The organism is Bremerella alba, assembly GCF_013618625.1.
GTDB lineage: Bacteria > Planctomycetota > Planctomycetia > Pirellulales > Pirellulaceae > Bremerella > Bremerella alba.
Genome location: NZ_JABRWO010000018.1, coordinates 1 through 57,671, shown reverse-complemented (window position 1 = coordinate 57,671; position 57,671 = coordinate 1). Strand labels below are relative to the sequence as shown.

General features: G+C 53.3%; 45 protein-coding genes and 1 tRNA gene (1 of these 46 running past the window's edge). 29 read left to right on the top strand and 17 right to left on the bottom strand.

Annotated features, from left to right (window positions below; genetic code table 11):
* Positions 1-782, top strand: the 3' portion of a protein-coding gene (locus tag HOV93_RS23860) for a TrmH family RNA methyltransferase (RefSeq protein ID WP_207399069.1). It extends 52 nt beyond the left edge of the window; the window shows 782 of its 834 coding nt (coding positions 53-834); the start codon falls outside the window, past its left edge; the stop codon is at positions 780-782.
* Here the strand turns inward: HOV93_RS23860 and HOV93_RS23855 are convergent.
* From HOV93_RS23855 to HOV93_RS23830, 6 genes are all read right to left on the bottom strand, one after another.
* Positions 759-1,547, bottom strand: a complete 789-nt coding sequence (locus HOV93_RS23855) for a biotin--[acetyl-CoA-carboxylase] ligase (protein WP_207399068.1) — start codon at positions 1,545-1,547, stop codon at positions 759-761. The two genes, HOV93_RS23860 and HOV93_RS23855, sit on opposite strands and share 24 nt — an antisense overlap.
* Positions 1,548-1,606: 59 nt before the next feature.
* Positions 1,607-5,050, bottom strand: coding sequence for a pyruvate carboxylase (locus tag HOV93_RS23850; RefSeq protein WP_207399067.1), 3,444 nt, complete (start codon positions 5,048-5,050; stop codon positions 1,607-1,609).
* Between the two features lie 307 nt (positions 5,051-5,357).
* Entirely contained in the window at positions 5,358-6,122 is a 765-nt protein-coding gene (locus tag HOV93_RS23845) for a response regulator (protein WP_207399066.1), read from the bottom strand.
* Positions 6,123-6,156: 34 nt separating this feature from the next.
* A complete protein-coding gene (phoU, locus tag HOV93_RS23840; RefSeq protein WP_207399065.1) occupies positions 6,157-6,846 on the bottom strand; it encodes a phosphate signaling complex protein PhoU in 690 nt (229 codons plus the stop codon).
* A 172-nt stretch (positions 6,847-7,018) separates the two neighbouring features.
* Entirely contained in the window at positions 7,019-8,806 is a 1,788-nt protein-coding gene (locus HOV93_RS23835) for a sensor histidine kinase (protein WP_207399064.1), read from the bottom strand.
* Between the two features lie 192 nt (positions 8,807-8,998).
* On the bottom strand, positions 8,999-10,387 hold the full coding sequence (locus HOV93_RS23830; protein ID WP_207399063.1) for a Gfo/Idh/MocA family protein: 1,389 nt from the start codon (positions 10,385-10,387) through the stop codon (positions 8,999-9,001).
* Positions 10,388-10,620: 233 nt separating this feature from the next.
* On the opposite strand from HOV93_RS23830, the gene HOV93_RS23825 reads away from it, so the two are divergent.
* The gene (locus HOV93_RS23825; protein WP_207399062.1) at positions 10,621-11,631 is read left to right on the top strand and encodes an FAD:protein FMN transferase; all 1,011 of its coding nucleotides are present in this window, start codon (positions 10,621-10,623) and stop codon (positions 11,629-11,631) included.
* On the opposite strand, the gene HOV93_RS23820 is transcribed toward HOV93_RS23825, so the two are convergent.
* The gene (locus HOV93_RS23820; protein WP_207399061.1) at positions 11,628-12,155 is read right to left on the bottom strand and encodes an opioid growth factor receptor-related protein; all 528 of its coding nucleotides are present in this window, start codon (positions 12,153-12,155) and stop codon (positions 11,628-11,630) included. The genes HOV93_RS23825 and HOV93_RS23820 overlap by 4 nt on opposite strands.
* A gap of 146 nt (positions 12,156-12,301) precedes the next feature.
* Here HOV93_RS23820 and HOV93_RS23815 point away from each other — a divergent pair, with 146 nt between their 5' ends.
* Positions 12,302-13,852 (top strand): cryptochrome/photolyase family protein, encoded by a 1,551-nt coding sequence (locus HOV93_RS23815; protein WP_207399060.1) that lies wholly within the window; start codon positions 12,302-12,304, stop codon positions 13,850-13,852.
* A gap of 384 nt (positions 13,853-14,236) precedes the next feature.
* A complete protein-coding gene (locus HOV93_RS23810; RefSeq protein ID WP_207399059.1) occupies positions 14,237-15,025 on the top strand; it encodes an AraC family transcriptional regulator in 789 nt (262 codons plus the stop codon).
* Between the two features lie 323 nt (positions 15,026-15,348).
* Here HOV93_RS23810 and HOV93_RS23805 read toward each other — a convergent pair whose 3' ends face one another.
* Positions 15,349-16,917: a M20/M25/M40 family metallo-hydrolase gene (locus HOV93_RS23805; protein WP_207399058.1), complete on the bottom strand. Its 1,569-nt coding sequence runs from the start codon at positions 16,915-16,917 to the stop codon at positions 15,349-15,351.
* 224 nt (positions 16,918-17,141) lie between these two features.
* On the opposite strand from HOV93_RS23805, the gene HOV93_RS23800 reads away from it, so the two are divergent.
* From HOV93_RS23800 to HOV93_RS23760, 9 genes are all read left to right on the top strand, one after another.
* Positions 17,142-17,231, top strand: a tRNA-Ser gene (locus HOV93_RS23800).
* Between the two features lie 694 nt (positions 17,232-17,925).
* Complete coding sequence (locus HOV93_RS23795; protein WP_207399057.1) at positions 17,926-18,501, top strand: MerC domain-containing protein; 576 nt, start codon at positions 17,926-17,928, stop codon at positions 18,499-18,501.
* A gap of 71 nt (positions 18,502-18,572) precedes the next feature.
* Complete coding sequence (locus HOV93_RS23790) at positions 18,573-18,827, top strand: Flp family type IVb pilin (RefSeq protein ID WP_315853463.1); 255 nt, start codon at positions 18,573-18,575, stop codon at positions 18,825-18,827.
* Positions 18,828-19,160: 333 nt separating this feature from the next.
* Positions 19,161-20,036 carry a prepilin peptidase gene (locus tag HOV93_RS26055; RefSeq protein ID WP_235990889.1) on the top strand — a complete coding sequence of 292 codons (876 nt, stop codon included), beginning with the start codon at positions 19,161-19,163 and terminating at the stop codon, positions 20,034-20,036.
* 470 nt (positions 20,037-20,506) lie between these two features.
* Positions 20,507-21,493, top strand: a complete 987-nt coding sequence (locus HOV93_RS23780) for a DUF1559 domain-containing protein (protein WP_207399080.1) — start codon at positions 20,507-20,509, stop codon at positions 21,491-21,493.
* Between the two features lie 66 nt (positions 21,494-21,559).
* The gene (locus HOV93_RS23775) at positions 21,560-21,961 is read left to right on the top strand and encodes a hypothetical protein (RefSeq protein WP_207399056.1); all 402 of its coding nucleotides are present in this window, start codon (positions 21,560-21,562) and stop codon (positions 21,959-21,961) included.
* A gap of 201 nt (positions 21,962-22,162) precedes the next feature.
* Entirely contained in the window at positions 22,163-25,495 is a 3,333-nt protein-coding gene (locus HOV93_RS23770; protein ID WP_207399055.1) for a DUF1553 domain-containing protein, read from the top strand.
* Positions 25,496-25,512: 17 nt separating this feature from the next.
* A complete protein-coding gene (locus HOV93_RS23765) occupies positions 25,513-27,045 on the top strand; it encodes a DUF1501 domain-containing protein (protein WP_390814354.1) in 1,533 nt (510 codons plus the stop codon).
* 41 nt (positions 27,046-27,086) lie between these two features.
* Complete coding sequence (locus HOV93_RS23760; RefSeq protein WP_207399054.1) at positions 27,087-28,037, top strand: AraC family transcriptional regulator; 951 nt, start codon at positions 27,087-27,089, stop codon at positions 28,035-28,037.
* Between the two features lie 89 nt (positions 28,038-28,126).
* On the opposite strand, the gene HOV93_RS23755 is transcribed toward HOV93_RS23760, so the two are convergent.
* From HOV93_RS23755 to HOV93_RS23740, 4 genes are read right to left on the bottom strand one after another with little or no spacing between them, the layout of a single operon-like run.
* Positions 28,127-30,940 (bottom strand): ABC transporter permease, encoded by a 2,814-nt coding sequence (locus tag HOV93_RS23755; RefSeq protein ID WP_207399053.1) that lies wholly within the window; start codon positions 30,938-30,940, stop codon positions 28,127-28,129.
* Positions 30,940-31,704, bottom strand: coding sequence for an ABC transporter ATP-binding protein (locus HOV93_RS23750; protein ID WP_207399052.1), 765 nt, complete (start codon positions 31,702-31,704; stop codon positions 30,940-30,942). Before HOV93_RS23750 ends, HOV93_RS23755 begins: the two co-directional genes overlap by 1 nt.
* Positions 31,705-31,736: 32 nt before the next feature.
* Complete coding sequence (locus HOV93_RS23745) at positions 31,737-34,520, bottom strand: ABC transporter permease (protein WP_207399051.1); 2,784 nt, start codon at positions 34,518-34,520, stop codon at positions 31,737-31,739.
* Positions 34,517-35,320, bottom strand: coding sequence for an ABC transporter ATP-binding protein (locus HOV93_RS23740; RefSeq protein ID WP_207399050.1), 804 nt, complete (start codon positions 35,318-35,320; stop codon positions 34,517-34,519). The genes HOV93_RS23745 and HOV93_RS23740 overlap by 4 nt, the downstream gene beginning before the upstream one ends.
* A 530-nt stretch (positions 35,321-35,850) precedes the next feature.
* On the opposite strand from HOV93_RS23740, the gene HOV93_RS23735 reads away from it, so the two are divergent.
* The 3 genes from HOV93_RS23735 to HOV93_RS23725 all read left to right on the top strand — a co-directional run bounded on the left by HOV93_RS23735 (position 35,851) and on the right by HOV93_RS23725 (position 37,946).
* On the top strand, positions 35,851-36,492 hold the full coding sequence (locus tag HOV93_RS23735) for a PepSY-associated TM helix domain-containing protein (RefSeq protein ID WP_390814355.1): 642 nt from the start codon (positions 35,851-35,853) through the stop codon (positions 36,490-36,492).
* Positions 36,493-36,527: 35 nt separating this feature from the next.
* A complete protein-coding gene (locus tag HOV93_RS23730; protein WP_207399048.1) occupies positions 36,528-37,058 on the top strand; it encodes a DUF2271 domain-containing protein in 531 nt (176 codons plus the stop codon).
* An 81-nt stretch (positions 37,059-37,139) separates the two neighbouring features.
* Entirely contained in the window at positions 37,140-37,946 is an 807-nt protein-coding gene (locus HOV93_RS23725) for a DUF4198 domain-containing protein (protein ID WP_207399047.1), read from the top strand.
* Between the two features lie 47 nt (positions 37,947-37,993).
* Here HOV93_RS23725 and HOV93_RS23720 read toward each other — a convergent pair whose 3' ends face one another.
* Together HOV93_RS23720 and HOV93_RS23715 are read right to left on the bottom strand one after the other, a co-directional pair.
* Complete coding sequence (locus HOV93_RS23720; protein WP_207399046.1) at positions 37,994-38,386, bottom strand: PepSY domain-containing protein; 393 nt, start codon at positions 38,384-38,386, stop codon at positions 37,994-37,996.
* Between the two features lie 20 nt (positions 38,387-38,406).
* Positions 38,407-39,405 (bottom strand): alpha/beta hydrolase, encoded by a 999-nt coding sequence (locus tag HOV93_RS23715; protein WP_207399045.1) that lies wholly within the window; start codon positions 39,403-39,405, stop codon positions 38,407-38,409.
* Between the two features lie 791 nt (positions 39,406-40,196).
* Here HOV93_RS23715 and HOV93_RS23710 point away from each other — a divergent pair.
* Entirely contained in the window at positions 40,197-41,219 is a 1,023-nt protein-coding gene (locus HOV93_RS23710; RefSeq protein WP_207399044.1) for a DUF1559 family PulG-like putative transporter, read from the top strand.
* Between the two features lie 458 nt (positions 41,220-41,677).
* Here HOV93_RS23710 and HOV93_RS23705 read toward each other — a convergent pair whose 3' ends face one another.
* On the bottom strand, positions 41,678-42,640 hold the full coding sequence (locus HOV93_RS23705; RefSeq protein WP_207399043.1) for a universal stress protein: 963 nt from the start codon (positions 42,638-42,640) through the stop codon (positions 41,678-41,680).
* Positions 42,641-42,714: 74 nt separating this feature from the next.
* Positions 42,715-43,710 (bottom strand): magnesium transporter, encoded by a 996-nt coding sequence (locus tag HOV93_RS23700; RefSeq protein ID WP_207399042.1) that lies wholly within the window; start codon positions 43,708-43,710, stop codon positions 42,715-42,717.
* 45 nt (positions 43,711-43,755) lie between these two features.
* On the opposite strand from HOV93_RS23700, the gene HOV93_RS26250 reads away from it, so the two are divergent.
* From HOV93_RS26250 to HOV93_RS23645, 12 genes are all read left to right on the top strand, one after another.
* Entirely contained in the window at positions 43,756-43,890 is a 135-nt protein-coding gene (locus tag HOV93_RS26250; RefSeq protein ID WP_261358657.1) for a hypothetical protein, read from the top strand.
* 1,244 nt (positions 43,891-45,134) lie between these two features.
* Entirely contained in the window at positions 45,135-46,223 is a 1,089-nt protein-coding gene (locus HOV93_RS23695; RefSeq protein WP_207399041.1) for a sialidase family protein, read from the top strand.
* Between the two features lie 65 nt (positions 46,224-46,288).
* On the top strand, positions 46,289-46,948 hold the full coding sequence (locus HOV93_RS23690) for a GntR family transcriptional regulator (RefSeq protein ID WP_207399040.1): 660 nt from the start codon (positions 46,289-46,291) through the stop codon (positions 46,946-46,948).
* A 75-nt stretch (positions 46,949-47,023) separates the two neighbouring features.
* Positions 47,024-47,938, top strand: a complete 915-nt coding sequence (locus HOV93_RS23685) for a DUF1559 domain-containing protein (RefSeq protein ID WP_207399039.1) — start codon at positions 47,024-47,026, stop codon at positions 47,936-47,938.
* An 88-nt stretch (positions 47,939-48,026) separates the two neighbouring features.
* Positions 48,027-48,437, top strand: a complete 411-nt coding sequence (locus tag HOV93_RS23680) for a hypothetical protein (RefSeq protein WP_207399038.1) — start codon at positions 48,027-48,029, stop codon at positions 48,435-48,437.
* A 32-nt stretch (positions 48,438-48,469) separates the two neighbouring features.
* Positions 48,470-49,747: a sialidase family protein gene (locus tag HOV93_RS23675; protein WP_207399037.1), complete on the top strand. Its 1,278-nt coding sequence runs from the start codon at positions 48,470-48,472 to the stop codon at positions 49,745-49,747.
* A 34-nt stretch (positions 49,748-49,781) separates the two neighbouring features.
* The gene (locus HOV93_RS23670) at positions 49,782-50,693 is read left to right on the top strand and encodes a dihydrodipicolinate synthase family protein (RefSeq protein ID WP_207399036.1); all 912 of its coding nucleotides are present in this window, start codon (positions 49,782-49,784) and stop codon (positions 50,691-50,693) included.
* 21 nt (positions 50,694-50,714) lie between these two features.
* Positions 50,715-52,352 (top strand): sodium:solute symporter, encoded by a 1,638-nt coding sequence (locus HOV93_RS23665; RefSeq protein WP_207399035.1) that lies wholly within the window; start codon positions 50,715-50,717, stop codon positions 52,350-52,352.
* Complete coding sequence (locus HOV93_RS23660; RefSeq protein WP_207399034.1) at positions 52,319-53,251, top strand: succinylglutamate desuccinylase/aspartoacylase family protein; 933 nt, start codon at positions 52,319-52,321, stop codon at positions 53,249-53,251. The genes HOV93_RS23665 and HOV93_RS23660 overlap by 34 nt, the downstream gene beginning before the upstream one ends.
* A 13-nt stretch (positions 53,252-53,264) precedes the next feature.
* Entirely contained in the window at positions 53,265-54,080 is an 816-nt protein-coding gene (locus HOV93_RS23655) for an SDR family NAD(P)-dependent oxidoreductase (protein ID WP_207399033.1), read from the top strand.
* Positions 54,081-55,160 carry a pyridoxal-phosphate dependent enzyme gene (locus HOV93_RS23650; RefSeq protein ID WP_207399032.1) on the top strand — a complete coding sequence of 360 codons (1,080 nt, stop codon included), beginning with the start codon at positions 54,081-54,083 and terminating at the stop codon, positions 55,158-55,160.
* A gap of 181 nt (positions 55,161-55,341) precedes the next feature.
* Positions 55,342-56,046, top strand: a complete 705-nt coding sequence (locus HOV93_RS23645) for a HEAT repeat domain-containing protein (protein ID WP_207399031.1) — start codon at positions 55,342-55,344, stop codon at positions 56,044-56,046.
* A 13-nt stretch (positions 56,047-56,059) separates the two neighbouring features.
* Here the strand turns inward: HOV93_RS23645 and HOV93_RS23640 are convergent, their stop codons facing one another.
* The gene (locus HOV93_RS23640; RefSeq protein WP_207399030.1) at positions 56,060-57,358 is read right to left on the bottom strand and encodes an amino acid deaminase; all 1,299 of its coding nucleotides are present in this window, start codon (positions 57,356-57,358) and stop codon (positions 56,060-56,062) included.
* Between the last annotated feature and the right edge of the window lie 313 nt (positions 57,359-57,671).

Below are 57,671 nucleotides of genomic sequence, written 5' to 3'. Positions count from 1 at the left end.
GCTACCAGCGCGCGTACGAGCGTAAGAGTCATATGAGCGATGGCTACTTCGTTGCCGAAAGCCAGTTTCTGGTGCAGCGGCTTCTCGAGAGCCCCTTTCACGTGGAATCGATTCTCGTGGACAACCCGGCCAAGATCCCAGAGCTTCCCCCGCAGCGTGTGGGCCAGTTCCCGATCTACGTCTTACCGCGCGACGATATCAAGGAACTGGTCGGCTATAACTTTCATCGCGGGATCTTGGCCTGCGGGCAACGTCCTCAGCGAGATACGATCGAGTCGGTCTTTCCTGGCGATGTCCCACAAACCTCCACGATTCTGGCGGCCTCGAAGATCGGAGACTCCGAGAACCTGGGCACAATCATCCGCGCGGCCTGTGCATTTGGGGCCGATGCCATCCTGCTCGACGACGGCTGTGCCGATCCATTTGCACGACGCACGCTTCGCGTTTCAACCGGACATGCGTTCAAGATACCGATTGTCGAAAGCGAAGACTTCACGACCGACCTTCTCAAGCTTGTGGCGTTGGGCTTTGAAAACTTCGCGACCGTTCTCTCGGACAACGCGACTCCCCTCTCGCAAGTCAACCGAGCCCCACGCAGCGTGCTTCTAGTGGGTCACGAAGGGTATGGGCTGGAAGAAGAAACGCTCGCCCACTGCACCCACCAGATTACCATTGCGATGCAGCGTGGAAGTGACTCGCTAAACGTGGCGATGGCCACCGGCATCTTTCTCTATCACTTCTGCCACATGCAAGGGACTTTACCAGCGGATGATCTCGCCTGAGACAATCTGTCGCTCTCCGGCGGAAGTTTCGACCAGCAGTGCCCCTGATGGATCGATGCCGTGACACTCGCCTGCGATCTGCTTATCGGCCTGACGCGTTTCAATCGCGCGGCCCGTTAGCAGGCAATGCGTCCGCCAGTAAGGGAGCAGGTCGGTCAGGCAATCGACGTTTCGCCCGCATAGCTCTCGAAATCGCGTCAAGAAGCCCAGCAAAATCTCAGGCAGAAAGTGCTGCTGGCCGGTCACATCGGTCATCGCGATCGCTCGTTGTTGAACATCTGTCGGGGCATCTTCCAGCGAGTTGTTGACATTCACGCCAATCCCCACGCACAACACCGGCTCGGCGGCGTCTCGCTTTTCGACCAGGATGCCGCAGACCTTCCTGCCGCTCAGGTAGACATCGTTGGGCCATTTCAATTGAAAGCCGTCGGACTCGGTCAATGCCTCCAGCGTCTGGCACATCGCCACGCCAGCGATGAGCGAACATCGCGGCCAGTTGCTAGGCACGACAGGCGTATCGTCTTGGCCCAACATCGCGGTGAACGTCAGCGCCCCATCGCCAGCAAACCAGCTACGCGATCCCCTGCCCCGCCCTTGGGTCTGCCGACGGGCCACAATCACCGCCGGCAAGCGTTGGCTATAGGCAGTCAGGTTGGCCAGCGCATGGTCGCTTGTCGATGGCAACTCATCGAACACATCGACAACCGCAAAACCAGCTTGACGCTCGATCTCTTGCCGTGCTAAATCGGGAAACCAATCATTCATCGTTTAATACCACAACGCCAGGGGATCTCTATCTATCCCCTCGGGGCTAAGCATAAAGCCTACGACAGTCGAATCATGAGGTCGCCGGTCTCGACTTGGCTACCGGGTTTGACGAGCACTTCTTCCACTGTCCCGGCCACTTCGGCATAAACGGTGGTTTCCATCTTCATTGCTTCCAACGACAGAAGTTTCTGCCCCTTAGCGACCTTCTCGCCTGACTCGACGGCAACGGTCACGACCATGCCTGGCATCGAGGAACCAATCTGCTTCGAATCGCCGGAGTCGGCCTTTTGCCGTTTAGGAACGTCCGACTCGAGCGAATGATCGAGGACGCTGACTTCGCGTGGCTGGCCGTTCAGCTCGAAGAAGACCACGCGTGTGCCGTCGGGGTGTGGATCGCTTACTGTCAGAAACTTCACGATCAGCGTCTTGCCTGTTTCGATATCAATCACCAGTTCTTCGCCTGGCTCTTGGCCGTAGAAGAAGACCGGAGTGGGCAAGTTGCTGATGTCTCCGAACTCGACCTCATGCTTGGCAAAGTCTTCGTAGACTTTGGGATAAAGCAAGTAGGAAACGACTTCGTTTCGCTTGGGTGTGCGGCCCAGGATCTTCTCGACCTTTTCCGCTGCGTCGTCAAAGTCGGCTGGCTCGAAGCTTTCGCCTGGCCGTGTGGTCAGGATTGCTTCGTCCCGCATTACGCGTTTCTGAAGGCCTTCAGGAAAACCGCCCGGCGGCTGCCCCATGCGGCCACCCAGCAAGTCTTTGACCGAAGCCGGGAAGGCCAGTTCTCGCTCGGGATTGAGAACATCTGCCGGCGTCAACTCGTTGGCGACCATAAACAGGGCCATATCGCCGACCGCTTTCGACGTCGGCGTCACCTTCACGATGTCGCCCAGCATGTCGTTCACCTGAGCGTAGATCTCGCAGATCTCGGCCCATTGATCCGACAAACCCAACGCATGGGCTTGCTGGAACAGATTGGTGTACTGACCGCCTGGCATTTCGTGGCGATACAGATCGGCCGTCGCCGGCAGCACGGTGCTTTCAAACGGCGTATAGAACTCGCGCACCGATCGCCAGTACTCGGCGATTTCGTCGATCTGCTTTGTCCCCAGCTTGCTTTCCTGCGGTGTGCCGCGAAGCATCTCGACGACCGTATTGAGATTCGGCTGCGAGGTGCCACCGGAAAGAGGCGCCATGGCCGCATCGGCAATGTCGAGCCCGACTTCGGAGCCTTCCAGGATCGAAGCGGCCTGAATGCCGGCCGTGTCGTGCGTGTGGAAGTGAATTGGCAGGCCGATCTCTTCTCGCAGCGTCTTGATCAGTTTGCGTGCGGCGGTCGGCTTACATAGCCCGGCCATGTCTTTGATGGCCAGGAAGTGGGCCCCCATGCTTTCCAACTGTTTGGCTAGGTCGACGTAATACTTCAGCGAGTACTTGTCTCGTTTCGGATTGCTAATATCGCCGGTGTAGCAAATCGAAGCTTCGCAGATGGCCCCCGACTCGATGACGGCGTCCATGGCCACCTTCATGTTCGGCACCCAGTTGAGCGCGTCGAACACGCGGAACACGTCGAGCCCGGCCTGGGCAGCCTCTTGGACGAACGCTTTGACGACGTTATCCGGGTAGTTCGTATAGCCCACGGCGTTGGAGGCCCGAAGCAGCATCTGGAACAAGATGTTGGGTATGCGTTGCCGCATGTCGGCCAGACGCTGCCAGGGCGACTCTTTCAAGAATCGCATGGTTGTATCGAAGGTTGCCCCACCCCACATCTCGATCGAAAACAGGTCGGCGCAGTTGTGAGCATACGCTGACGAGATGTTCAGCAAGTCATTGGTCCGCATGCGTGTCGCGAGCAAGCTTTGGTGGGCATCGCGAAAGGTCGTATCGGTGTACAGCAACTGCTTTTGATCGCGCACCCACTGGGCGAACTTTTCGCTCCCCAGTTCCTTAAAGCGATCGCGCGAGCCCTTGGGCAGCGGCGCGTCGACATCAACGGTGGGCGTGGGAGCCGGGTCACGGCGTTTGGAGACCACTCGATCTTTGACCAAAGGGTTCCCGTTGACGGCGATGTCGCCGAGGAATTTGAGCAACTTCGTCGCGCGATCTTTACGCGGAATGAACTGCATCAGATCCGGAGTTTCATCGATGAATCGCGTGGTACACATTCCATCGACAAACGTCGGGTGCTTCATCAGGCGAGAGAGGAAGGGAATATTCGTCTTCACACCTCGCACGCGGAACTCTTGCAGCACGCGTTCCATCCGTCGCGCCGCATCGACGAAACGCCGACCGCGGGCGGTGACCTTCACCAACAACGAGTCGTAGTACGGATGCACCACCGCGCCACTAAACGCACTGCCGGCATCAAGCCGCACGCCCATCCCGGCACCACTGCGGTAGTGAGTCACACGCCCATAGTCAGGCATGAACTTGTTCGACGCGTCTTCAGTGGTGACGCGGCACTGCAACGCAAAACCAAACGGCACGACCGACTCTTGCGTGGGAATCCCGATTTCGGGGTGATCGAGCGATTCTCCCTGGGAGACCAAGATTTGCGACTTCACCAGGTCGATGCCGGTGATTTCTTCGGTGACGGTATGCTCGACCTGAATTCGTGGATTGACTTCAATGAAGTAGAACTCGCCGGTGGCGGCATCCAGCAGGAACTCTACCGTTCCGGCTGCGTAGTAATCGACGGCCTTACCGATGGCGACGGCCGCATCGCACAAACCTTGCCGGGTCTGCGGATCGAGCTTCGGTGCTGGGGCGATCTCGACCACCTTCTGATGCCGCCGCTGCACGCTGCAATCGCGTTCGTAAAGGTGCACCAGGTTTCCCTGCTTATCGCCCAGCAACTGCACTTCAATATGCCGGGCCTGCTGAATGAACTTCTCGATGAAAATATCGGGGCTGCCAAACGCGTTGAGCGATTCGCGCTGAGCTTCTTTGAAGGCCGACTCGAACTCTTCGGCAGAATTGACCACCCGCATCCCGCGACCACCGCCCCCTTTGGCGGCTTTCAGGATGATCGGGAAACCCATCTGTTCGGCTAGTTCTTGGCCCGCGGCCACGTCTTCGATCGCCGCGTCGCTTCCCCCCAGAATCGGCACACCGGCCTGCTTGGCCACGCTGCGGGCAGCCGTCTTGTCACCGAGCATCTCTAAGCATCGCTTCGAGGGACCGATAAAGACGATGCCGTTCTTATCGCAGGCATCCGCCAAATCGGGGTTCTCGGACATGAACCCATAACCAGGATGGATGGCATCGATATTGTGCGTCTTGCACAGGTGAATCACGCTGGGGATGTCTAAGTAGGCCCGAACAGGCTCTCCCTCGTGGCCAATCAGATAGGCTTCGTCGGCCTTGAAACGATGTAGAGCAAAGCGATCTTCGTAAGAGTACATCCCGACCGTCCGAATCCCCAATTCATGGGCACTACGGAAAATACGGATGGCGATTTCGCTACGATTGGCTGCCAGAAGCTTGGTGATTTTTTTCATAGTCGGCCGTATTCAACAACCGGCTACCCAAAGCAGGGCAGCCAGGCGGGAGAGATGTTGCGGGGTAAAGCCGGCCAGTATACCAGATAGTAGGTGTAGAAAACGAGCGTAAGTCAGTCATCAATTTGATCGAATCCGACATGCCCGGTGGTAGCTTGATCGCATTATGCTGGCGATTCCTAATGGTTCGGCGGCAGAGCGCCGCGACCTTGCAGCAAGGTGAGACCACAGCGCAAGAAAAGAGAACGAGTTCGATCACTCGTTCTCTTGATAGTATTCGCTAGTCTGCTGGGCCTCGTCTCGCAAATTAGATGCGCGAGATGCCCGCTGGCTCAGCATAATCTTCGTCGGTATCGGCATCAGCATCGCTGCTGGGACTAGCACCCGGATCACGGAATCGGTAGCCGACACCACGCACGGTTTCGATAAGATCGGCGAACTCGGCCATCTTACGACGGAGCGCTCGAACATGGACGTCGATGGTACGTTCCATGACGACGGTGTCTTCACCCAAAGCGGCGTCGATTAGTTCTGATCGATCGAACACGCGGCCTGGCTGACGCGTGAGCGTTTCCAACAGGCGGAACTCGCTGCGAGTCAGCTGCAGCGGCTTGCCATGGACGGTTGCGCGGTGGCGGCGACGATCGATCGTCACCCCTTGGCTGGCAACCACATCGGTTGTGGTTGTTTCGGTTCCGCGACGACGACGCTCGAGGGCTTTGATTCGTTCCAACAGGACTTTCACGCTGAACGGCTTGGTGACATAATCGTCGGCCCCAAGCGAAAAGCCGATCAGTTGATCCGACTCTTCCGCTTTGGCGGTCAGCATCAGCACCATGATGTCTCGGGTAGCGGGATCTGCCCGCAGCCGACGACACACTTCCAGTCCATCGACGACCGGAAGCATCAGGTCCAGAATTATCATGTCCGGCGTCTTCACTTGCGCCTGGGTTAAACCATCCTGACCATCGTAGGCGGAGAGTACCTCGTAGCCGGCCTGACGTACGTTGTAAGCCAATACGTCGGCCAAAGCTCGGTCGTCTTCGACAATCAGAATTTTCATTCGGGCCATGTCTAGGTCCAATTTACTAAAACAAAAAAGGGTGTTACGCACGTGTTATGGAGTCTGCATCGCTACCGTTAGAAAAACGATGTCGTACGATGACTCCCTCAACCATATAGATCACGTCATCAGCAATATTGACGGCGTGATCTGAAATTCGCTCAATGTGTCGACTTGCTGAAAAGCAATGCAAAGCAGGAACCACCTGATCAGGTCGATCACGCATCACTTTTTGTAGTTCTTCGATAATCTCGCGATTCATGCGGTCGACATCGGCATCCATCGCGCCCACACGAGCAGCGGCGTGAATGTCCATATTGACGAACGAATCGAGCACGTCCGAGACCATCCCCTTGGTCATCTCGACCATGCGTGCCAAACGTGCAGGGATAACGAACGCGGGGAACTCGATCACGCTCTTGGCTCGCTCAGCCAAATTCACCGTGAGATCCGCCATGCGTTCCAGGTCGTTGTTTACTTTGAGAACCGTCGCGATTCGTCGGAGATCGACGGCGACCGGCTGATGCAATGCCAACGTCTTGAGGCACTCTTCTTCGATCTGAACTTCACGCTCGTCGACAATGATGTCGATCCCGATCACCTCGTCGGCGATATGCGGGTTACGTTCAAACAGTGCCCGAGTCGCCTTTTCGAGCATTTCCTCGACCACTCCCGATAGCGATAGCACCTCGTGATGGAGGTGATCCAGATCGCGTTGCAGATGGAGAGGCATCGTGATTTGTCTAAGAATATCGTGGGACTGGGGTGAGCTCGGCTCCGCCGGCATCGGACCGAAAGCGAGGACCTACTTTCCCGAGGGCACGCCCCTAAAGATCGCAGAAATGAGGTGCTTTCGATGAACCTTATGTTAACCCTGCTCTGTTAAGACAATGTAAACACATTGGTTAATTTGTAAGAACCCGGCATCTTTTCAGACGAACAGTAAAGGTAGCCCCCTCATCCAGGTTGCTTTTCAGGTCTACGCTCCCCCCGAACGAGCCCGCCAAGTGCTTGACGATTGAAAGACCCAGCCCCGTACCCCCCATTTCTCGGGAGCGTGCTTTATCGACTCGAAAGAACCGCTCGAATATTCGCCCCTGAGCTTCTAAAGGGATGCCGATACCGTTGTCTTGAACCGAGATGGCTACCTGATCACCTTCGTTGTGCCAGCGGACGAGGACATCGCCGGGCTTGCCGGAGTACTTCACCGCGTTATCGACCAGGTTCCCGACGATAGTTCTCAGCCCTTCCTCATCGGCGCGGACGTAGATCTCGTCATCCTCGGCCGATTCAACGATCAGGCGAATGTCTTTGGCGGCGGCTTTGTCTCGTAGCGAATCGACACTCCACTGAGCGATGTCAGCGACATTGACGTCGGTGATGTCGAAGACTTCCTGGCCAGCTTCCACGCGAGCCAACTGCAACATATCCATGATCAAGTCATGCAGTCGGTCACTTTGATCGGTAATTTGCCCAAGGAAGTATCCACGATTCTCGGCGTCGTCGACCGCTCCCATATGAAGCGTTTCGGCGTAGGCACGAATGGCCGCCAGGGGCGTTTTGAGCTCGTGAGAAACGTTGGCCACAAACTCTCGTCTGAGGTTTTCCAGCCGGCGTAGTTCGGTCATATCATGCAGCACCAAGACGACGCCAGGACAAGGATCGCCCGGCAGGCAATTCGCTTGAATATTGATGAACCGGCGAACCGGCGACGATACTTCAAACTCGGACGAACATGCCTGACCGGTCGACATCGCTTGTTGCACCGATTGGTCGAGCGCCCGAATCCGCGTGACTTCGATCAGAGGCCGACCTTCCACTTTGTCGGCACGTATGCCCAGCAGATGCCGCACGGCCTGGTTCGCCAGCAGCACAACTCGGTCGGCATTTACGGCGAGAACCCCTTCGACCATGCTTCCGAGGACCGTTTCGATACGGTTGGCTTGATCGCGCAGGGCCGTCTCACGCTGAGTGACGGCCATGGCCATGGCTTGAAAATGCCGCACGAGTTGCCCGAGTTCATCGCGAGACGAGTTCCACAGGTGCTTCATTTGACCGTTCTCGGCCAAAGCATCGCAGGCCTCGGTCAGATCGATGACAGGATCGACCGCTTTGGTTTCGACAATGCGTGTAAGAAAGATGCCTGCGATCACGGTCCCGATCGCGATGCATCCCACCACCAAGGCAATCGCCCCTGGCGAACTATCGAGATTGGCCTTGGGAATTCCGGCACGGACAAACGCGATCGTATCGCCTTTGTGAACCACCCGCTGCGCCACCATGAGCATTGTGACGTCCTGATCGACTAACAGCCTTTCGGCGTATCCGAAGTCGCGTGTATTGGCATTGCGAAACTCGCTGAGTTCGCTCAGGTTCTCCATTCTTCGGGGTGGGTAGAGCGAATCGGCCAAGACCCGGCCACCATCACTAATGATCGTTAAATACAACCCAGACTCGGTAGCAAAACGCTTCGCGTGACGTTGCAGTCGGTCTTCATCCAGGCGATTCGGGTCATCCTCGTTAAGGACACTGGCCTTTACCAGTTGGACAACCGTTTCCAGGTTTTGGATTCTTTCCTGCCGAATGGCAGACCGCCGCTCTTCTGCGGCAGCCCAAGTCATCGCAACCAGGGTTACAAAGCTTAACGCTACCACCAACAGTAAGATGTATGTTCCTATACGTGAGCGTACCATGGTGTCTCGTCAACAATCGTCCCTGCGGAGAAAATGCCATCTTGTATCATAAAAGGGACTTCGCCATTTGGCATGAGCGAATACCGCATGTTTTCATGAAGTTCCGTTCATAATCCGCTCTGACAACGAAAAAGGGCGAGCCATCCGGCCCGCCCTTTCAAGTTATTTATTCACTGTGATCAGCACCAACGTTTAGATGGTGATCGACTCGCCAGGCATTGGAACCACGTAAGGCGATTGTTCCTGCTGCTTCTTGGCGGCTTCGGGATTTGGCTTGACCGGAGCTTCGTCTTCCATGTTGGTCAGCTTGTCGAAGTCAGCCAGGGCGATCTCCGACTTCAGGGCGTCGTCGTACTTCAGCACTTTGCCACCCTTGCCGCTGTGACCACCGGAGTAAGTCGCCATACGACCGAAGATTGCGGTCATGGTGCTGTGAGCACCGTAGTCCCCTTCGTTCGGCCGTTCGCCATTTCGCAGCGAAGCGAACAGGTCGTGGTGTTCTTCCTGGTGACCACCACGGCCGCCTTGACCGTAGCTCCACGCCAGGTCGCCCTTGGCGTCGTAGATCTTGCCGCCACTGATGTCGGCGTAACCCTTCGAGCCATGTGCGTGTTCCGAAACGCTGTTCCAGCAGCCAGGAATGTGGCGGCAAGAGCTGAGCATTTTCACACCGTTGGGGTAAGTGAACTCGATCATATGGTGATCGTAGATTTCACCATGATCGGCACCCTTACGAACCTGACGACCACCTTGGCCTTCGGCCGTTTCCGGAGGTCCATCCATCAACCAGTTGATGACGTCGAGGTTGTGGATGTGCTGTTCGACGATGTGATCGCCACACAGCCAGTTGAAGTAGTACCAGTTACGCATTTGATACTCGAGTTCGGTCTGCGAGGCAGAACGGTTACGAGTCCACACGCCGCCTGAGTTCCAATAGGCTCGGCAGAAGATGATGTCGCCGATCGCACCGTCTTTCAAACGGTTGATCGTTTCGACATAGGCTTTCTCGTGATGACGCTGCAGACCCACGGCGACGGCCAGGTTCTTTTCCTTGGCAATCTTATTGGCTTCCAGCACACGGCGAATGCCTGGGGCATCGGTACCGACTGGCTTTTCCATGAAGATGTGCTTACCGGCGTTCACTGCGGTTTCAAAGTGCAGCGGACGGAAACCAGGCGAGGTGGCCAAAATCACCAGGTCGCAATCGGAATCAATCACCTTCTTGTAGGCATCGAAACCAACGTATTGACGATCTTCCGGCACTTCGACTTGCTTGGCGTGACGACTCGAAAGGGAACGCAGGCTCTGCTTCAGACGATCTTCAAACACATCGCCCATCGCCACGAGCTTGGTGTCGCCTTTGGTGTTCATTGCTTGATCGGCAGCACCGGTACCGCGACCGCCACAGCCCACCAAACCGATTTTGATTTGATCGCTACCAAACGCATGGGCGCTTTGGGCGATGCTTAACGTACCCGCGATTGCTCCACCGGCGACGAGCATGGACGAACCAGTCTTGATGAAGTCACGCCGCGAAGGCTGGGTCGCGTTGGTCTTGTTCTTCGAATCTTTCTTAGCCATAGATGGAGACTCTCCGTTTCGCGTGGATATTAAGTGATGGCGAGGTGGGAAAATTTAGACGTGCGTCGTACTATGAGGTTAAGCTAAAAGCATACTGGATTCTCTTAAACGATTCAATTATTTGTAGGCGAGATAAGGGCTTGCGTGAATTAATTTCCCACCGCCGCACTCGATCTGTCGGAGCGAAAGTGACGCTATCATTCTCAAAGGGGACTGTATTTTGGGGGGCGTTAATGCTCGCTCTCAGCATGTCCAACTACCGCTTGTGCGCGGGCGAGAATTCCCTTCTTACGGTCAGCCAGCCTCACATGGGGACAATCGTCCGCATAGTGGCCGACTGCGATGACGCCGGGCATTTCCGCAAAGCCACCGACGAAGCGTTTGCTCGCATCCGAGAGATCGAACAGATCTGTAGCGATTATCGGAGTGATTCCGAGGTCCTGCAGCTTTCCGCGAAATCTCCGACAGAGACACCTATTCTTGTAAGTGACGACCTGTGGAACGTTCTGGCCGAAGCTCAGAAGGTGAATCGAGCCTCTAACGGGGCGTTCGATATCACCGTCGGCCCACTGACCAAGGAGTGGCGAAGGTTCCGCCGCCGTGGACAGTTGGACTCCGAGCGTATCGAAGCCATGCAAGGGTCCGTGGGGGCGCAGCATCTTACGTTGGACGAAAATGCCCAAGCAGTGAGCCTGGCCGTCAGCAACATGCGAATCGACCTCGGAGGCATTGCGAAAGGATATGCCATTGATGCGGCCCTTGAGATCTTAACTTCGCATGACATTCCGCGAGCGCTAGTCGATGCAGGCGGCGACGTCGCCGTAACCGGTGCTCCGCGTGGTGAGGCAGGATGGCGGGTGGGGCTTGCCGGACTCGATCCGAAACAGCCGCCGATCATGATTGCCTACATTTCGCAGTGTGCGGTCGCCACCTCAGGCGACGCGTTTCAGTTCCTCGAACACGATGGGAAACGCTATTCGCATATCCTAGATCCACGGACCGGTTACGGAGTCGAGCATCGCGCAACGGTTACGGTCTTCGCCAAGAGTGCCACCGAGGCGGACGCCTGGGCCTCGGCGATCAGCGTACTCGGTCCCCAAGAGACTCCCAACGTCTTAAAGCAGCAACCAGGCATTGCGGCCTGGATAGAAGTGCTTGTCGACGAAAAGCCGATCAGCTGGGCCAGCACGAACCTGGGAAGTTGGCTGAGCGAACACAGTCAGAAGCAATCAGCCGACAATTAACGCAGCGTCTCGAACAGAGGGCCCTCTAGGGCCTGTTTCCAATAGGCCAACGTACGTTCGGTGACGCACTGCGACTGGACAGCCGAGTGGGTGACGGCCTCGAACAATGCTTCGGCCTCACGCTGAAACCCAAACAATCGCATGCTGCGAATAACGCGGGTAATTCGCAACTGATTGTGGTTCATGGGGGAGTGCCAGTTCTCGCGATTGCTCGCCAAACCAAGCTCGGAAATGAACTGTCCCTCATCGTTCAACTCGAAGCCGAGGAACCGCGCAAACCTCGTGATCATTTCGTGCATCCGCTGACGGGCATCGATATTCTCCTGCAAAACGTGCCTGGAATGCTCGTCGACCAGCGGACAATCGGGATTGACGCTAGACGTTTCATGCAGGGGAAACATCCATTGAATGATGTCGTGCTGCGATTCTAACTCGCGGTCGGTCAGGGCCATCATATCGAGAACCGATCGACCGTAGGGGTCGGTCCCATCATGGCAATAGAAATCGACAACGCGCGAAGTCATGTTGACTCTCCTGTAAGTGAGGCGATTGTCTATGAATAAGAATAGGCAATCGCCGCTGCGTTGGCGAGTAAAATGGGTTCACGCGTTACTTTACCGCTACTGCTTGCGGTTTGCACCGCTGGACACAAGACACCTAGGAACCTCTTATGCGACATCTGCTGCTAATCTTGGGCGATCAGTTGGATCGGGAATCGGCCATTTTCGACAGCTATGATCCCCAACAGGATCTACTCTGGATGGCCGAGACAGACCACGAGATTACCTACGTCCCCAGCCACAAGCAGCGGATCGTCTTGTTCCTTTCCGCCATGCGTCACTTTCGGGATGAACTGAACGATGCCGGCCGGCGGCTTCAGTACCATCAGCTATATGCCGACAAGCGTAAGGATTCAGGCAAGACCTTCGGTGAGCTTCTTTCGCAAACGATTAAAGAGGAGAAACCGGAAGCGATTCGCGTGGTGCTGCCAGGCGATTACCGCGTGAAGCAGTTGCTAGAAGAAACCGCCGCGGAGTATGACGTCCCGATTGATTTCCTGCCAGACGTTCACTTCTATTGCACCGTGAACGAGTTCCAGAAGTTCGCCCAAGGCCGTAAATCGCTGCTGATGGAAACGTTCTATCGCCAGATGCGTAAGAAACACGAGATCCTCATGCGCGGCGAAAAGCCGGTGGGAGGTACTTGGAACTATGACCATGACAACCGCGAATCGTTTGACAAAGAAGGACCTGGCAACATCGGTCGTCCGACATCGTTCTCGCATGATGAGACGACCACGGAAGTGATTCGCCTAGTCCAAGACAGATTCGCCGATCACCCAGGCGAGGTCGACGCGTTCAACTTACCGGTGACCCCCAGTCAGGCCCGGCGGATGCTATCGGATTTTATCAAGTATCATCTCCCGGACTTTGGTAAGTACGAAGATGCGATGTGGACAGACGAGCCATTTCTGCACCATTCTCGGCTTTCAACTAGCTTGAACCTCAAGCTGTTAAATCCTCGGGAATGCGTTCAGGCCGCCATCGGAGCTTACCAAGAGGAGGCGGCTCCGATGGCCAGCGTGGAAGGCTTTGTGCGGCAAATCGTGGGCTGGCGCGAGTTTATTCGCGGCGTGTATTGGACCAGGATGCCGGAATATGCCGAGATGAATCACTTCGATCATCAAGCAGCGTTGCCGTCGTTTTTCTGGGATGGCGAGACCGAGATGCAGTGCGTCCGGCAGTCGCTGTCTCATCTTTTGAAATTCGGCTATGTGCATCATATCCAACGCCTGATGGTCCTGGGCAACTTTGCCCTGACGATGGGTGTGCATCCCTATCGGTTTCATGAGTGGCATATGGCCATGTATCTAGACGCGGTGGACTGGGTGTCGCTTCCCAATACCCTTGGTATGAGCCAGCACGGCGATGGGGGCGTGGTGGGCACGAAGCCATACTGTTCGACCGGCAATTACGTCAACAAGATGAGCAACTTTTGCCAAGGCTGCGTCTACAACCACAAGAAGGCCGTGGGAGCAGAGGCATGTCCGATCACGACCTTCTATTGGGATTTTCTCGATCGACATTTTGATGAGCTTCAAAACAACGCACGCATGAAGTTGCAAATGAAGCATGTCGAGCGAAAGAGAAACTCAGGGGAACTTGTTGATATACGGCAGCACGCAGAGAAGCTCCGCGAAGACTGGGGCATTAAGAACTAGCCAACGCCATGTTAACGCGATTAGAAAACCAGGAGGCTAACGCCAACGAGGTGTCAGCCCCCTGGTTCATCCCCTAATATTCTTTGTCGGAGCCTAAGTCTGTCTTGCCCCCAATTGCCGCGTCAGCGAACCTACCCGTGCAACTGAAGAAGGCGTATCCGTGGTAGTCGTACTTGGCTCATTTCACCGAATTCTCAGAACGCATTCGAGCTAACCTAGAGAACTTCCGCCGGGACCAAATCATGCTACGGTAAATGAAGGTAGGATGAACTCACCAAGGTGGTGGGGATTCTCGCTGAGTGGCATGATGGAGAGATGCGTGTTGCTTCAGGATGAATTTCCCAACAACAGACGTTATTTTCATTTATCCTTCCGATTTTGTCTTTGGCCAAATCCACTGCCAGCATGCCGAATAATTACAAAAACGAATGGATTGATCACCTTGAACACCTCTTTGCCCAGGCCCCTGCGTTGGCACTGGTCGAGGACTTATTTGCCCGGCTAGACGAAGTGAACCTCTGTATCAAGGATCTGGAAGGACGCTATCTAAGCGTAAATAGCGCATTTTTGCGAAGCGTTCCCAAGCTTCGCCGGGAAGAGGTAATTGGGAAGACGGCCTTCGATATTTACCCGCGTGCCCTGGCGATCGGCTATCAACACCAAGACCGTCAACTCCTGACCCGTGGGCAAAATTTGCACGACCAGCTAGAGATGATTACCAATCCCGATGGATCGCTAGGGTGGTATATCACCAGCAAGGTTTTGGCCAAGAACGTGGCCCAGCAGGTGATCGCGATCATTGGCATGTCGCGCGACCTGCATGCTCCGACAGAAAAGGACGATCGCTACGACAAGCTTTCAGTCGCTCTTCGTCGCATGCAAACCGAATTCGACAAGCCGCTTCGTGTTCAGCAATTGGCGGATGAATCGGGGTTATCGGTTAGCCAGTTCGAACGCCTGATGCGAAGCATGATTCAAATCACCCCCTCGCAATATTTGATTCGGCAAAGGGTAGAAGCGGCGGCTGTGATGCTGCGCGATAGCGAAAAGAATATCGCCGCGGTAGCGATGGATTGCGGCTTCAGCGATCAACCATCGTTCTGCAAACAGTTCAAACGAATTACAGGCCTCTCGCCACTTAAATACAGGAAGATGACGCAAGACGGGAAGTAGCGTACGCCCCGTCCTACGTCACTCTTCCAGCACTTTGACTAAACGTCGAAGATTTCGACGACGACTTGCGTGGTCATGGCAATTTATCCCTGGCTGTTAGATTTCACATGGTGAAACAGTCGCCAACTCTCGCAACCGAGAGTCGAGCCTAAGAGGTCGCGTCTTAAACGACAAACCGCAAAGACTAGCCTGCGAACTGCATGCTCAGTCATTAAAGATATTGCCTGACCGGCTCAACGTCTTGGCGTTTATCGCTACGCTTTGTGTCGAGATTTGACAAAAATGAGATTTGCCGGCCGAATTGCTGGGGATCGTGCGATGAGCTAGGGCTGTACCGCCTCGACGTCGTCGGTCGGCTCAAGCAGGGGGCGGATGGTATCTAGCGGTAACTCAATCTGCAGAATATGTCCTTCGCGATCGACCAAAAGCGTGGTCGGATCTTGATACTGGGTGACCAGGTCTTTGAAGTGGCCGCTGCTTTCAATCGCTTTGCCGTTCACTTCGTAAACGCGATCTAACGGCCGAAGCCCTGCCAGCCTGGCAACGGAACCGTTGGTCACGTTGGTCAACATAATTGCCCCTGGCTCAGCAGGATCGTTGGTCCAAGAGATTCCGACCGGTGCCGGATTCAAATTAAGTTTCACTTCAAGTGATAACGGTTCTTGCTCACCGTCACGCTCGACCTTCAAAACAACATTCTCTGGTGCGGCTTGAACTTGAGCCAGGAAGTTTTCCACGCTTGTAAATGGGATACCTGCAAACTCGACCAGCCGATCACCAGACTGAACACCGCCGCGGCTGGCCGGACTGTCTGAGGTTGCCGAAGCAATCAGAAGCCCGGCCCCAGGCTGTTGCTGACCAGAATTCCAGCGAATACCCAGTCGCGAACGATTGACCGCCCGAGCGACCTCGAATCGTTTTCGATCTGATTCCGATTCCAAGCGAGATCGCGTACGAAACGAAGGGAAGACATCGCGATTGGCTGCTGCCCAAACCGTTTCCGCCGTCAGCCGGGCCACGGCCTGGATACCGTCGTGATTGATTAAGTGCGCATCATCCTGCGGACGGTGATATTCACCATGCAGCCCGGTGTGATACATCAGTGTGGGAATCGATCGCGAATAGAACGTGTAGTGATCGCTGTTGTCGGTCATTTCCCAACGAAAGTCGAGTTTCAAATCGCTCGCCATATTGGCTCTCGAGATTACTTGGCGAACGCCTGGAAGCGTCCGCGTTCCGTAAACCTCGACGCCTTGAGGTCGCAGCCGGCCCACCATGTCTAGGTTGAGATATAGGCGAATCCGATCCCATGCCACGGTCGGGTGCTCGACCCAGTATTTCGACCCCAAGAGCCCCTTCTCTTCACCGTCCCACAAGACGAATAAGATCGATCGCTTGGGCGTAGCCTTCATCTCGGTCAGGGCCTGAACGACTTCCAAGAGCGCTGCAGTGCCGCTGGCGTTGTCGTCTGCTCCATTGTGCACATAGCCAAACGGGCCAAAGCTATTGGATCGGTTGCCGTAACCCACGTGATCGTAGTGGGCACCCACGACAATGACATCGCCGGAGTCTGCCCCTTGTTCGCCTGGCAAGATCCCCAAAATATTTCGCGATCCACCGTGGAACAGTTGAAAGAACGAGCCACCATCGCCGGCAGGCTTCAGGCCATACTTCGAGAACAGCCCCTGAAGATAATTCCCAGCCGCACGCCCTCCCCGGCTCCCGGCTTCGCGACCTTCAAAGCTATCGTCGGCCAAGATATCGACATGCCGCTTCACGTCTTCCTTCTGGATGGTATCCATCGCCGCAGAAAGCGAAAGTTCACCAGCCAGGCTCATTTGAAAACCAGCGAACCCCAACAATATTGCGGCTGTCCCTAGGCGTAATATCATGCAGTTATCCCTATGAATCCGTCAGAAAATACCTACCAACGATGGGTGGCAAGTGGCACATTCCGAGTAAATGGGGTCATGGTTATTCCAAATTTGGCGGCTAGACCGCCTTGCGGGTCATTTTGCACCACCTATTTCAGCGTAACCATAGGCCATATTAGCAAAAAGCGAAGGAGGTCCCGTTGAGGCCCCGAGGAAAAGGGTGTAGACTTTCGCTTTCCACAGGAGAGATGGCAGAGTGGTCGAATGCGCCGGTTTGCTAAACCGGTGAACGGTGTAAAACTGTTCCACGGGTTCGAATCCCGTTCTCTCCGCTTTCGGAATAAGGCTCGCCGCAAGGTCTTCAGCTAGAAGGCTTTACGGCGAGCCTTATTTTTTGTCCCAGTCGATTGGGACAAGATTGGTACAACAACGGTCATCAAGGGAGACGGAAGTCTCACAAGCTGACTTTATTCAGAGCGAAATACCTCTCAAAACAACACGATCAGCAGTACGCCCGGTAGGCAGTCTACCGAGCCTCCGTCGTGCCGAAGTGAATTGGATCGAGCCATGCGTGCCTAGTTGGCATCGTCGAACTGATGTCGATAAAGGGCGACAATCTCTCCATCCTGGTGGCCGACCCAATCTTTGATCTTCCCCTCGGATACGCTGGCTGCCGAGCACTGACCCATGAAGTTATGGCGGAATCTGTGAAAGCGTTTGTGAATGAAGCCGATGTTCCCCTCAAGCTATTTCGAAGCTTTGTGAAGCGTGAAGAACTGGGATTAAATCCAATCAGTCGATTTCATAAATCCGCCGCCTGCGCTCCGAGAATTCTTTTCGGTGTCACAAATCCCCCCCCACTCCGAGTGAGAACCAGAAAATTCACTAAACATCCTTTCTAGGCGAGAGTATTATCGATCGCCCTGTCAAAATAACATTCCGCCAAAACATATCACTTGCAATTTCGTTGCATTTACACAACAATCGCATCCTCGTAATGCATCGCAGATACTAGGGTGTTGTAAAATGGACTCAGATTTAACGGCAAGACCTCCTGAATCGAGTTGGCGGGACTTTTTGGGCATCGTGGCATCAATTGCCTGCGCAATTCACTGTGCCGCAATGCCCTTTATTATTGGCTTTTTGCCGATGCTTGGGCTGAGCTTTCTGGCCGACGAATCGTTTCATAAGTGGATGGCCGGCGTCTGCATTTTGATCGCAGTCGCTGCTTTCATCCCTGGCTGGCGGAAACACCGTCGATGGCTGCCAGGCACACTTGCGGTTTGCGGTCTCGCTATTATCACGAGTGCAGCTTACGGACTCTCAGGCGAATGCTGCGAAGTTTGCGAAGCACCTGTCAACGGCTCAAATTTCGTGGAGTCGACCGAACCTGCGGTCGATTGTTGCACCGATGGCTGTTGCAGCAGTGAGGTGACATCGGAAGAGGAGTCTAACGACCTCATCATGACGGTCAGTGCCGCTTCGTTCGGAGGCTTTCTAACGGCATACGCCGGGCTGTGGACTCCTCTCGGAGGGCTACTGATTGTTGGTGGGCATCTCCTCAATCGCCATTTCATCTGTCGTTGCGGATGTTGTCCCTAAGACGGGACGCGCGTTCAGATTTTCACTAACGACTCAATTCCAACTGTTTTAGCTAAGAAGGAATAGATACCGTGTTGCAGCAATTATTTCGGAACAAAAAGGGTCAGGGCTTGGTCGAGTATGGCCTGCTCATCGCTGGCGTAGCATTGATCAGCGCGGCGGCTGTTTCTCTTTTCGGACACAAGACCTGCGATCTGATCGCGGCCGTTGGCGTGGTTCTCCCATGTGCCCATGGCGATGACAACGGGCCACAGGTAGCTGGAAAGCTCATCGAAACCACTTCCGGTGGAAGTGGTGCCATCGGATTGGATGCAAGCACGATCTAATCCAACAGCGGTACCGCACGACTTGGCATTAACGTCGGACTGGATAGCCCGGATGCATTTAGTGGGCTAATCGTCGAGGCGGATTAAACGTCCTCGCACACAATAGATTTCTTTGAGACTGAGAACTTAGACACCGAATGAGTCAACGACTTCCGCCCCTTCTTCCGGACTTGATTCGTAGAACGGGCAATTGAGTTCGCCCAGCGAGTTATACGACGTGGAAATAGAGAGTTGAATATTTCAGGATCTCAGCTCGAAATCGACAGCTCAGCGCCGTGCGATGAACGGCCTCGTTCCTGTTTCCAGCGCAGCTTGCCTGGTGAATATCTGGCGATGGCTTTGATGTTTCAGGCAGGCTTTGGAATCTTGGGGGGGTCGCTCGGCGCTTGGTACGCTCCGGAGGGACTGGGCGTCCTTATCGCTGGCGTTTGGATTGTGTGTCGAGCAAGGGGTGTGTTCTCGGGATGCTGGTTCTCACCTCTGGTGACCAGCGGCCTCGCATGTATCGTCTTTGCCATTTGGCAGTCTGACCTGGGAATACCACACCCAGCACTTAAATTATTTTCGCCACCGGTCTTCTTTTTGATGCTGCTTGTGATCTTGATCGCGGATGGCGTTGAATTGGCGCCTTGGCTGTACACCCGAACGGCTTCTTTTTGCGGGCGACTGAAATGGAAGCAAGTGACGCTTTGGAGTGTGTCGTTTGTATTTGTCGTCTACATGATCTTGATACCCACAAGTGAATGGCTCACAAACCTCATTTTTCCCTCCCCATCTATCCGCATGCGCGAATACATGTCGCTCGCAGAGATGGTACGACTTCGCAGCATGGAGGGAGTGAGTGCCCTTTGGTTTTTCGCACTGGGCGCAACGATTGGCAGTTTCTTAAATGTCGTGGCGTATCGACTGCCGCGTGGAGAGTCAGTCGTCTTTCAGCGTTCTCACTGCCCACAATGCCACACGCAAATCCTTGGACGTGATAACGTACCGATCTTCGGATGGGTGATGCTGGGTGGGCGGTGCCGAAACTGCCAGTCGAAGATTTCGGCCCGTTACCCAATCGTCGAACTAGTACTCTTTCAGCCTCATCCAATGGTTGCAGCCGGTTTTCTTTTATTTTCCGTATGTCCTGGTGCCCCCTACGGACCACCATTTACGGCCATTGCCAAGGTAGACACACTTGTCTCGGTCGGCCTGATGGTCGTGTAAGCAATGTCTTCGGCAATTATACCACCGCTCCTTTTGAGCATTGGATTACCGTTTCTCGCGGCCGATTGCGTTGGTCATTGTCCTTACTTCTGGAGCAATACGGACTCTCTGTTGTCGCGGCGTGTCAGGATCAGAATGTGTTTGCAAACTAAGCCTGATCTCAGCCAACACCCATGAGACAATAGTATCAAACATTGATCCCTCAGACGTAGCGATAATATTTTATTTAAAATAAAGTACTATCCAGGCTGGGTTTCTGCTCCCTTAACTACACGAGCAATGCAAATGATCTCAAGTAGTTTGCTGGTTAGATCGGTTCATTATGGCTCGTCTCGCTACCCAACATTCGGCCTACTGGCGTGATAATAAATTAGACATTCGACGCGGTTTTATTTCTAAGTACCAGTTTCAATACCTTCCTTCTCTAGAATCTCTTCCTAACGCTTTAAGCTACTTCGGAGTCCTTCAATATGTCTTTTGCTTTCCGCAGACGAGTCGCTGATCGAGGGTTTACTTTGGTCGAACTTCTGGTGGTCATAGCTATCATCGGGGTCTTGATTGCGCTGCTTCTGCCAGCCGTTCAACAGGCCCGAGAAGCGGCGAGAAGAATTCAGTGTGCCAATCATCTCAAGCAAATCGGATTGGCTCTCCACAACTATCACGACACCTTCAACGTTTTCCCCACTGCCTCGCCGGTTATGTCTGGAACCTGGGGCACAAATCACGATAGCCACAAGGGCAGCCAATACGTCAAGCTACTGCCTTTTCTTGAACAGTCTGCCCTCCACGACGTTTGCAACTTTACCGGCGATACCGTCAACGTGAGCGTTACTGCGGATGGTGAGAAAGTAAGTTCGATCATCATTTCCACAATCATTTGTCCATCCGATGACCACCCAGGACGCTGGAAGGATGGGGCAGCGCATAACGCGAGTTCTAATGGTGAAGATCGCGCGTTGACGAATTATTCGTTCAGCATGGGAAGCCAAGCCAATTCACCATGTGGTACACACAACAACTACTTCGGTAACGGCCCTGTGACCCGTTCCGACACGCTCGACCCAAACCAGATCTCAGGCGTTTTCGGTCACTGGGCTTGGTCGGCCAGAATGCGTGACATTACTGACGGCCTCACCAACACGATCGCCATGGGTGAGATTCGCCCCAAATGTGCGGCGCATACTCGCGATGGATGGATGGGTTTTAACTCGGTCTACACTGGCACCGGCGTCGCCATCAATTTCAACACATGCGAAGGTGCCCCAGGAACAGGAACCGGCTGCAATCAGCACACCGGACAATGGGGAGCTTCCCAAGGCTTCAAGTCACTCCATGCCGGTGGCGCCCAATTTGTATTATGTGACGGGTCGGTTCGATTTCTCCCCGAAACACTCGACATGGTGACCTACCAAGGTCTCGGGGATCGTCGTGATGGAAGAGTTCTCGGAGAATTTTAACTTCGCAGCAAGATGTTCTCATTCTTTGCTCGTTCCCTAAGTGAATCATCACGGAGACCGCCTGTTATGCTGCGTTTATTGTTGGGGCTTTTGCTCTGCTGCTTTGCCTGGGGTTGCTCCGGTAACTCGGACTATCCAGCCACGGCTCCCGTAAAGGGGGTCTTGTTGTACGAAGGAAAACCTCTGGCCAATGCGAGCATCTCGTTGATACCAGACAGTGGGAGACCTGCGAGCGGCACGACCAATGTCGATGGAAAGTTTGAACTGATGACATTCGCCCCAGGAGATGGAGCAATTCCAGGCGAACACCGTGTACTTGTCCAAAAGTACGCACAGCCATCGGGTGATTTATATAGTGCCACGAAGTCTGAAATTCCGATGAGATACTCGGAAATAAAGTCAACTCCGCTCCGGCAGAAAGTCCTCGCAAAGGACAACCCGGAACTTCGAATTGAATTGGAAGACTGAGATCTGCCTCGAAACGTTCTGTTTTCCAACACCGAGCAGGAAATAGTTGCCTGAGATCATACTTACCGAGTATGTTGCCAATACCCCACCTTTGAATCGATCCCTCCTAATGTTCAGTCGATCGCCGCATGCAAGGACACCATACTTTACGTGCGGCAGCACTGTTTACCTTTCCTTATGATGAACAATCGAGGCCACGGCATGGTTCGTTATTGCTTGGCATTTTATCTGGCACTGCTGACCCAAACGACCGTTTGGGGAGTCGAATTGCCGCCAGCCGCTGAAAAGCAAATCGATTTCCAGCGGGATATATTTCCTCTGCTTGAAGCCAAGTGCCACGATTGCCACGGAGAGTTTGGGCAGGAAGGCAACTTTCGCCTCGACCGTAAGTCATCTGTACTACGCGGCGGAGACTCGGGCGAACCAGGAATCGTGATCGGCAAGAGCGAGGAAAGCCATCTGATTCGACTCGTGGCGGGACTAGAAGCCGACTTGCGAATGCCACCTGACGCAGACGATGCGTTAAACGACCAAGAGATCGCCTTGCTTCGGGCCTGGATCGACCAGGACGCCCCGTGGCCTGGCCCGCATGGCGTTGTGGAAGAAGAGAAACGCACCACCGACCACTGGGCTTTTCAACCGGTTGTTCCCATTGAAGTTCCTCAAGTCGAAAGCGATTGGGCGCGAAACCCTATCGACCATTTCATCCTCGCGAAACTGAATGAGAGGGGTTTGCAGCCGAACCCGGTAGCCGATCGGCGTACTCTCGTTCGCCGACTTTCCCTCGACCTGCTGGGCCTGCCGGTCGCGCCAGATGCGATGAAATCTTATCTGCGTGACGAAGACCCGGACGCCACCGATCGAATCATTCATCAGATGCTCGAGAGTCCTTACTTTGGACAACGTTGGGCCACGCATTGGCTCGACCTGGTGCGATTCGCCGAAACGCATGGATTCGAGACCAATCGCGAACGCCCTAACGCGTGGCGATATCGAGATTACGTTGTGCGAGCGTTCAACGAAGACATGCCGTACGATCAGTTTATCCGCGAACAGATTGCCGGTGACAGCTTTGATGCCCCCATCGCCATGGGTTACCTCGTTGCTGGGCCCTACGATCAGGTAAAAAGTCCCGACGTTAACTTAACGCTCATGCAGCGACAGAATGAGCTAGACGACATAATCAACACGACCTCGACGGCGTTTCTCGGCCTGACAGTCGGTTGTGCCCGGTGCCACAATCACAAGTTCGATCCTATTCTGCAAACCGACTATTACTCGATGCAGGCTATCTTCGCCGGAGTGAATCATGGCGATATGAACTTGCCACTTTCCGAAGAAGCTCAACAGAAAGTCCAGACTCTTCGCAGCAAGGTTGCCCAATTAGAAATAGAATTATCCCCTTTCGTCGCACGAGTTGATGGAGGTCGTTTTGTCTTGATTGATGACGATCCCCAAAACGCAGGAGAGGCGGTTAAGCGTCTCTCCGAGATTGCAGGCGTCGGCTCCAACCGTAAAGGGAAGGCGCGTGGACAGGCCAACGATTCCGGCGACACAAATCAATCGCCAAATGTGAGTGGTGGAAAGTACTCGTGGTGGAAACATCAAGCCGACAAGGCTGTCTTTGCCTGGGCGCCTCAAGCAACCGGGAAGTATCGCATTTGGCTGTCGTGGGGATGTGGTTATGACACTCACTGCCAAGATGCCCAGTATGTGATTGATCGAGATGGAGATCCAAGCACGCATGGCGACTGGGAAGAAATCGCGATTGTCAATCAACAGCATTTTGCCAATGGCGAGGTTTCCTTAAAGAACGAGCCACTATGGAGCGGATTCTTTAACGCGGCGGTCGCCACGCTCGACAGCGACGATCAGATTTTGCTGGTCGGAGGCTCAACTGGATCTGCATTAACGGCGGATGTTTTGCTGCTGGAACACGTGCAAGACCTCGATGAGAAAACGTCCCCCCAGCCTATCTTTCGTGAAGCACTTGACCCTGCCGGAAATGTCGAGCGGATTGAAGCCCAAGAGGCAAAATATGTCCGCTTCGTGATAGAAGCCACCAATAGAGGAAATCCTTGCTTGGATGAGTTGGCCATTTATTCCGGCGATCAAAACGTTGGTCTGGCTGACCAGGGGGGCGTGCCGACCGCCTCAGGATCGTTAAAAGGCCACCCGATTCACAAACTGAAGCACATCAACGATGGCCGTTACTCGAATGATTTCAGCTGGATCGCCGATAGCAAAACCGGTTGGGTGCAAATCGAACTCCCCCAGACCTACATGATCGATCGCATTGAGTGGTCGCGTGACCAAGAGGGAAAGTACACCGATCGTCTGGCAACCCTTTACCGGATCGAGACTTCGCTCGACGGAATGCAGTGGCGAACGGTCGCTCATTCGTCCGACCGTTTGCCAACAGCTGCGCCCACCATGCCTGCGGAAAAGATCTATCGGTTCGACCACTTGCCCGCAGAGCAGGCTGCCGCCGGGAAGGCTTGGTTGGACGAACTTCAGCATGTACAAACGCAGCTAAAATCTGCCAGCAAACCCGATCGAGTATACTCTGGCACCTACAAGCAGCCAGGTCCGACGCATCGACTGTATCGTGGCGAGCCGTTGGAGAAACGCGAGCAAGTTCCCCCCAATGCGCCTGAGATCTTCACGAGTTTGCCGTTGGCCGCCGATAGCTCGGAAGCGGACCGACGCAAAGAACTGGCCCAGTGGATCGCATCCCCGGAAAATCCTCTGACAGCCCGTGTCATGGTAAATAGGCTTTGGCAGTTCCATTTCGGGAAGGGCCTAGTCGATACGCCTAGCGATTTTGGCGCTGCTGGAATTCCTCCGACACATCCAGGGCTATTGGACTGGCTGGCGGCCGAATTGATACGCAACGATTGGTCGTTGAAGTATATTCATCGGCTCATTTTGCAATCCGCTACTTACCAGCAGTCGAGTCGCCCCAACTCGGCAGGTTTAAAAGTGGATGGAGGGACAGAGTTTTTATGGCGTTACCCGCCACATCGATTGGAAGCAGAGCCCATACGTGACTCGATTCTGGCCGTATCTGGTGTCTTAGACCTGAGCATGGGAGGCCCTGGATTCAGCGCCTTCCAAGTCGAAGCCGAGAACGTTCGGCATTATCACCCGAAGAAGAGCTTTGGTCCGGAGGACTGGCGGCGAATGGTCTACATGACGAAAGTGCGTATGGAAAAGGATGCCGTCTTCGGCCAATTCGATTGCCCCGATGCCGCAACGTCAATTGCCAAGCGAACGCGGTCGACCACACCTCTGCAGGCGCTGAACTTGTTTAATAGTCCCTTTCTGCTTCAGCAGGCCGAATTGTTCGCGCAACGGCTTAAAAATGAGGCCGCCCAACCAGAGGCTCAAATCGCTCTGGCGATAGAGCTATGCTACGGACGACCGCCGACGCAGCAAGAGCAAGATACAAGCCATGAATTTATCCAACAGCAAGGACTGACCGCATTTTGCCGGGCCTTGCTCAATAGCAACGAATTCCTGTTTATCCAATAGCCCAGCACGAGATGGCCATGAAACCGCACAAAAATAACCATCAGGCTGCGAATCTGCCGCAGGGGCTCCACATGTTGGATCGCCGCAAGTTCCTTAGTAGTACGGCAACTGGTATGGGCAGCATCGCGTTGTCCTTGATGCTAGCCCAAGATAAACTGCTGGGGGAAAGTTCGGGGGATGCCCGCTCCGTAGGAGGAAAGTCGGCGATCCGTCCGCAGATCGATGCAGGCCACCCCTTCGCCGCGCGGCCCGCACACATGCCTGCCGCTGCCAAGAATGTGATTGTCATTTTTTGCAGCGGAGCATGCAGCCACCTCGATACGTTCGACTACAAGCCGGAACTTCTCAAACGGCACGGGCAACCGATGCCGGGAGCTGACAAACTAGTCACCTTTCAGGGGCAACAAGGCAACCTTACGAAAAGCCCCTGGAAGTTTCGCCCATGCGGCCAGTCGGGCAAAATGATTTCCGACCTGGTGCCCCACTTGGGCGAGATGGCCGATGACATTTGCTTTCTACATTCCATTACCGGTAAAACGAACACGCACGGCCCGGGCGAGAACTATATGTCCACCGGGTTTACGCTCGATGGGTATCCCAGCATGGGCGCCTGGGCGACTTATGCATTGGGAAGTGAGAATCAAAACTTGCCGGCCTATGTCGCAATCCCTGATCCGCGGGGTACTCCACAAGCCTCGGTGAATAACTGGGGGCCTGGTTTTCTGCCTGCCGCCTATCAAGGCACCGACTTTAATGCCAACAATCCGATTCGCAATTTAAAGCGTCCTGCCGGTATCAATGCAAAGACCGACACAGCCACACGCAACTTCCTTAATGACTTAAATCAGCGTCATCTCGAGCAGTTTCCCGGCGATACCGAATTGGCCGCGCGCATTTCAAGCTACGAGTTGGCCGCGCGCATGCAGATGACGGTACCGGAAGTGAGTGACCTTTCGACTGAGTCGGCAGAAACGCTTAAGATGTACGGTGCCGATGACGCGCAGAACACATTGAAAGCCGCCTACGCACGAAACTGCATTCTGGCCAGGAGGCTCGTCGAGCAAGGCGTGCGATTCGTACAGCTTTTCAATGGTGCTTACCAGACAGGCGGCGAAGGAGTGAGCAACTGGGATGGACACAAGTCACTTGAATCGCAGTACAGTGTCCATGGCCCGGTCCTCGATCAGCCGACGGCCGCGTTACTGAAAGACATGAAACAGCGTGGGCTACTCGAGGATACGTTGGTCGTCTGGTGTACAGAATTCGGACGCATGCCGACGTTCCAGCTTGGCGCCAGCGGTCGAGATCACAATCCCGATGGCTTCACATGCTGGCTGGCCGGGGCGGGCGTGAAAGCCCCCTTCACCTTTGGAGCGACCGACGAGTTTGGCCACAAGGCTCTGGAGAACGTCGTCGACGTGCATGATTTCCATGCCACGATCCTGCATCTGCTGGGACTCGACCACGAGCGGTTGACGTATTATTACAACGGACTCGAACGTCGCCTGACCGATGTGCACGGGAATGTCATTCAAGAGATCCTCGCCTAAGCCAATGCAAGTGGCGTCACCCCCTCTCTTACCCGCAGCACATGCCGATCAACTACGAAACCATTGACCTGCCACCCAGTGAATGCTTTCGTATTCTGCGCTGGAATGCCGATGTGAATCAGGTCGAGACGCTCGATGCGAAAATCGGCCAATTCAGGCCTATGCAAGGAACCGGCGGCCAATGGCATTGGCACTACGAGGTTGAAATTACCTTGGTGGAATCGGGCAATGGGGTCCGTGTTGTTGGGAATGAAACCAAGGAGATCGCCGGCGATTCTGATTTAGTCGTGTTAGGCCGGGGGCTTCCTCATTCCTGGGACTTCCATGGCCCTTCTTCCGGCGTGTGTGTCCAGTTCAGTGATACGCGAATCATGAATTCATTGACGGACCTCGGTCGAACCGAGATGGTCAAGCTAGTCGAGCGAGCTGCCAATGGCATCGAAATTCCCGCCCGATTCTGTGAAGCATCGATACGCATTTTACGGGGCCTTGCCGCCAATATCCCCACCAATCACTTGGAAACGCATGGTCAGCTCATTCAATTGCTGGGAACACTAGCAAGTATTCATACGCAACAAGCCCGTCAGATTTCCACTATCCGCTTCGACAATCATCAAAGCATCGTGAACTACGTCGAGATGCAGAAGACAGTCAACTGGATCATGGAACACTACGACACCGATATCCAGTTACAGGAAGTGCTCGACTTAGTTCAAATGAGCAAGGCCACCTTCAGCCGACACTTTCCTAAATGCACCGGCGTTAGTTTCAGCCAATTTGTGAACCAAGTGCGTATCTCGAATGCGTCGCGACTCTTACAGACAACTCTTGAACCGATTAGTGTGATCGCATACCGCACTGGCTTCTCGAATCTCTCAAACTTTAACCGCATATTCTTGAAGCTGAAGGGAGTCTCGCCGTCAACCTATCGACAACTAGAAAAAGCACGACACAAGGCACTTCCCCCAACCAAGAGCGATTCCATTCGATAAATTTGTTTTTACCGAATCAATGTCTGTACAAAGTGACTGGCAATAAGATTCCATGCAATGGTTAACAAGCTACGATGTTCGAGGGTCAGTTAAATGGAACTCCGGCCCTCTTGCAGCAACACAAGCGGACGAGTCTTCCCGATCGAATAGGCTGGCCAGGCAGCGCTGAGCGTTGCAAGAAGGACCAGCCCGATAAGCCCCATTGCGATGGCGTCCCACGGGATCACAAGATCTGGATGCATACCACCAAAAAAGCTCATGTACTGCGCGATACCGCATCCGCACCAGCCACACATTACGCCAAAACTGACACTTAATAGACCTGCCGATATGCCGATCAAAAGACCTTCGGCCAACACAGTACGGATAATGGTCGAGCTGGTGATTCCGATGGCTCTTAAGACACCAAATTCCCAGCGGCGTGCACGAACTGACGCGAGGAAAACATTGAGAACACCCAAAGTAGCGATTAGCGACGCGATAAGCGGGACCTGGCTTACCAACCAAATCCAGCGTCGAGCTGCTCCTCGCGTTCTTTCCCTGATTTGATTGACTGGGATAATTTGCACGTCAGCTTCTTCCCGATTGTTCTCGCCGGTGTCCTTCATCTCTTTACTTTTTGCGTAAAGCTGACTTGCCTGCTCTTGAATCTTTTGGGGGTCGGCGTCCAACGACGTGAAATCGAACCAGAGGTGGGACGCTTGCGAAAGGTCAAAGTCTTCCGCTACCGGTTCATAGTTGGCAAAAACCAGTGCGGCGGCGCGATGTGTACGTGTGCGGAAGCCTGTCAGCTTGGTCTGCCAATGCCAACCTGGCAGCTTGACGGCGCCTGCGATTTCATAAGAGACAACCTTCTCAGCGTTCTCTGGCGGCACTAATGTGAAGTAGTCGCCGAGATTCAGTCCCGTCTCCCGCAGAAAGTGATCAGGGACGATGCAACCTCTTCCGGAGGCCAGTTTGCCAATTGCTTCTTCGGGCGTACCTTCCACCCACTCGAACTTTAGAAATGGATCGCTTCCCGAGAAGGCTCTCTTCGCATCGATGCCGACAAGGACAATATTATCCTGACGGATGACCGAAGCACGCTCTGCACTGTTGGTCAGATCTTCACTAAGGCGGGGTTGCTCGACGACAATTGGAAAACTTCGCTCTGGATCTATTCCTGGCACAATCGCGACAGCACTCGTTTCTGAGGGAAGAAGACTGCCAGAATTGAATTGCAGAAGCGCATCGGGGGTCCATGGTCCCGGGATGAACCCTTCCAGCATCGTGTATCCCCAAACCTGAATTCCGATAAAAAGCCCAACGCCGACTGCCAGAGAAATTGAAGCCCCAACCGTTCGCCACAAATGGTTAGTTATCTGCGAAGCCAGCAGCTTACGATCGATTTTCATCACGCGGGCCAGCCCAGGGCTGAGCGACCGATCAACTCCAACAACTATCGCGGGAGCAATCAAAACAAAGCCGATTGTCATACAGACGAACCCAACAGTCATCATTACTGGGATTTCGGCCTCGAAGGGTGGAGGAACGAGGAAAGTCAAAACTGGATTCACGGCTATTAAACCGAGCCCAACCATGAGCCCGACTCGCGAAAACGATTTTTGTCCAGAAACTTCCACGAAGGGAGCCATCGCGTCGATGGGTTTTACACGCATTGCCCTGTACGCAGGTATCAGCGATGCGAGTACAGCCCCGCCTAGCGTCGCCGCCATTGCGAGCAAGATGCTGTAGCGTCCCAGCATCACGCCATGATCGAGCATTTGCGAAGCCGCACTAGATACAATTAATAGGACGCCCCAACTGATCGCAAGGCCGGTTAGTAAGCCAAGGCCGCCGAGGAAAAGACCTTCTAATACAATCAACTGGGCGATCTGAAAGCGTGTAAAAGAAAGGGACCGAAGAATCGCGTATTGGCGGATACGTTCGTTGACTCCCATGCTCAGCGTGCATAGCACGACCAGCAACGCAACCAACATGGAAATACCCGTCGCGGCAAAGGACTGAAGCCGAACATTTGCCGCGGCTGAACTCTGGTCTAATGCCTCTTCCACTTCAAACGCTTGCTGGAACTGGACAGGCGTCTCGTACGAGGCAAGCTGCGGTGCCCAACCGAAACGAAACTTGTTGATATTGGTTTCTTCCTTCAGCGAAATGGCAATCAGGCTAATCTTAAAGGGTTTCGACAGCACCCGTTCTGCAGCAGCACTGGTTATAAAGATCTCGCCTTTGCTGGGAGCGAGAATTGTCAGAGCCGAATCCCCTGCCCCTTTCAGCTTAGGCGCATTGAGAATTCCAATCACCTGCAACTGATGATCTTGATCATCCTGCTTCAGCGTCAGCCTATCGCCAACATCAATCGCCATCCTTTCTGCCGTCTCCGTTCGGACTACCGCTTGCGGTACATTCACTGCTTCCGTAGACAGCCAATCGCCTCGAAGCATCTCGAATGGTGCTTCCGAGGCGTCGGTGATCAGCAACAACGTACCCGGCAAACTACCAGGAGGTCTGGCATTCGGACCTCCGTCAAATCCCTTTGGCGGACCATCTTCATCAGAGCCTCTGCCGCGATGAACGGATCGGCTCGCGGATCTGGGCGGGAGTACTTCCGCACGATAAACCCACATCGGATCAGCAATTGTCACACGGGTATCTGACTTCAGGTCCTCGAGCACTTCCGGTGGGACGAACGCTTCTTCTTTCAGGCCAATAGGCGCAATGGCCAACTCGTAGCGTCCCATGGATAGATTGGCATAATCGTCGAACGTTTTTTCTAACGCGTCGTAGCCACTTGCGATCCAGATAACCAGGCATGTCGCGGCCGCTGTAGCCACGATGGCGAGCATCACGCGAACTGGAGACTCCCATAAAAACGCCCAGGCCAGGGGTAACACCTTCTGCATCAAACGGACTCCATCGGACGACGCAACAAACCTTGGTACTGAATGGCCACCTTCTGCGGGTCACGAGAGCCGTCAGGATTGAATTCGTCGACGTTCCTCCCGTCCCGCATTACGACTACCCGATCCGCCCACATAGCAACATTCGGCTCGTGAGTAACCGCGATAATGGTACGCCCATGGTCCCTTGCCAACTCCTGCAGCAGTTGGCAAATATGCTGTCCTGCGTCATAGTCGAGGCTTCCCGTTGGTTCGTCCGCCAGAACAATTGCCGGATCACAGATCAAAGCTCTGGCGATGGCAACGCGTTGTTGCTCTCCGCCTGATAATGCGCCAGGCTTATGAAGTCTCCTGCCTTGGAGGTTAAGCCGCTGAAGTAGCTGAACGACACGCTCGGCAAGATCGCTACCGGCAGGAGCAGGCAGTCGAATGTTCTCTTCCGCGCTCAAACTTGGAATCAGGTTAAAAGCCTGGAATACCAGCCCAATTTCTTTTCCGCGAAATTTAGTCAATTGAACATCGCTGAGCGGAGAAAGATCCTGACCATTGACAAGCACTTTCCCTTCGTCCACATCGGTCAAACCCGCCATGGCGTGCAGTAAGGTGCTCTTACCTGATCCGGAAGCACCCATGATGACCATGAACTCGCCTGCACGAACCGTTAGGTCGACACCGCTCAACGCAGTGACGACTGTCTGGGCACGCCTAAATTTCTTAACGACTCTCTCAACCACCAACGGTGGAGACGTCTGAGAAGAGAAATTCATCAGAGTACTTTCCAAATAAGATGGTTGTCGTTCTATGTAGATGCGCGACCAGACTGCAATAACGACAGAGGTTCTGACCTGCCTGATGTGATCGCTGGCCAGATCGCCGCTAAAAAGCAAAGAACAAAAGTGAGAACATAACCAAACACAAGCGAGGACCACGGCACAACCAACGGCGTGCTAACGCCCTCGAACCATTGATTACTGACATACCGGACTAATCCCAGACAGGTCCATCCGGTCAGTATCCCAAATGCTAAGCTTAGACCGCTGGCAACCAGCCCGATCATGATCGCTTCTGAAACGATAAGCTTGACCAAACCGAAGCGTCGTAAACCAACGGCTCGCAGGATGCCAAATTCCCAGCGTCGTGCGCGAACCGACGCCGCCATCGTATTCACAATTCCCAACGACACCACGAGAAGCGTGATCAGCGGAAGCCAACCCATTGCCGCAATTGCAGCGCCTCCACGACCCCGCATGCTTTTGCGAACATCTTCCAGCGATGTAACCTGCAATTCATCGCGTCCTAAGCCTCCGACGCGGCGTCCTGGCCCGATGCCTCCTGGTTCACGTGCTTCAGCCTGGACGGATGGTCCTGCGGCAACTAGCGACATGAGGTTCTTCTGCAATTGCTCGCCCGTCACGTCCGATTCAGGATCCAGCCAGAGATACTCGAGTACCGGTAAGGCAAAGTCTTCTCGAACTTCGGTTTCCGGAGCGAAAACAATCCCTGCAGTTCGTACGAAATGGCGTCGAAGCCCCGTGGTTTTCGTGATCCAGTTGGAACCAGGCATAGAAACGATGCCGGCGATTGTGTATTCGACCGGATCTTTAGGGCGATTAGGAGGAATCATCGTGATCCGATCGCCTACCTTCAGCCCAGCGAGACGATCAAACGTATCCGGCACCAAGCAATAACGCCCCTCTTTTAGTTTCGCGAGTGCTTCCTCTTGGTCGCCTTGCAGGAACGTAAGGTGAAACAGAGGATCGCTTCCGGAAAAAGCCTTTTCGCAATCGATCCCGATCAGGGAGACGTTGTCTTGTCGAACGGCCGAATCTCGTTCCGCCGCTTTGAGCGGATCGCCGACGAGTTTGGTTTGTTCGACGGCAATTTTTATACAACGCTCGGGATTAACTCCGTTCACCTGGGCGATCTGCTTAAACTGTTCGATCGGTAGACCGTTGGCGAACTTGACAATCGTGTCTGGCGTCCAACGTCCCGGCAGAAACCCTCCGAGCATGGAATGGCCCCACACCTGTGTTGCCGTATAAAGCCCCAGCCCCAGCATTAACGAGGCCGTAATTCCCGTGGTCCGCCACATGTTGGTACTCAGCTGGCTTTTGACCAGTCCTAGTTGAAGCCGCATTGTCACGGCGATCAGTGGACTACAAAGCCGTTCGACACCAAGTACAACGAGCGGAGCCAGTAGTGCAAAACCCAGGATAGTCGCCGGTGCGCCCAGTAACAGAATCAAGACGAATCGAAGCCGTTCGGGCATGGATACCGCATAGACCAGCACGGGATTGACGGCAATCAACAGCAAGCTGACTAGCGTGGCACCAACATACCACCGACTGTTCTTGGGACGGATCGGTGTTGGAGCCATCGCTTCCAAGGGACTAATGCGGGTTGCCTTCCAAATGGGAAACACCGAGGCCAAAAGCGCGCCGAGAAATGAACAGAGCCCCGTCAACAGTACGCTCGCCATTCCCAATTGGATACCGTTTGGGAACAAATCCGGAGTGGCATTGGCAAGTATCTGCAGCAAGAACCAACCACCGGCCATGCCTCCGACCCAGCCAAACATGGCCAGAACCAGGGCTTCGGCCAACACGAGCCAAGCAACTTGCGAGCGACGAAGCCCCACCGCGCGAAGCACGGCCATTTGTCGAGCGCGTTCATTGACCCCCATGCTAAGAGTCGTGAAGATAATGAACGCCGAGGCTAGGATCGATAGTGCCGTGACGAAATACGCTTGCTTCCGTGCCCCTTCTGCTTCAAATCCAGACGAAATCTTCGAGCGGATATCCTCCGTTCGAAGGAGTTCCACCGCCGGGCTGGCCGAAGCAATCGTTTCCTCTAACACGTCCGCTTTCTTGGAAGGCTTCAATCGAACCTCCAATAAATTCGCAGTATCTGCAACGCCGACTAGCCGGGAAACCAATTGTCTGGGCACGTAGGCTGCCAGCGACGCCGGCCCACGATTAACACCTCCAGGAGCTCCACCTTTTGTCCGCGTCATCGCGAACTCAACTTCAGCTTCAGGTTGCTGGACGATGCCAACCACATTCAGCTTGACGACTTCTTCACTTTCCGTGCGAAATTGAATTGCGTCACCCGGTTTCAACGAAAGCGCGTCCGCGACGCCGCTGCTAACGACGGTCTCGGTCTCGGTATTCGGATCAAGCCATCTTCCATCCAAAAGTGGATAGCGGGAGCCGGTGGAATTGGTACCTACAACACTTGGCCAGAATCGTCGCGGTGAGGAACCCCCATCTGGTAATGGATCGGCGCGACGGAACATCATTTTGAACTGGATTACCGGATTAGCCGACTCTACGGCCGGATGGTTCGACACGGCGGAGATTATCTCTTGCGAAATCCTCTGATCCGCATCTTTCGGCACAACGAACGTTGTGTAATTCCCCGCAAAGTCTTCTGTCTGTTCGTCGAATTGCGAAGCGATCGCCTCATAGGCGGAGACTACCCACAAAACGACCCCAATTGCAGAGATCATTGCCATGGCAGTTAGAAGAAAGCGAACCTTTTGCTGTCTCGCGTGGGCGAGAAATAATTTCCATGTCAGATTCATACAGCACCTACCGCGGCTTGGCCGGAGACAATTTCTTGATACCGAATCGCTAACGATTGGGCATCGGGGAACTGTTCAGCATGCCAATCGGAACAAACAACACCATCTTTCATCACGACAACCCGACCGGCCCAAGCCGCAACGGCAGGCTCATGCGTTACCATGACAATGCTTCGTCCTTCCTCTTGATTCAGCTCCTTCAGCAGAGAACAGATCGCGTTGCCGTTGCCCGAGTCAAGACTTCCTGTTGGTTCGTCCGCCAGGATAATCGCCGGATCCGCAACCAGGGCTCGAGCGATCGCCACTCTCTGTTGCTCGCCACCACTCATGGCGTCGGGGCGATGCCCGAAACGGTCGCCAAGACCCAGGCGATCGAGCAATTGCTTGGCTCTATCCTTCGCTCCCGCAGTTCCCCTTCCCCCTTCTGCCATGAGAGGAAGCATCACATTCTCCAGCGCGGTCAACGCTGCCACCAAGTTGAACTGCTGGAAGACCAGTCCGATTCGTCGACGCCGAAAATCCGTCAGCCTGGCGTCAGACAAGCTCGACAGTTTTTCTCCTTCCACCCAAACCGCACCTGATTCAGGTCGAGTTAGACCTGCCATGACGTGCAGCAGTGTGCTCTTGCCACAGCCGCTAGGGCCCATGATGGCAGTGAACTCGCCTTTTGAAACAGAGAGCGAAACGCCGTTCAAGGCCTTCACCAAGTTCGTTCCTTGGTGGAATGTCTTGACGAGGTCATCGACACGCAACGGAGTTGTTTGAATCGCTTCGTCCTGGGATATCTTCTCGCTAGACATACGTCGTCCTTCGATCAATCAGGATTTCGGTGGAGCTGCTTGGAAGAAATCACATCTGCGTGATTGCCGCTATGATTCAAATCAAAGAATCAATGACGCGGCTTTCGAGATGCATCTTCCTGGCGAGTAAAAAGGGAGTTCGTGAGGCCCAAATTCGGCGATTGGGGGAATCACGGCAGCGACTGAAGCGGAATGTTTCGTGACAAAAGTTATCCGAAACGCCTGTTCAGAAATTGCCTAATGGCTATGCCTAGCTGGTAGATATGGCTTGGCAGTCGCTATGAGAAACGCGATCTATTTCCCTTTAAGATATCGGGCATCGAATTAACTCGCAAGGCAGTCGTTAGCCAGTTAATGATATATATCGCTGACTGTGGCTACTCGGCTTAAGAACCGCTTCTTTCGATTTAGTTACTCTGCTTGCTAATTGCGTGCGAAGGGGATAGACTCGCTAAATAGACGTTATTGAGATACTGTCTCACCCGCCTTCACTCCGAGATCCTACCTTGGCAGAAGTAAAGTCGTCCGACATATCTGGGGCCACCGCGCAGCCCGTTCGCGATAAAAAACGCCGGGCATACTGGATGCGTACCATGATCCAATGGCACTGGATCAGTTCCGCCCTTTGCTTGATGGGAATGCTGCTGTTCACCATAACTGGGATTACTTTAAATCACCCCAGTGAGATAACCGTCGAGCCGGTAGTCAGAACGCTTTCTGCCGAGATACCACCTGACATGCTCACGTCGCTTAGTGAGCTTTCGATCGATGGCAACGCTCCGCTTCCTCCTGAATTGGCAGGTTGGCTCAGTGCTCAATTCGGGAAATCGATTGGCTCGCGAACTGCGGAATGGTCGGACGAAGAGATCTATCTGTCGATGCAAGGCCCCGGTTCAGATGCTTGGCTCGCGATCGATCGAACCAGTGGTTTCGTCGAATACGAACACACCAATCGCGGTTGGGTCTCTTATTTCAACGATTTGCACAAGGGACGCAACACGGGAACTGCCTGGAAGTGGTTTATTGATTTGTTCGCGGTCGCCACACTGATCTTCTGCATTACCGGCTTGTTTTTGCTGTATTTCCACGCTCGTCACCGTCGAATGACCTGGCCACTGGTGACTCTCGGTCTGATCTTACCATTGCTTTTGGCGATGCTGTTTATCCACTAAAGAAGCCTCAAATCTCCTTCAGGAGCTTATTTTCTATGCTGAGCAAACTGCCCCTTGCCCTTGTGACATTATGCTTTGTATTGCCTGTTGTTCATCGGGCAACAGCGGCTGAGATGGAGGTACGTGTCGAGATCCCCCGGCTGAATGTCTCAGAATACCACCGCCCTTACATCGCGGTCTGGGTTCAAGACGGAAATCGCAAAGTCGTCTCTAATCTGGCCGTCTGGTACCAACAGGATTCTGCTGGCGATGAAGTCGGCACGAAGTGGCTGCCGGATCTACGTCAGTGGTGGCGAAGAACAGGTCGAAGTCTTGACCTTCCAGTTGATGGAGTCAGCGGAGCGACGCGGCCGGCTGGTACGCACGAGTTAGAGTTTTCCCACTCGGACAAGCAGCTTTCTACTTTGAAACCCGGCAAATACACGCTCATTGTCGAAGCCGCTCGGGAAGTCGGAGGCCGCGAATTACTTGAGATTCCGTTCAGCTGGCCTAAGGACAAACCTTTTAAAGAAGAAGTGCGTGGTAAGGAAGAGCTCGGCAAGGTTTCGTTGACACTCAAACCGTAGTCATGCGAAAAGCACCTTGAACAACGATCAATCACCTTAACTTCTATTCAACACTTACTTTCCCTTTCAGGAGATATTCTCATGCTTCGTTCTTTCATTCCAGCGATCGCCCTGCTGGTCTGCCTTCCGCTGTCGGCCTTCGCCCATAAGGTTTGGTTGCTCCCATCGCAAACCGTCCTTTCCGGAGCGGAACCGCTGGTGACAGTCGATGCCGCGGTTTCCAATGACTTGTTCTACTTCAACCACTTTCCACTTCGATTGACCAACCTAGTGGTCACCGCACCAGACGGTTCGACCGTGGAAGCGGAGAACCAAGCCACCTTACGCTATCGTAGCGTGTTCGACGTGCCACTGAAGCAAGAAGGAACCTACCGGATTGCCGTCAATAATCACGGATTATTTGGTAGCTGGGAAGAAAACGGTGAGCGTCGTCGTTGGCGAGGCACACCGGAAACCTTCGCCACTGAAGTTCCTGCTGATGCTAAAAACCTGCAAGTCTCCGAAAGTGTTGGACGCGTCGAAACGTTCGTAACCAATGGGGCACCGACCGAAAAGGTCTTCGACACCGATGGTAAGGGAATCGAACTGGTTCCCGTAACGCATCCGAACGATCTGTACGCAGGTGAGAAAGGGACGTTCCGCTTTTTGGTGGATGGAAAGCCAATGGCTGGCCTGAAGGTCGAAGTCATTCAAGGGGGGACCCGTTACCGGGACGCTCAGGAAGAAGTTCACGTAACGACCAACGCCCAAGGTGAATTCACCGTCGAGTGGAAGGAGCCAGGCATGTACTGGTTGGAAACATCGGCCCAGGATAGCAACACCCAAATCCCGCAAGCGCAGAACCGGCGTCTGAGCTACGCAGCGACTGTTGAAGTCCTTCCGCAGTAGGCAATCGGAAAATTGACTTAGATGCGGCCTGGTGTTCATTTAGAACATCAGGCCGTTTGCGTAGACGTTCCAGCGTTGGTGAAACGATTCCCAACATAGTCGATCAAAAGGATCACTAAGATTGACACGCCTGCGACTGGTAAGATTACGGTGCATGCGGCAATCAACAGCCATCCCCACCGAGGCATCGAGCCCTCTACTGGCCGGCGAGGAAAGCCCGTCCGCCCTTTTGGTCGGCGCTGCCACCACATCCAGATGCCGGTGACGACCATCGCCATCAGGCCAACGCTGGTGACCAGAGCAATGATCTTCTTTGGCATGCCAAAGATCTGCCCCATGTGAATTAAAACCGTCAGCAGACGCACCTTATATAGCGGCGGCACTTCATCAGGGCCCATGCTGTGAAGCATTTCACCGGTGTTTTGATCGATGGCGACCATCTTGTCGGTGTTCTTAACTATCACTTTTCTAGCGGACTGTCAGACGGGGCAGGTGGACTGACACGACGTGTCTGGGGAAACGCAAATTGCAAGGCCTCGATCATCGCCGGTGGGACGACCGTGCCATGGTTTTCCCCCTCAAACTCCAAGTACTTAACCGTCAACTGTTTGGCCTTCAGTTCTCTGAGACGATTAGCAAAATCCAAAGTCGTGCCAAACCTCTTGCTCGCTGGTGTTGGAGCCAATGCAGCTGCGGGCCCTTCATCTTGACTTAGTTCCAACTCACCAACTTCAATCAACAGCTGAACGGGGGAGCTCAAGCGATCAACCTGTGTGGTAAAAGCCTGTTCCTCTGCAAGGAGTGCATAATCGTTCCACCATCCACTTGGGCTGATCGCGATATAGCTTTGGAACGCTTCGGGTCGCGTAAAGAGCACATGCATCACGAACAGACCTCCAAACGAATGACCAACAATGGCTTGATTAGAGGAGTTTGCCGAATACTTTTTGGCAATCAACGGCTTGAGCTCACTCTGAATAAAGTCCAGAAACAGATCGGCGCCACCTGATTCCGGCCAACCTCTTCCGCCTCGAGACGGAGGCAGATTCTCGGCGGATGCTTTTGTTGTGAGATCGAATGTACGACGCTGCATGTCGAACGGACCATCAATCGGATAGCCAATTCCAACAACGATCCCCCCGCGATTCGCTCCCCGCGAACCAAGTCGATTCAAGCTCGCAGCCAAAGAAAAGTAGCCGTTGGCATCTAGCACATATAGGACGGGAAAACCGGAAGCTGGCGGATCGCCAACGGGCTTCGCCACAAAGATGCGATACCCTATTCCACTCTTCGATTTCAGATCGAAGACCTCAGTGTTGGGAATCTGATACTCCCCTGCAGATACTCGCTCGGCGTTGACAGGATGTACCTCTTGTGCCAACCCCTTTTGTTCTGCCTGGAGTCCCAGCAGAACAAAAGCAGCACAAACCGACAATTTCCATAACGGAGTAGATTGCATAGATCGTTGTTCTAACCGCCACCTAAGGAGACTCAGTATCATGTGATCGACTGACGGTATCCCAGAATACTCGAAGACGCAAGTAGCAATGCGCAAAGCTACTCTAGCTTCTCGATTTGGTCACGCCTGGTATAGCCCATTGAGAACTAGTGATGATGTGCTTTGAACCCAAACCGATTGGAAAATCACATGTCGCTTGAAACGACTTGCCTGTCGATTGTGCTGACACCACATTTGTAAACGTGAAGAACACGAAACGGAAACAGGACTTCGTTTTCACGAGAAAAGAAACGTCATTACGGACATGACAGCCGAAGAAGCTTGTTCCTTTGACTGCCGCGGAACAGTAAATGCTTCTGTGAGAAGTACGTTTCGCGGCATTTCCATTTCTAGTCTCGACCAGAGGGGATTTGGTTGTATTACAACATCCCGAATTGAGTATGGCTTTCGATAATTTTAAGTGCTAGTGGATTTCCCCTCTTGCGGGAACTCCTAATTTAAATAAACTGAAATCGTAATTGATACGTAGTATCAGCTACCTTCTTATTGAGACTAGCTTGCCATCGCATCTCGCGACTAGCCCGCGAACGTCGAAGACGAAGTCGCATATGATTCCCGCTGAAGTCGGGAATATCGAGTCGCCGTAAGCTTCCGTTGGTGATTGCCACCTAGATCGCTTCATCTGCAAATTAAGGCAGTTTTAGCACTAACCATAAGCTGCTCCCTCCCCCATATCTTTCATTTCAAGCTGTCTCCCCGATTCGGGTCAGGCACGAAAGGATTGAGCTTTGATGAAACGTCGTAGTGCGTTTACGTTAGTTGAACTTTTGGTCGTGATTGCGATTATTGGCGTCCTGATTGCCCTGCTCTTGCCGGCTGTCCAACAAGCACGGGAAGCGGCACGACGGATGTCTTGCTCGAACAATTTGCGGCAGATCGGATTGGCACTCCATAACTACGCGTCCACCTATCAGGAAATGTTTCCGAACAATGGTTGGCCCCCGATTCCTGCGGGATACCCCAATGATTTTTCCCCATTGGCGAAGCTTCTGCCAATGATTGAACAGGAGAATCTCCAGAACCTGATCGACTTCAACATCTACATGGGACACCCGGCCCTTGCTGACTTGCCGACAGCGCTGCATCCGGCCGCTGGCACTCCTGTTGATTCATTCCTCTGCCCTAGCGATCCTGGCAATGCGGTAAGCACACTTACCATGCAAAGCGGAGCGACCATTCAAATCGCTGGCAGTAACTATGCCATGAATGTCGGCAGTGGTGGTGATGGTGTGTTTCATCCAGGGAATGGAACTGCAAACGACGGGCTATGTTGGGTTGCGTCAAAGATTCGATTTGCATCGATCACCGATGGAACCAGCAACACCTTAGCGTTTACCGAGTCAACCAAAGGCAATGGCACTCCGCCTACAGCGACGACGCCTGCGCCCGATTTCCGGAAATTTAGTGCCGACGGTACGGTAGATACGGCAACGGTAAACGATGCCCTAGCCAACGGCTATTCGTCAATTCAATCCGACATTTCTGGCTGGCGTGCAGATCGCCAGCAGTATTGGCTACGCGGAAGCGTCCCCAACGGCCCCACCATCAACGGTTCATTCCCTCCGAACTTTGCTTGTCCCGACTTGGTGACTGGCTCGTCAAAGGCAACCGCCGCGCGAAGCTATCACCCCGGTGGCGTCTTGGCGAATTTCGCCGATGGCAGCGTCCGCTTTTTACCCGATACTGTCGACATGACGACCTATCGAGCCTTGTGGACACGTGCTGGCGGCGAAGTCGCGAACCTATCGAACTAGCACGACGGTTTTCGTCCCCTTACATAAGAACGCCGCGCGGCCATGCGCGGCGTTTTTTATTTCATGGAGCCCCCTCTTGGGCCTAGGTACTCAGGGAACTTTACGTATTCCACTCTAAATCCCACGCTCTAGCTGAGGTCTAACAAAGACGTACGGCTACTTGGCCTTGGTCATCCGTAATCAGGCATCCTCTCGATTGACGAGGGATGCTGCCTCCGTAGGACAAGTTGATTTGATTGAAAGAAGGCAGGATACAACCACTTTTCAAATGTGATCGCTCCCGTGGTGAATAGACTTACGCCCCCATCTCTTGCCGAACCCAATTCTCTATGCTTGAAAGAGCCGATAACACGCAACCGGCTTATTATTTGAGTGGTTGTCCTGGTTTTGTATGGGAAAGAATCTTGACGCGGAGAAAAGCACGGCCTCGATTGTTCGCTGGTATTCTGATCGCGAATTCATTGGCTGATACCTACCGGCGAAACGAACCCTGGTGGCTTTAACGCCACCACCGAGCAGTCAATTTGATCGAGTACTGTTTCCGCCGTGTTGCCGATGAGCAGCCCTTGAATCCCGCTTCGGCAGACAGTTCCCATCACGACAACATCAAAGCTCTGCCTGGCAGCAAGCCGAGAGATCTCTTCGGCAGCATCTCCTTTGAGCAGGTGTACACGTTGTATCTTTGATCGAAATGGTTCTATTAAATCGTTCAGTGCAGTTTCGTGTCGGCGGCGGATCTCTGCGCCAACTCCTGCCACCTCGCTATCCGAAAATCCACCGCGTCCGTGCAATCGACGCTCGTGATGAAACGGCCAGACATGTACGACATCAAGCTGAGCATGCTCGATCTCGGCCAAGTAACTGGCCCATCTAAGTACGTCAACATTCAATTGATTGTGCTCAATAACATCGGCAAATGGAGCTGGATCGACGGCCGCCAGAATACGGTCGTGGGACGAACGTGTAGCCGGTTTTTCAATCCATACCGGACAGGGACACTTGCGTATCAATTGTCGATCAAGATGCCCCAACAGGACATGGCGAATGCCGTACGACGATTGGGCTGATTTCATCAAGAGGTCATAACCATGAGTAACGACCTGCTGCAAAATCCCCTCGAGAGGACGACCGCGGACCGTATGACAGTGCGCCGCAACTTGGCTATTCGCTGCCACCTCAAGCGTTTTATCGAGTGACTCTTGTTTTGCCTCATGCTCTGAGTATGCGGACAAAGAAAATCCGAGGGAGGCGATCAGCGTATGCAATCGATCGGGCATTTCCTCTAACGTATTTAAAATCGCAAGTCTCGCCTGCGAGTCTTGGCAAAGGCGAATTACTCTTTGAAATGCAAGCTCATCGGCCGCCTGATCTGTTTGAAGCCAGCCAATCTGATTCCACTTCTTAGTAATTAATTCCGTCATAATTCACCTACAAAATCGCTCGTCATTATTGGTTCACACTCGCCATACTTTGATGCTCTAGCCAGGCACACGGGCTATGCCAAAAGCCAACGAGCCAGGGAAAAATAAATTGTTAGTGTTGCCATATCGGTCGAAGCAAGCGCAATAGGGCCTGCGGCTACTTGCGGCTCGCATCGAAAGAATCGCAGTAAATTGGGTATGGCAACACCAATCGCTGCGGCGAATACAACGCCACCAAGGATCCCACCAAATAAACATGTCACCACGTGAATCTGCCCAATCCACACGATGGCTACCGTTGACACAACGGCCGCACTGGCAGCTCCCAGCAGCATGCCGGTAACCATCTCGGCACGCGTCTTTCGAAAGATCGAGAGCAAAGAAGGCCGTCCTCCACGAAGAGCCTGAAGAGCGAGGCTGACCGATTGAATACTAACACTTTCCGCTAACGCCAGAACGACCGGGATAAACAGCGCTAACGCGACAACTTCCTGAAGTTCAGCTTGGAAAATCCCAGAGATAAATGCCGCCAGTACGCCTCCCAGGATATTGGTCAGCAGCCAAGGAAATCGCGACTTAAAGGCGACCGACGGGGACGTTTGACGCGAATCGGTTAGATGAACCCCAATCAGCTGAAACAGATCATCATTGCCTTCGCGGCGATCCAGGTCATTCAGTTCATCGGTATAAAGCTCAACATCTACCGCTCCAATCAATTGATGCGATTCATTGACAACTGGGAAAGCTAGAAGTCGGTGAAAGATGAAGAATTCACAGACATCGAGTACTGTTGCCGTATGAGGAACGGCAATGACTTCCCGCACCATGATGTCACGAATTCGTTTTTCGGGGGAATTCAGCAGGAGTCTCCTTGTCGGTACAACACCCTTAAGTTGCCCTTGATCATCCAGCACGTAAAAATAGATGATCCGTTCACTAGGTGGCGTTTGCCGGATGGTCGAGAGGGCATCTTCAATCGTTTGATTGACGTTTAGCCGTGCCAAATCTGTTTTCATATGCAACGCTACGGGGTCGTTAAGACGCTCTTGGACGGTATCGAAGGCCAACATATCTTTTCCTGTGTTCGTACTTAATGATTCCGTGCAAAAACGAATATGTCGCCTTGGTTGCCCTATCAAGATCATCGCTACTCCCCCGGTTGCTACGCCCAACGCGACGATAACCAGTACCGGGTCAAACGCGTGGCCGAGTTTCCACGAGACGCAAAACTTAAGTGCGACCGTTATTAATGCTGCGACACCGCAGGCATTCCACCAGCTCATGGGTGACAAATTCTCCAGGGAGCGTCTAAGCTCAGCGCCACTTTATAGATCGCCACTTATGCTGGTGCTTGATTTATCGCGGCAACAAGCCAGATCCCATGCTGCAACGCATCAGAGCGTGAGCGAAGTAAATGGCAAATGGGCTCATTAACCACGCTGCAGTAGAGGGCATTTCCAATAAGGCGAGGGAGGTAGAAACCATCCTCCCAGAGAAAGATTAAAATCGCCAAACACAGAAGAGAGCCTGAGTCGACGGGCCCACAACACACTGATCAAGATACACACGTGTTGTACTGACTTGCGAAACTGTCCGGCAAAATGAGAAACAGCCGGATCCAACCAAAGATTCAGTGGTCAGCCTTCGAACCTTTGCATAGCTGGTCGGAAACGATGGCGGACAAAGTATCGAATCCTCACTGCAGGGCGCGGCAGGCTTTAAAGCCGTGGGCACTTGGCGACCTACCACCATCAAAGTGGAAGCAATTCCTGTCTTATGGTGACTGGCAATACCACTCTGACAGAAGTCGACCGCAACTAACGTGGAACCCACGATAGCTAGAAGCTGAAATACGACCGTAAGCAAACTTTGCAAGTTCGACACCCTCTGGAAGACCAGTGTGCAAAATACAGAAACAGTTGCCCCATGCCCACAGAAATTACTACAGAGGCTGGAGAATTCCCTATTTTTGATGACGTTTTATCCTGACAGTTACTAATGCTGAAGTATCCAATCACCTCATCTCGGATCCATCGTCTTTAGCGAAACCGGCTATTCAATTTGCTTGTGGATCTGTCTTGGCAACCGACAAAACTTGCTAACTTTTCGATAGCCCTAAACTTTCGCCAAGCGTTTGGCGCTAGAACGCTGGCTAAATAAGACAGCATCTCTACGGTAATCCAAGCCAACTTCAAGTCAGTTTCCACTTCGCATAGCCTGCCGACAGATCAAACACTTCCGATCTATTTTTGTCGACATTATCGACCACTTTATGCGATCCAATATTTGACTAGGACATTTCCTAAAGCCCATTAAAACTTTGTTGTGCGGGCCAAAATCCTTACAAATCCTGCCTAGTATTTCATTCTTGTCTATGAGTTGACCGAACAAACTCGATGTTTTTGTCGACAAAACCATTGCTGACTACAGAATTAAGTGTATTCTGTAGTCAGACATTAACTGCTAAGAGATCACCGCTAGAAAAGGACTCGCTATGAATCATCGATTCCTCCCCCCCATACTTATTCTGCTCTTCGCTCAGATAACGCTGGCAACAGGACCTGAATTAGTATTGACCCAAGAAACCGAAAGCGGGAATCCACGCAACTCTGAAGGCGCCTTCATAACACTGAACGACGGTCGCATTCTCTATGTCTACACGCGATTCTTAGGCAATCATTCGGGAGACGGTGCCCAGGGTTATCTGGCCAGTTGTGTTTCCAGTGACTATGGGCTGACCTGGGATGAAAACGATCAGCCGCTGTGTCCAAAAGAAGGTAAAGAAAACGACATGTCGGTTTCGCTCTTGCGACTCCAAGATGGGCGAATCGCGTTGTTCTATCTGGTGAAGAACTCCATTCAAGACTGCCGTGCACGCATGCGGGTCAGTTCTGACGAAGGAAAAACGTGGAGCGACTCGATTGATTGCATGCCGGGTGAGCAAAATTACTACGTCGTCAATAATGACCGAGTCATTCAGACTCAATCAGGCCGTCTGATCATGCCTGCCGCCGGACACATGCGGGATGGCAAGTGGCACGGTGCCGCAGACATTGTCTGCTTCCTTTCAGACGATGCAGGTAAGACGTGGCGAAAGGGAAAAGAATCGTTGGTCGGTCAGCGCGAGAACGGAACCCGGTTCATCACTCAGGAACCAGGCGTGGTCGAGCTGAAGGATGGCCGGATCATGATGTGGATTCGGACTGACCTGGGGGTGCAAGGGGTTTGCCATTCGAGTGACGAAGGAGAAACGTTCACGCCGATTGAACCTTGGAATCTTCGCAGTCCGCGTTCTCCGGCATCGATCAAACGTATCCCCAAGACGGGCGACCTGCTGGCGATCTGGAACGATAGTCCAACGAATCAGCGTTCACCCTTAACGTCGGCGATTTCTAAGGATGAAGGCCAGAGTTGGAAATTCCTCAATACGCTCGAGGCCAATCCCCAGGGATGGTACTGCTATACCGCGATACACTTCACCGGTGACCATGCGTTGCTGTCGTACTGGGACATGGCCGACAAGAAAATTGAGACCAAAGTCTTGCGGGCTCCGATCGAGTGGTTCTATTCCTCTGCGAAGTAGGTTTGGCCAGCGGTTACTCCTTTTCAGTATTTGTTGTTTGAACCCTTAGCCCGGCAAGAGATCCCATGGCAACAGTCACACACAATGGTGGTTCCCGCGTTACGACGCGGCAAAAGTGTTACGACGTGCTCCGCCGCATGTTGATTTGCGGTCAAATTGCACCCGGTTCTCGCTTGCCAGAGATCGAGTGGTCAGAGCGACTAGACGTTCATCGCGGCGCCGTGCGAGAAGCGATGGTGCTGCTCGAGCACGACGGTTTGTTGCGGGCCGGTGAAAAAGGAGGGTTCTTTGCTCCGCTGTTGGGTGATTTTGAAATAGAGGAAATCATTGAGGCTCGATCCGTGCTGGAGACTGGAGCCCTCAAGCTGATTGCCCAGCGGAAACTAGCGAAAGAAGCCTTTCAGCCGATGCTCGAACTGTGCGAGACAATGCAGCGTCTGCACGATGCAGATATCGAGTTGGGATTTTGCGAAGCGGACTTCATGTTTCATCAGGCCTTGGTTGCTTTAAGTGGCAATTCTCGCCTGATTCAAATGCATTCCCATTCCGCCCAACTCATATTCAACCTTTCTGTGGTCGACACGCTCGATGTCATACGTCAAAAGCGAAGTGCTACTCTCACCGATCACCGCGAGATTGCGGGGATGGTTGTTTCTGGCGATATTCCATCCGCCACGATGCGTTTAGAGAATCATTTAGAAACGGCATGCAAAGAATTTTTATAGCCTGCCGATTCCCCGCCCCAAGCCCCCTCATCATGCAATCCCTTTTCCTATTCGTTGTCTTGGAGCATATCCACTATGTCTGTTATTTCTCGTACACACGGTCGTCACCACGCAGGCTTTACCCTGGTGGAATTACTGGTCGTGATCGCCATCATTGGAATTTTGATCGCGCTTCTCTTGCCAGCTGTTCAGCAGGCGCGAGAGGCCGCCAATCGCATGTCGTGTTCAAACAAGCTCAAGCAACTTGGCTTGGCCCTGCACAACTATCATGACACGCATTTGAAATTCCCTTTCGGGCGAAGTGGTGCCCCCGAAAATTCATCAGTCCCTAGCCCGCAACTTGTCAATTCTCAGATGTGTATCACAACACTTCTGCCTTTTCTCGAGCAGCGAGCGTTGTACGACACCATTGATTTTAACCATGGTTTCTCGGATATCGAAAATCGTTTCATTTATTCTCAGCCGGTCGAAGCCGTTTTGTGTCCGAGTAATCCACAGAACGAAGGAATTGCGTATACGGCGAACATCGCAGGCGAAGATGATGCCTGGTGCACCCATTACGTACCGATTGCCCATAGCGGTCGAGATGGAACGCAGGCGCGAGATGAGACGAGTTCGGTGGGGTATGACAAGGATGGTATGTTCTTTCTAAACTCGAAAACGGCTTTTCGTGACTTGGTAGATGGGACGAGCAACACGTTGGCGTTCGCCGAGAGTGTCGGCAACGGTCCTGGTTCGCACTACGTATGGGGCTGGGGAGCCTATAGCGGCGGCATGGCCACAAGTAGTGGTATTAATGCGAACTTCCCACTGCTCAGCGGGTGGGCCTTCTCGAACGATGCATTCAACGGTCCGGGCAGTTATCACCCTGGCGGTTGTCAGTCGCTTTTAGGGGATGGTTCGGTCCGTTTTATCTCCGAGAACATCCAACTCGATACCCTCTTGGACCTCACGACTATCAACGGCGGCGAAGTCATACAAGAGTATTAACGAAGTGTTCGCTTGCCACGGCTCATCGGCCAGTGGCAAGCCGTTCCCACTTCAATTCTACAGAGACCTTATTGAGTTATTGAATGCCATGAAATACGCATTATCGTTTGCATGCCTGTTGCTGTGCTCTTTGGGATGCTATTCCTCAAATAATTCCGAACTGATTTCTATTCAAGGGACCGTGGATTTCCAGGGCTCACCGGTCAAAGAAGGGGTCGTGCAGTTCATCCCGGCTCAAGGGGTGAAGGCTCCAGCACGCACCGCTCCAGTCGTCGATGGAAACTACGAGTTAAACGGTCGTTTTGGCCTGATGCCGGGAACCTACAACATCAAAATTGAAGGGTACGAAGGAAAGGATGTGCCGTTGAGTGATCCAACCCAAACGGTGACACCGCGACGGCAGATCTTACCTCCCAAGTACAACCAGAAGACAGAGATCGCCCCTGTTATCGTGACTCTCGACGATCGATCGTTGAATCAAGACTTTCAGTTGAACTGACACCGTAACAAAAACGACGGGACTTTCGTTTTATGAAGATTAACGTTTCGACGTTGTTTCCTAGCTTCCTGTTTTGCTTGTCGATGGTCTGTCCGATCTGCGTCGAAGCTAAGGAACCGTCCTCGGGTTGCGTGACCATCGTCAGCCGCGAGGTTTCGGAAACGGCATCCCCTTTTTATCGTGCGATCTATGCCGATACGGAAGCCGATCGGCTGACAAGTTCCACTTGGCAATCGGATGACAACGGCCAGTCGTGGCGTCCTATTAGGTCGCATCATAAGTTGTCGCATGGGTTGCCGGACGGCTATCGACGCAACCCGACAACTGCGGTTCTTGATCGCGAGAAAAACATTTTGCTTTCGATCGTCAATTCGCTCGATACGCCTAAACTGAATCCAAAGATTGCTGAACCGCCGATTGCCCAGAAAACGTATTACTTGCGTTACCGTGTTTCCGAAGATGGAGGACGCACCTGGCTTTGTGATGATCCGATAGTCGAAGAGGGAGCGAAGTATGACGCAAAGCATCCTTTCGATGATCTGTGGATTGGTAAGAACGCGGTTTACCTGGGGGACAATGGTTGTGCCCCTATCGTCACCCAGAGTGGCCGCGTGCTCGTGCCAGCCCAAATGACGATCGTCGATGACCAAGGAAATTTAGTGAAACCACCCAAGGCTCACACTTATACTGAAGCGGTTGTCCTGCAGGGCCAATGGCAGAAGGATGGTCGTCTCGCGTGGACTTCCTCGGAGCGAGTTGCGGGGGATGTCTCGCAAACGTGTCGAGGCCTGATTGAACCGACCATCGTGCAGGCTCCTGACGGACGCATCCTCATGGTAATGCGCGGCAGCAATTCGCATGATCCTAACGTGCCGGCCAGCAAGTGGATGAGCTTTTCGGAAGATGAAGGGCAAACATGGAGTCACCCTCAACGATGGACCTACGATGATGGGACTCCTTTTTACTCTCCCAGCAGCATGTCGGTGCTAATGCGGCATAGTTCGGGACGCATGTTCTGGATTGGCAATATTACACCAGAAAACGCGTCGGGAAATCTGCCTCGGTTCCCGCTTGTTTTGGGAGAAGTCGATCCTCAGTCGTTGATGCTCATTCGCTCGAGTACAGTTATTATCGACCAAAAAACACCACCAGACGCCGATCGAGGCCGACTTGATTTATCGCACGTGCACTTGATGGAAGACCGTAAATCAGGCGAATTGATTTTGACCTATCCTCGCGCTCATCAGAGCTACCGAGAACGTGAATATGTCTTGGCTCGACTTCGTTCTCAGCCCCTCGCGATCCCGTAATTCCTACGCTTTACCACGGAGTCGAATTCTTTAAATGTCAACACGACTAACATCCGCGATTTGCACTCCCCTCCATTCGCACGGAGAGCTTCACGTCGATGGCCTCTTGACTCATGTCGTAGCACAGTTAAACGCTGGAATCGACGGGCTCTTGGTGGCCGGTACGATGGGGCTAATGCAGCTTCAAACCGATACTACCTACGAGCAATTGATTGATGTAAGCAGTTCGGCAGTCGCTGGCCGCTGCGAATTGTGGGTAGGTGTCGGTGATACTAGCTTTGCACGAACGCTTGCCCGAATTCGGACCGCGCAGAAGTATTCCCTCGATGGACTTGTCGTGCTGACACCGTACCTGATGAAATTTTCGCCAGAAGAGCTTCGTCGTTATTTCTGGCAATTGGCCGATGCTGCTCAGCGACCGGTGTTTCTCTACGACCTGCCGGGGCTAACAGGGACTGAGTTGTCGATGGAGTTGATCGCACAGGTTGTCCAGCATCCCAATATTCATGGCCTGAAGTGCACACGAAGCTGGGAGTGGACGGTCGATCTGTGGAATCGATTTGGCGATCTTACACGAGTGGTTCCGGCACAACCAGAACGTGTAGCCGATCTGATCCGGCTTGGTGTGCCGGACAATCTTGACGGCTTGTTCGCCTTGTTCCCGAATCATTCGAGGGCATTGGCAGACGCGGCTGATCGAGGTGATTTCGACGAAGCCGACCGCATTCAAGCCGAACTGTCGGCATTCCTTCCGATTGCTCGCGAGGTTGGACTGTTTGGTTCGGTCACAGCAGTTCTCAATGCAATGGGAATCGCTGGCGAAATGGCACCGGAACCTTATCATCGTCTTGATGACCAGCAGAGAGCCCACTTATTGTCGCAAACGGCAATTCAACAGCTGATCGAGGATGAAATGAAATTATCCTTAACACAGCCCAGTTCGTAACAGCTTTTGTGAATCGATGATATGAATTGGAAAAGAATTGGGGCAATTCTGGTAATGACTCCTGGTATTGCCAGCGAGTTGTGGGCGCAAGAAGTTGTTGCCACTAAGCAAGCGGATCCGGTTTCTTTTAGTTGGATCAATTGGGTTGTCTTGGTCGCCTATTTAGCCGGAATGATCGGAGTGGGGATCTTCTTCTCTCGCCGAGAATCGGATAGCCGTGACTTTTTTTTAGCCGGGGGTCGTATCCCGTGGTGGGCGGCCGGGCTGTCCATATACGGTACGCAGTTGTCAGCGATTACCTTTATGTCGGTGCCTGCGTTGGCACTAACCCAGGGGGGCAATTGGACCAGGCTGGTAGGTAGCTGGACGATCTTGCTGCTCGCCCCGTTGATCATTTTCTTCTTTCTGCCATTGTTTCGCAGGCTCAACGTACAAACGGCCTACGAATACCTGGAATACCGATTCAACGTGATCGTTCGCTGGCTGGCGAGCCTAACGTTTATCTCGTTTCAGGTGGGACGTATGGGAATCGTCCTGCTACTTCCTGCAGCAGCGATTTCTGCGGCTACCGGAGTCAACGTATTGTTGGCGATTGTCGTGATGGGAGTCCTGGCAACCACCTACACGGTGCTCGGCGGTATTGAAGCGGTGATCTGGACCGATGTGGTACAGGTGGTCGTTTTGATCGGCGGAGCCATTCTTTGCCTGGGAGCTTCCATCTGGGCCGTGGGCAGCCCCGCAACGGCATGGGAGATGGCCTACTCCGCCGACAAAGTCACGCTGTTTGATTGGTCGACATCGCTCGATGCTCCCACGAGTTGGGTGCTGTTTATCGGGTTCTTTTTCATCAACCTGGTCTCATATACGACCGACCAGACGGTCGTTCAACGATACTTGACTACCAAGGACGAGACGGCATCTGCTAGGAGTATCTGGCTCAACGCGATCATGGTCATACCTACGGGGATCTTATTCATGGCGTTGGGGACTTCGCTGTGGGTTTTCTACGAAGTGCATCCCGAACTAGCCACTCCGGAAAGTGCCGATCAAATTGTTCCTTGGTTCATCGTTCGCGAGCTTCCGGTGGGGGTGGCAGGCCTGGTGATTGCTGGAATCTTTGCCGCTGCGATGAGTTCGCTCGACTCGAGCATGAACTCGATTGCTTCGGCGATCGTCAACGATTTTTGGTTGCGGGTTAAAGGAGAGGCCACCCCGCATCAGGAACTACGAATTGCCCGGATTCTAACGTTGATTATTGGTGCATTAGGAACCGCGATGGCATTGATCATGGGGGTGTTGAATATAACCTCACTGTTCGACTACTTCAATTTGATGATTGGAATGCTAGGCGGAGGACTGGCGGGCATTTTCTTGCTTGCCGTTTTCACAACCCGAACGCACTGGATAGGAGCGATTGTCGGGCTGATTTCTGGTGCCATTGCTACGGGGATCGTCCAGTTTGATACCTCGATTCATGTCTATTTGGCCGGCGCTGCTGGCACGGTTACCTGTTTCATCGTGGGATATTTGTCGAGTTGGGTTATTCCCTGCACTCGGAATGATCTCGCCGGCTTAACGATTCATACCATGCGTCGTCCGCAATCTCAGCCGCAGGAAGAAGTGGCATGCCCTCCGTCGATGAAGGTCTCAACCAGATGACCGTTCCGAGAATCACCATCCAAGGCAATCAAGACGGTCCGACTCTATTGATTATCGCCGGAATCCATGGCGACGAGTACGAATCGATCGAGGCGGTTCATCGCCTTGCTGAAATGGTGGATCAATCTGCATTGGTCGGAAAGGTTGTCCTGGTGCCGATCGCCAATCGTCCGGCGTTTTCTCGGCAAAGCCGAATTGGCGACGACGCGTTGGATCTCGCGCGGACGTTTCCCGGGCATGCTGAGGGAACTTCTACGCAACAGATCGCTTTCGAGCTAACCAGGCTGATTGAAGAGGCTGATTTCCTGATCGACTTGCACACCGGTGGCCAAGCGTTGGAGATTGCTCCATTGGTGGGCTATATGCTGGTTGCCGATCAAACCGTGCTCGATCGTCAGCGCCGAATGGCCCAGGCTTTCGGTTTGCCGATCATTTGGGGGACAACGCCGCAGCTGGAAGGCCGGTCACTTTCGGCTGCTCGTGACGCCGGTGTCACGGCCATTTATGCCGAGTGGGGCGGCGGTGGAGGCTGTCAACAAGCAGGCGTCGAAGCATACATAGCAGGCTGCTTGCGTGTGTTGGCCGCTATAGAGATGCTGCCTGGGCATGTAGAGTCCCAGGAGGAACGACCATTTGTGGTCGAAGACGATCGAGAACAGAGCGGTCATCTTCAACGGAATTATCCGTCTCCGCACGCCGGACTCTACCGAGCTCTCATCGACCTTCAAGCTTCCGTGTTGCCAGGCGACGAACTCGGATATTTGTTGGATGTCGATACGCTTCAGAAAACGGTAATCCGTTCATCCCAGAGTGGGCAACTCATTACGCGGCGAATACTGCCGGCTGTAAATCCGGGAGACTGCTTGGCCGTCATCCTGGAAAACGCGGAGCTACAGTGAAAGGAATTCCTCGATGACGAACCGTCCTGTCGTATTGATCACAGGTGCCTCACAAGGGTTGGGAGCAGCTACAGCGTTGGAGTTTTCTCGAAGTGGCTACGACTGTTTCCTCGTCGCACGCAATCGTCCAAATTTGGAAGCGGTCGCTTCCCTGATCACGACTGATGGTGGCAACGCTGCCGTTTGCGCTGGGGATCTTGGTGACCTGAGCTTTGCCCAGGCTTCAGTACAGCAGTGTCTGTATAAGTTTGGCCGGATAGATGTGTTGGTCAACAACGCCGCATGGCGCAGGATCGGCACGATGCGACAGATGGAACTCGACGAATGGGAAACGACGCTTCGTATCTGCCTGACGGCTCCGGCGTTTCTGGCCAAGTGGTGCGGCGAAGCAATGCAAGCAGCGCAGAGTGGAGTCATTTTGAACGTTTCAAGTATTCAAGCAAATTTGGCTCCTGGGATCTGCCCCGCATATGTGGCAGCCAAAGGTGGGCTCGATGCATTAACGTACGAATTGGCGGCGCTCTACGGTCCCTACGGAATTCGTGTCTTAGGACTCAACCTGGGAGCCATCGATACGGAAATGAGTGCGGACTACGTTGCCGAGAATGGTGACAACCTGAGTCAAGACCTACGACGTTTCGCAGAAGACATGATCCCGCTGAGACGTTTTGCTGAACCGCAGGAAATGGCGAGAAGTATCGTGATGCTGGCAGATAACCGAGCGAGTTATATGACCGGGACTTGCCTGGAAATCGACGGTGGTTGGAGTCACCAAGCCACGCCCTACTCTTTAAAACATCGACAATTCCCGCAGGAGTTTTCCAAGTAGATGCGACTTGAATCACTAACAACAAGCTTGCCATTGACTTTGGGTGAGGGAAATACACCGCTGCTACGTTCTCGCAGTATTGGCCCCGCTTTGGGATTGACCAATCTCTTCTTTAAACTCGAGTCGTTAAATCCCACAGGATCATACAAGGATCGATTCGCCTCGGCAGCGATCACCGACATGGCAGCCCAGGGAAAGCGTCACGTGTTAGCGACTTCCAGCGGCAACACGGGTGCCGCGTTGGCCGCTTACAGTGCTGCTGCGGATATGAAGTGCACAATTGCCGTGGTGGATGGGGCTCCAGTGGGAAAGCTGCATCAAATGATGGCCTATGGAGCCGACATTCAAAAGGTTCGCGGTTTTGGTCTCGATGCGGAAATAACGCAAGGGACGTTCGACTTTCTATTACAAGCTGGCAGCCGAACGGAAACGCAGTTGCAAATTAGCGCCTATCAATATAGTCCTACCGGCATGCAAGGCGTGGAAGCCATTAGTCACGAAATCGTCCAGCAATTGGGCGTTCTCGGCCAACACGCCGATCATGTTTTCAGTTGTGCCGGTGGTGGTGGTCTTACGTTAGCCGTGAGTCGAGGGTTCCAAACGCTGATGAACCAGGGGATAAGATTACCCTGCGTGCACTGCATTCAACCATCGGGTAACAACACGATTGCCGGTCCCCTGCGCAATGGCAAACTACGTGCACAATCGGTTGCGTGCACTTCTAAGATAAGTGGCTTGCAAGTGGCATCGGTCATTGATGGGCACGAAGTGATCGCCGCATGCCGTGCGTCGAAAGGAACAGGCGTGCTGGTCGAAGATGAAGCCATCTATCAAGCCCACCGAGAACTTTGCCAGGCGGAAGGAATCTTTTCAGAACCGGCAGGCGCAGTTCCCTTGGCTGGCCTCAAGCAAGCGGTCGCTGAAGGCTGGGTTTCCTCAGATGAGACGGTAATCTGCTTGGTAACGGGAACAGGATTCAAGGACCCTGCCTCGGTCGAGTCGATGTTAGCGCCGGTGACTTGTAAAACCGTCACACTTGAACAATTCAAAGCGAATGTGAATGATATCTACGACACCTAAATGGATAAACATGAACAAAGTAAAACGAAAACGAACAACATGGTGCATCTTGAATTGTATCGTGTGCGCTTTAACGTCTACGACGGTTTTCGCTATCACGACGGAAGATCGCGACAGCACGCGTCTGGCATGTCTGCAGGTCCTGCGCGAAGGCCTGACAAGTGATCAGTTTTGGCCATCGATGCATGCCGCAGAAGCATTGACCATGGCTGGTCATGGCGAAGAAGTTATTAATGCCCTGTCGGGGAAACTTGAAATGACCAACGACGATCAGCACCGCTGCGGCCTTGCCCGCGAGTTGTATCGCGCCGGAGACAAGAACGCCTTGGCGGTGTTCAACGAGGTCCTTACTTCGCAGAACACGCATGGTCATGGGCATGCATGTGAGTCCCTTTTTAAGGTTGGTCAAACAGGGGACCAGCGGCTGTTGAAGCCCTATTTCACAGATGACTCAGAGCCGATCAAGCAGTTACTTGCTGCGGCAGCGCTGGCAAATGGAGACACGAAGCTCGCACTGCAGAAGATCAGAGATCTGGTCGAGGCAAAGGATGACAAGGTTGCCGGAATCGCTGCTTGGATTCTGACCGTGCATGGAAATGCAAATGACATCGATCGATTACGCATGCGCATGGTGGCCATAGAACGACCTCAACACAAAATATTCTTCACCGTAGCATTGGCTGTCCTAGGGGACCAAGCTTCCATTAATTCACTCCAAGAGGAACTCGATTCCCAGGATACGGCGATACGCACTTATGCAGCGGAATTTTGTGGAAGAGCAGGGATTCACGAATCACATGAAGCATTGACAACTTTATTAAAGGACGAAGAAGTCGACGTACGAATTCGGGCGGCGCAATCCCTGCTGTTATTGGAAAATCGCTGAGGTATCAGGTCGATCAAAAATACGTTCGAATCGCATCGGTAATGTTATAAGATTCATCCACCAAGGGGATAAGCTTCCACTTATCGAAAGTGGTACATGGATGCGAGATACCTAATGCAACCAAATCGCCAGGTCTGAGGGGTGAGCTGTCTGGCAAATCGACCAAAGCGTGTTGATCATTCAGAGAACGCACAGAAGCCTGGGGATCGATTGCCTGAGGAGCATCATGCTCACCGGGACGGAACCATTTCTCTAACTTGGGAAGGCCTGCGTCGAAAGAGCAGTCTCGCTTACCAAAATTGAGAATGGCCCGTGTTGGTTCGGGGCGCGACTGGACATAGGCCCACAGTTCCAACGCAGGCTGAAGCCCTTGCTGCAAAGGGCTTGGATCGGAGGAGCGGCCAAGCATTTGCTCTTGAAATGCCTTGTAGATGCCTGAGTCATGCGTCAGGTAGCACCCACTTCGGAGAAGTATCTCAGGTTGCTGTTCAAAGGGAAAACAATCTCGTGCCTCAATCACTAGATCGAAGAAGGCAGATCCGCCGGCGCTAATAATGGGATGATCGGTATTTAAGAGCCCTTGCTTACCGCAAGCGTTGGCAATTTCGCAAAGCTGTTTAAGGTATTGGCGGACCAGTGACTCTGTCTCTTCTACGGTGCTTCCTGAGATTAGCCCCTCGAACCCTTCGATCCCCCGCAATCGCAATTGAGGAGCGTGCTGGCGAAGTTCTGTCGCTACTTCCAGTGCTTTGGCAAGTTCCCGTACGCCCGTTCTTCCCCCGGCGATTCCGACTTCGAGCAATAATTCGATCGGACGCTGAAGCTGACAGCTTTTTGCCGTATCGGCCAGTAAGCGAACTGTTTCGAGGGAATCAACTAGGCACATCAGCTCGAATTGATCGTCCTGCTTAAGTTGCGTCACGATGAATTCCGCAGCCGGCCGGCCGATGATTTGATTCGCCAACAAGATCTTCGAGAAACCAAAATGCCGAGCAACGGCAACCTGTTGGGGAGTCGCGAGCGTAATGCCTTGCGATCCATCTTCTAACTGCTTGGCGAACAGTTGAGGCGCCATGGTGGTTTTACCATGGGGATAGAGTTGGGCCCCTGTTTGCCTGAGGAAGTGCTTCATCCACAAGCGGTTGTGGTTTAACTCTGGCTGTTTAATGACAACCATCGGCAACGAAAGGTCTTCGTTGAGAAGGTTCCATCCATGCTCCCCAATCTCACTTAGGCGAAAGGGAGAGATTCCCCCGGGTATTCCCTTGTAGCGATCATCAATCCAAGAGTTTTCAATACGACCTAGATTCATTGTGGGTGGGTCTTAGAGATCGTGGTTTGGTTGCGGAAGACTACCGGTGATATGCAGCAGCCAATTATCGTGACATATGGCGTCGATATTCTGGTCATTATATCATCCTCACTGAGAAGTTCGGCGAATCGCTGCAATTCGGCGATTGAACCCTTATCGTACGTGGAAGGTTCGGTTCCTAACCCCTTATTGTCCTTGCGATGGGTCTAAAACCCTCGCCTTCAGGCGAAACCTTTAGGTTCTTCCGTTTCCGGATAAAATCAGGGGATGGAAAATTACCGTACCAGTTCGCACAGTCGTTTTGATATCAAGT

What these genes read in the sequence shown, in the direction of transcription:
- HOV93_RS23730 (WP_207399048.1), top strand. Translation starts at nt 36,528, where the DNA reads ATGCTGAGCAAACTGCCCCTTGCCCTTGTGACATTATGCTTTGTATTG.
- HOV93_RS23655 (WP_207399033.1), top strand. Translation starts at nt 53,265, where the DNA reads ATGACGAACCGTCCTGTCGTATTGATCACAGGTGCCTCACAAGGGTTG.
- HOV93_RS23770 (WP_207399055.1), top strand. Translation starts at nt 22,163, where the DNA reads ATGGTTCGTTATTGCTTGGCATTTTATCTGGCACTGCTGACCCAAACG.
- HOV93_RS23685 (WP_207399039.1), top strand. Translation starts at nt 47,024, where the DNA reads ATGTCTGTTATTTCTCGTACACACGGTCGTCACCACGCAGGCTTTACC.
- HOV93_RS23765 (WP_390814354.1), top strand. Translation starts at nt 25,513, where the DNA reads ATGAAACCGCACAAAAATAACCATCAGGCTGCGAATCTGCCGCAGGGG.
- HOV93_RS23645 (WP_207399031.1), top strand. Translation starts at nt 55,342, where the DNA reads ATGCATGCCGCAGAAGCATTGACCATGGCTGGTCATGGCGAAGAAGTT.
- HOV93_RS23760 (WP_207399054.1), top strand. Translation starts at nt 27,087, where the DNA reads ATGCCGATCAACTACGAAACCATTGACCTGCCACCCAGTGAATGCTTT.
- HOV93_RS23690 (WP_207399040.1), top strand. Translation starts at nt 46,289, where the DNA reads ATGGCAACAGTCACACACAATGGTGGTTCCCGCGTTACGACGCGGCAA.
- HOV93_RS23845 (WP_207399066.1), bottom strand. Translation starts at nt 6,122, where the DNA reads ATGGCCCGAATGAAAATTCTGATTGTCGAAGACGACCGAGCTTTGGCC.
- HOV93_RS23835 (WP_207399064.1), bottom strand. Translation starts at nt 8,806, where the DNA reads ATGGTACGCTCACGTATAGGAACATACATCTTACTGTTGGTGGTAGCG.
- HOV93_RS23750 (WP_207399052.1), bottom strand. Translation starts at nt 31,704, where the DNA reads ATGAATTTCTCTTCTCAGACGTCTCCACCGTTGGTGGTTGAGAGAGTC.
- HOV93_RS23720 (WP_207399046.1), bottom strand. Translation starts at nt 38,386, where the DNA reads ATGGTCGCCATCGATCAAAACACCGGTGAAATGCTTCACAGCATGGGC.
- HOV93_RS23660 (WP_207399034.1), top strand. Translation starts at nt 52,319, where the DNA reads ATGCCCTCCGTCGATGAAGGTCTCAACCAGATGACCGTTCCGAGAATC.
- HOV93_RS23850 (WP_207399067.1), bottom strand. Translation starts at nt 5,050, where the DNA reads ATGAAAAAAATCACCAAGCTTCTGGCAGCCAATCGTAGCGAAATCGCC.
- HOV93_RS23665 (WP_207399035.1), top strand. Translation starts at nt 50,715, where the DNA reads ATGAATTGGAAAAGAATTGGGGCAATTCTGGTAATGACTCCTGGTATT.
- HOV93_RS23680 (WP_207399038.1), top strand. Translation starts at nt 48,027, where the DNA reads ATGAAATACGCATTATCGTTTGCATGCCTGTTGCTGTGCTCTTTGGGA.
- HOV93_RS23775 (WP_207399056.1), top strand. Translation starts at nt 21,560, where the DNA reads ATGCTGCGTTTATTGTTGGGGCTTTTGCTCTGCTGCTTTGCCTGGGGT.
- HOV93_RS23820 (WP_207399061.1), bottom strand. Translation starts at nt 12,155, where the DNA reads ATGACTTCGCGCGTTGTCGATTTCTATTGCCATGATGGGACCGACCCC.
- HOV93_RS23795 (WP_207399057.1), top strand. Translation starts at nt 17,926, where the DNA reads ATGGACTCAGATTTAACGGCAAGACCTCCTGAATCGAGTTGGCGGGAC.
- HOV93_RS23640 (WP_207399030.1), bottom strand. Translation starts at nt 57,358, where the DNA reads ATGAATCTAGGTCGTATTGAAAACTCTTGGATTGATGATCGCTACAAG.
- HOV93_RS23715 (WP_207399045.1), bottom strand. Translation starts at nt 39,405, where the DNA reads ATGCAATCTACTCCGTTATGGAAATTGTCGGTTTGTGCTGCTTTTGTT.
- HOV93_RS23695 (WP_207399041.1), top strand. Translation starts at nt 45,135, where the DNA reads ATGAATCATCGATTCCTCCCCCCCATACTTATTCTGCTCTTCGCTCAG.
- HOV93_RS23855 (WP_207399068.1), bottom strand. Translation starts at nt 1,547, where the DNA reads ATGAATGATTGGTTTCCCGATTTAGCACGGCAAGAGATCGAGCGTCAA.
- phoU (WP_207399065.1), bottom strand. Translation starts at nt 6,846, where the DNA reads ATGCCTCTCCATCTGCAACGCGATCTGGATCACCTCCATCACGAGGTG.
- HOV93_RS23830 (WP_207399063.1), bottom strand. Translation starts at nt 10,387, where the DNA reads ATGGCTAAGAAAGATTCGAAGAACAAGACCAACGCGACCCAGCCTTCG.
- HOV93_RS23745 (WP_207399051.1), bottom strand. Translation starts at nt 34,520, where the DNA reads ATGAATCTGACATGGAAATTATTTCTCGCCCACGCGAGACAGCAAAAG.
- HOV93_RS26055 (WP_235990889.1), top strand. Translation starts at nt 19,161, where the DNA reads ATGGCTTTGATGTTTCAGGCAGGCTTTGGAATCTTGGGGGGGTCGCTC.
- HOV93_RS23675 (WP_207399037.1), top strand. Translation starts at nt 48,470, where the DNA reads ATGAAGATTAACGTTTCGACGTTGTTTCCTAGCTTCCTGTTTTGCTTG.
- HOV93_RS23755 (WP_207399053.1), bottom strand. Translation starts at nt 30,940, where the DNA reads ATGCAGAAGGTGTTACCCCTGGCCTGGGCGTTTTTATGGGAGTCTCCA.
- HOV93_RS23805 (WP_207399058.1), bottom strand. Translation starts at nt 16,917, where the DNA reads ATGATATTACGCCTAGGGACAGCCGCAATATTGTTGGGGTTCGCTGGT.
- HOV93_RS23705 (WP_207399043.1), bottom strand. Translation starts at nt 42,640, where the DNA reads ATGACGGAATTAATTACTAAGAAGTGGAATCAGATTGGCTGGCTTCAA.
- HOV93_RS23700 (WP_207399042.1), bottom strand. Translation starts at nt 43,710, where the DNA reads ATGTTGGCCTTCGATACCGTCCAAGAGCGTCTTAACGACCCCGTAGCG.
- HOV93_RS23725 (WP_207399047.1), top strand. Translation starts at nt 37,140, where the DNA reads ATGCTTCGTTCTTTCATTCCAGCGATCGCCCTGCTGGTCTGCCTTCCG.
- HOV93_RS26250 (WP_261358657.1), top strand. Translation starts at nt 43,756, where the DNA reads ATGTCGCCTTGGTTGCCCTATCAAGATCATCGCTACTCCCCCGGTTGC.
- HOV93_RS23650 (WP_207399032.1), top strand. Translation starts at nt 54,081, where the DNA reads ATGCGACTTGAATCACTAACAACAAGCTTGCCATTGACTTTGGGTGAG.
- HOV93_RS23815 (WP_207399060.1), top strand. Translation starts at nt 12,302, where the DNA reads ATGCGACATCTGCTGCTAATCTTGGGCGATCAGTTGGATCGGGAATCG.
- HOV93_RS23740 (WP_207399050.1), bottom strand. Translation starts at nt 35,320, where the DNA reads ATGTCTAGCGAGAAGATATCCCAGGACGAAGCGATTCAAACAACTCCG.
- HOV93_RS23825 (WP_207399062.1), top strand. Translation starts at nt 10,621, where the DNA reads ATGCTCGCTCTCAGCATGTCCAACTACCGCTTGTGCGCGGGCGAGAAT.
- HOV93_RS23710 (WP_207399044.1), top strand. Translation starts at nt 40,197, where the DNA reads ATGAAACGTCGTAGTGCGTTTACGTTAGTTGAACTTTTGGTCGTGATT.
- HOV93_RS23780 (WP_207399080.1), top strand. Translation starts at nt 20,507, where the DNA reads ATGTCTTTTGCTTTCCGCAGACGAGTCGCTGATCGAGGGTTTACTTTG.
- HOV93_RS23670 (WP_207399036.1), top strand. Translation starts at nt 49,782, where the DNA reads ATGTCAACACGACTAACATCCGCGATTTGCACTCCCCTCCATTCGCAC.